Annotated in this window: 45 protein-coding genes and 2 pseudogenes (2 of these 47 only partly in view); 15 read left to right on the top strand and 32 right to left on the bottom strand. The window is 63.1% G+C overall.

From position 1 onward, the window contains the following. Positions 1–21: the beginning of an autonomous glycyl radical cofactor GrcA gene (gene grcA, locus E5E96_RS01210; RefSeq protein WP_011706929.1), read on the bottom strand. Its footprint begins 360 nt before the window's first position; the window shows 21 of its 381 coding nt (coding positions 1–21); it begins with the start codon at positions 19–21; its stop codon lies off the left edge, out of view. Positions 22–866: 845 nt separating this feature from the next. On the opposite strand from grcA, the gene ung reads away from it, so the two are divergent. Continuing rightward, complete coding sequence (gene ung / locus E5E96_RS01205; protein WP_011706928.1) at positions 867–1,535, top strand: uracil-DNA glycosylase; 669 nt, start codon at positions 867–869, stop codon at positions 1,533–1,535. 158 nt (positions 1,536–1,693) lie between these two features. Continuing rightward, a complete protein-coding gene (locus E5E96_RS01200) occupies positions 1,694–2,242 on the top strand; it encodes a hemerythrin domain-containing protein (protein ID WP_011706927.1) in 549 nt (182 codons plus the stop codon). Positions 2,243–2,293: 51 nt separating this feature from the next. Here E5E96_RS01200 and E5E96_RS01195 read toward each other — a convergent pair whose 3' ends face one another. Together E5E96_RS01195 and tal are read right to left on the bottom strand one after the other, a co-directional pair. Continuing rightward, positions 2,294–2,476 (bottom strand): DUF3545 family protein, encoded by a 183-nt coding sequence (locus E5E96_RS01195; RefSeq protein WP_016351599.1) that lies wholly within the window; start codon positions 2,474–2,476, stop codon positions 2,294–2,296. Between the two features lie 160 nt (positions 2,477–2,636). After that, the gene (tal, locus tag E5E96_RS01190) at positions 2,637–3,587 is read right to left on the bottom strand and encodes a transaldolase (RefSeq protein WP_016351598.1); all 951 of its coding nucleotides are present in this window, start codon (positions 3,585–3,587) and stop codon (positions 2,637–2,639) included. A gap of 744 nt (positions 3,588–4,331) precedes the next feature. Here tal and E5E96_RS01185 point away from each other — a divergent pair. Continuing rightward, a complete protein-coding gene (locus E5E96_RS01185; protein WP_011706925.1) occupies positions 4,332–5,774 on the top strand; it encodes a sodium:alanine symporter family protein in 1,443 nt (480 codons plus the stop codon). 159 nt (positions 5,775–5,933) lie between these two features. Here E5E96_RS01185 and E5E96_RS01180 read toward each other — a convergent pair whose 3' ends face one another. The 3 genes from E5E96_RS01180 to E5E96_RS01170 are packed head-to-tail and all read right to left on the bottom strand — an operon-like array spanning position 5,934 to position 9,800. Beyond that, the gene (locus E5E96_RS01180) at positions 5,934–7,907 is read right to left on the bottom strand and encodes a DUF3488 and transglutaminase-like domain-containing protein (protein ID WP_171281389.1); all 1,974 of its coding nucleotides are present in this window, start codon (positions 7,905–7,907) and stop codon (positions 5,934–5,936) included. Continuing rightward, a complete protein-coding gene (locus E5E96_RS01175) occupies positions 7,894–8,880 on the bottom strand; it encodes a DUF58 domain-containing protein (protein WP_171281388.1) in 987 nt (328 codons plus the stop codon). Before E5E96_RS01175 ends, E5E96_RS01180 begins: the two co-directional genes overlap by 14 nt. Next, entirely contained in the window at positions 8,880–9,800 is a 921-nt protein-coding gene (locus E5E96_RS01170; protein WP_171281387.1) for a MoxR family ATPase, read from the bottom strand. The genes E5E96_RS01175 and E5E96_RS01170 overlap by 1 nt, the downstream gene beginning before the upstream one ends. A 191-nt stretch (positions 9,801–9,991) precedes the next feature. Between E5E96_RS01170 and ampC the strand changes: the two genes are divergently transcribed. Then, positions 9,992–11,140 (top strand): FOX/MOX family class C beta-lactamase, encoded by a 1,149-nt coding sequence (gene ampC / locus E5E96_RS01165; RefSeq protein ID WP_171281386.1) that lies wholly within the window; start codon positions 9,992–9,994, stop codon positions 11,138–11,140. Positions 11,141–11,654: 514 nt separating this feature from the next. After that, a complete protein-coding gene (gene dtpB / locus E5E96_RS01160) occupies positions 11,655–13,160 on the top strand; it encodes a dipeptide/tripeptide permease DtpB (RefSeq protein WP_044800522.1) in 1,506 nt (501 codons plus the stop codon). 46 nt (positions 13,161–13,206) lie between these two features. Here dtpB and ruvX read toward each other — a convergent pair whose 3' ends face one another. Both ruvX and E5E96_RS01150 read right to left on the bottom strand, forming a co-directional pair. After that, entirely contained in the window at positions 13,207–13,629 is a 423-nt protein-coding gene (gene ruvX, locus E5E96_RS01155) for a Holliday junction resolvase RuvX (RefSeq protein ID WP_011706917.1), read from the bottom strand. A 46-nt stretch (positions 13,630–13,675) separates the two neighbouring features. Beyond that, a complete protein-coding gene (locus E5E96_RS01150) occupies positions 13,676–14,230 on the bottom strand; it encodes a YqgE/AlgH family protein (protein WP_016351591.1) in 555 nt (184 codons plus the stop codon). A 118-nt stretch (positions 14,231–14,348) separates the two neighbouring features. On the opposite strand from E5E96_RS01150, the pseudogene E5E96_RS22805 reads away from it, so the two are divergent. After that, positions 14,349–15,973: pseudogene (locus E5E96_RS22805) on the top strand (methyl-accepting chemotaxis protein). A 111-nt stretch (positions 15,974–16,084) separates the two neighbouring features. Here E5E96_RS22805 and gshB read toward each other — a convergent pair. The 5 genes from gshB to metK form a co-directional block, all read right to left on the bottom strand. Further along, positions 16,085–17,038 carry a glutathione synthase gene (gshB, locus tag E5E96_RS01140; RefSeq protein ID WP_017409164.1) on the bottom strand — a complete coding sequence of 318 codons (954 nt, stop codon included), beginning with the start codon at positions 17,036–17,038 and terminating at the stop codon, positions 16,085–16,087. Positions 17,039–17,152: 114 nt separating this feature from the next. After that, complete coding sequence (gene rsmE, locus E5E96_RS01135) at positions 17,153–17,884, bottom strand: 16S rRNA (uracil(1498)-N(3))-methyltransferase (protein ID WP_043121280.1); 732 nt, start codon at positions 17,882–17,884, stop codon at positions 17,153–17,155. Between the two features lie 63 nt (positions 17,885–17,947). Then, positions 17,948–18,631: an endonuclease gene (locus tag E5E96_RS01130; RefSeq protein WP_171281385.1), complete on the bottom strand. Its 684-nt coding sequence runs from the start codon at positions 18,629–18,631 to the stop codon at positions 17,948–17,950. 77 nt (positions 18,632–18,708) lie between these two features. Continuing rightward, entirely contained in the window at positions 18,709–19,254 is a 546-nt protein-coding gene (locus E5E96_RS01125) for a SprT family zinc-dependent metalloprotease (protein ID WP_171281384.1), read from the bottom strand. Positions 19,255–19,323: 69 nt separating this feature from the next. Next, on the bottom strand, positions 19,324–20,475 hold the full coding sequence (metK, locus tag E5E96_RS01120) for a methionine adenosyltransferase (protein WP_011706910.1): 1,152 nt from the start codon (positions 20,473–20,475) through the stop codon (positions 19,324–19,326). 342 nt (positions 20,476–20,817) lie between these two features. Between metK and tkt the strand changes: the two genes are divergently transcribed. Together tkt and E5E96_RS01110 are read left to right on the top strand one after the other, a co-directional pair. Next, positions 20,818–22,809, top strand: coding sequence for a transketolase (gene tkt, locus E5E96_RS01115; protein WP_016351585.1), 1,992 nt, complete (start codon positions 20,818–20,820; stop codon positions 22,807–22,809). Positions 22,810–23,048: 239 nt separating this feature from the next. Then, a complete protein-coding gene (locus E5E96_RS01110; protein WP_171281383.1) occupies positions 23,049–23,471 on the top strand; it encodes a hypothetical protein in 423 nt (140 codons plus the stop codon). Positions 23,472–23,613: 142 nt separating this feature from the next. Here E5E96_RS01110 and E5E96_RS01105 read toward each other — a convergent pair whose 3' ends face one another. Further along, positions 23,614–24,879 carry a RidA family protein gene (locus E5E96_RS01105; protein WP_171281382.1) on the bottom strand — a complete coding sequence of 422 codons (1,266 nt, stop codon included), beginning with the start codon at positions 24,877–24,879 and terminating at the stop codon, positions 23,614–23,616. Between the two features lie 825 nt (positions 24,880–25,704). Here E5E96_RS01105 and hchA point away from each other — a divergent pair. After that, complete coding sequence (hchA, locus tag E5E96_RS01100) at positions 25,705–26,568, top strand: glyoxalase III HchA (protein ID WP_171281381.1); 864 nt, start codon at positions 25,705–25,707, stop codon at positions 26,566–26,568. Between the two features lie 101 nt (positions 26,569–26,669). Here hchA and E5E96_RS01095 read toward each other — a convergent pair whose 3' ends face one another. Both E5E96_RS01095 and E5E96_RS01090 read right to left on the bottom strand, forming a co-directional pair. Beyond that, a complete protein-coding gene (locus tag E5E96_RS01095) occupies positions 26,670–27,779 on the bottom strand; it encodes an anhydro-N-acetylmuramic acid kinase (protein ID WP_171281380.1) in 1,110 nt (369 codons plus the stop codon). A gap of 16 nt (positions 27,780–27,795) precedes the next feature. Further along, a complete protein-coding gene (locus tag E5E96_RS01090; protein WP_065478772.1) occupies positions 27,796–29,106 on the bottom strand; it encodes a peptidoglycan DD-metalloendopeptidase family protein in 1,311 nt (436 codons plus the stop codon). Between the two features lie 114 nt (positions 29,107–29,220). On the opposite strand from E5E96_RS01090, the gene tyrS reads away from it, so the two are divergent. Continuing rightward, a complete protein-coding gene (tyrS, locus tag E5E96_RS01085; protein WP_010633247.1) occupies positions 29,221–30,420 on the top strand; it encodes a tyrosine--tRNA ligase in 1,200 nt (399 codons plus the stop codon). 78 nt (positions 30,421–30,498) lie between these two features. Here the strand turns inward: tyrS and ygjK are convergent, their stop codons facing one another. From ygjK to E5E96_RS01065, 4 genes are all read right to left on the bottom strand, one after another. Then, complete coding sequence (gene ygjK, locus E5E96_RS01080) at positions 30,499–32,979, bottom strand: alpha-glucosidase (protein WP_171281379.1); 2,481 nt, start codon at positions 32,977–32,979, stop codon at positions 30,499–30,501. A gap of 184 nt (positions 32,980–33,163) precedes the next feature. Next, the gene (locus tag E5E96_RS01075; protein ID WP_171281378.1) at positions 33,164–33,976 is read right to left on the bottom strand and encodes a helix-turn-helix transcriptional regulator; all 813 of its coding nucleotides are present in this window, start codon (positions 33,974–33,976) and stop codon (positions 33,164–33,166) included. 11 nt (positions 33,977–33,987) lie between these two features. Further along, positions 33,988–34,524 (bottom strand): YbhB/YbcL family Raf kinase inhibitor-like protein, encoded by a 537-nt coding sequence (locus E5E96_RS01070; protein WP_171281377.1) that lies wholly within the window; start codon positions 34,522–34,524, stop codon positions 33,988–33,990. 214 nt (positions 34,525–34,738) lie between these two features. Then, positions 34,739–35,995 (bottom strand): adenylosuccinate synthetase, encoded by a 1,257-nt coding sequence (locus E5E96_RS01065; protein ID WP_029304166.1) that lies wholly within the window; start codon positions 35,993–35,995, stop codon positions 34,739–34,741. A gap of 187 nt (positions 35,996–36,182) precedes the next feature. Between E5E96_RS01065 and E5E96_RS01060 the strand changes: the two genes are divergently transcribed. After that, entirely contained in the window at positions 36,183–37,091 is a 909-nt protein-coding gene (locus E5E96_RS01060; RefSeq protein ID WP_011706900.1) for a LysR family transcriptional regulator, read from the top strand. A gap of 70 nt (positions 37,092–37,161) precedes the next feature. On the opposite strand, the gene E5E96_RS01055 is transcribed toward E5E96_RS01060, so the two are convergent. Together E5E96_RS01055 and E5E96_RS01050 are read right to left on the bottom strand one after the other, a co-directional pair. Further along, a complete protein-coding gene (locus tag E5E96_RS01055) occupies positions 37,162–38,544 on the bottom strand; it encodes a TAXI family TRAP transporter solute-binding subunit (RefSeq protein ID WP_171281376.1) in 1,383 nt (460 codons plus the stop codon). Between the two features lie 262 nt (positions 38,545–38,806). Beyond that, complete coding sequence (locus tag E5E96_RS01050; RefSeq protein ID WP_039215611.1) at positions 38,807–39,943, bottom strand: MalY/PatB family protein; 1,137 nt, start codon at positions 39,941–39,943, stop codon at positions 38,807–38,809. 161 nt (positions 39,944–40,104) lie between these two features. Here E5E96_RS01050 and E5E96_RS01045 point away from each other — a divergent pair, with 161 nt between their 5' ends. Then, on the top strand, positions 40,105–41,277 hold the full coding sequence (locus tag E5E96_RS01045; RefSeq protein ID WP_171281375.1) for an MFS transporter: 1,173 nt from the start codon (positions 40,105–40,107) through the stop codon (positions 41,275–41,277). A gap of 66 nt (positions 41,278–41,343) precedes the next feature. Here the strand turns inward: E5E96_RS01045 and E5E96_RS01040 are convergent, their stop codons facing one another. Next, a complete protein-coding gene (locus E5E96_RS01040) occupies positions 41,344–42,228 on the bottom strand; it encodes a LysR family transcriptional regulator (RefSeq protein ID WP_045527769.1) in 885 nt (294 codons plus the stop codon). A gap of 99 nt (positions 42,229–42,327) precedes the next feature. Next, on the bottom strand, positions 42,328–43,083 hold the full coding sequence (locus E5E96_RS01035) for a YciK family oxidoreductase (RefSeq protein ID WP_171281374.1): 756 nt from the start codon (positions 43,081–43,083) through the stop codon (positions 42,328–42,330). 233 nt (positions 43,084–43,316) lie between these two features. On the opposite strand from E5E96_RS01035, the gene sohB reads away from it, so the two are divergent. After that, positions 43,317–44,324 carry a protease SohB gene (gene sohB / locus E5E96_RS01030; RefSeq protein ID WP_042065667.1) on the top strand — a complete coding sequence of 336 codons (1,008 nt, stop codon included), beginning with the start codon at positions 43,317–43,319 and terminating at the stop codon, positions 44,322–44,324. Positions 44,325–44,408: 84 nt separating this feature from the next. Here the strand turns inward: sohB and astB are convergent, their stop codons facing one another. Next, positions 44,409–45,746, bottom strand: a complete 1,338-nt coding sequence (gene astB, locus E5E96_RS01025) for an N-succinylarginine dihydrolase (RefSeq protein ID WP_171281373.1) — start codon at positions 45,744–45,746, stop codon at positions 44,409–44,411. Positions 45,747–46,107: 361 nt separating this feature from the next. On the opposite strand from astB, the gene topA reads away from it, so the two are divergent. Continuing rightward, complete coding sequence (gene topA, locus E5E96_RS01020) at positions 46,108–48,729, top strand: type I DNA topoisomerase (RefSeq protein WP_029304161.1); 2,622 nt, start codon at positions 46,108–46,110, stop codon at positions 48,727–48,729. 114 nt (positions 48,730–48,843) lie between these two features. Further along, positions 48,844–49,011, top strand: a complete 168-nt coding sequence (locus E5E96_RS01015) for a hypothetical protein (protein ID WP_005303277.1) — start codon at positions 48,844–48,846, stop codon at positions 49,009–49,011. Positions 49,012–49,026: 15 nt separating this feature from the next. Here E5E96_RS01015 and E5E96_RS01010 read toward each other — a convergent pair whose 3' ends face one another. The 7 genes and pseudogenes from E5E96_RS01010 to E5E96_RS00980 form a co-directional block, all read right to left on the bottom strand. Further along, the gene (locus E5E96_RS01010) at positions 49,027–49,383 is read right to left on the bottom strand and encodes an MGMT family protein (RefSeq protein ID WP_171281372.1); all 357 of its coding nucleotides are present in this window, start codon (positions 49,381–49,383) and stop codon (positions 49,027–49,029) included. A gap of 67 nt (positions 49,384–49,450) precedes the next feature. Continuing rightward, complete coding sequence (locus E5E96_RS01005; RefSeq protein WP_171281371.1) at positions 49,451–51,004, bottom strand: PAS domain-containing methyl-accepting chemotaxis protein; 1,554 nt, start codon at positions 51,002–51,004, stop codon at positions 49,451–49,453. Between the two features lie 216 nt (positions 51,005–51,220). After that, positions 51,221–53,088 (bottom strand): annotated as a pseudogene (locus E5E96_RS01000) (beta-N-acetylhexosaminidase). Between the two features lie 160 nt (positions 53,089–53,248). Continuing rightward, complete coding sequence (locus tag E5E96_RS00995; protein WP_171281370.1) at positions 53,249–54,121, bottom strand: BadF/BadG/BcrA/BcrD ATPase family protein; 873 nt, start codon at positions 54,119–54,121, stop codon at positions 53,249–53,251. Next, the gene (locus E5E96_RS00990; protein WP_171281369.1) at positions 54,114–55,847 is read right to left on the bottom strand and encodes a glycoside hydrolase family 9 protein; all 1,734 of its coding nucleotides are present in this window, start codon (positions 55,845–55,847) and stop codon (positions 54,114–54,116) included. Before E5E96_RS00990 ends, E5E96_RS00995 begins: the two co-directional genes overlap by 8 nt. A 102-nt stretch (positions 55,848–55,949) precedes the next feature. Continuing rightward, positions 55,950–56,942: an ABC transporter ATP-binding protein gene (locus E5E96_RS00985; RefSeq protein ID WP_016351558.1), complete on the bottom strand. Its 993-nt coding sequence runs from the start codon at positions 56,940–56,942 to the stop codon at positions 55,950–55,952. An 11-nt stretch (positions 56,943–56,953) separates the two neighbouring features. Beyond that, a protein-coding gene (locus tag E5E96_RS00980; protein ID WP_011706885.1) for an ABC transporter ATP-binding protein crosses the window boundary here: on the bottom strand, positions 56,954–57,337 show its 3' end. The gene runs 639 nt beyond the window's last position; 384 of the gene's 1,023 nt are visible here — the last part of the coding sequence; its start codon lies off the right edge, out of view; the stop codon is at positions 56,954–56,956.

The raw sequence follows: 57,337 nt of genomic DNA, 5'->3' as shown, positions 1-57,337 counted from the left end.
GATTTGGATGCCCTTGATCATGGTATGACTCCTCATAGGAAAGCGGATTCAACTGTAAGGAAATTACCCTGATGTATTTAAACCACCGGGATGATTTAAAGGGCCCTTGCCTTACACCTTTACTTTGTTGGGTCATATATACCACGATGGTAATATTACGAAAATTGATCCAAATCAAAAAATACGCGATTTGCGCGAGCTGGAAGGGATTAAATTATTGAGATTAATCAAAAAGAGGTCATTTTTCTGATTATGTAAGATATCCGAATTATGCATCTTCTATTAATTAAATCTAGTAATTTAACTACATGTTTTAAGGTTTGTGTCATGAATGAGGCCGACCTCATCTTCTCTGTGGGGGCATCGGGGCCAAGCCTGCGGTGAAGGTGGCGGGGCCAGGTTTGCCCTCCCTCTGCTGCTCACACATCTATATAAGGTTGCCTTGGCATAAGGCTGTCTCAGCCGAGCCGCCGATTGCCACGGTCACCATGACCCCGCTGCCCGCAGTGGCCGGGAGAGCTGGGTGCGCGGGAGGTTGTCATACCGTTGCGATGCAGTTGCCATTCGGGGCAAGGGGACTCGGAAGAGGGTGCCAAGGTTGCGTCCCGGGGGCTGGCCCCCTATCCTGAGCCCCTTGCCGCATTAATGAGGGCATGGTGATGCCAGCACTGGCCCAGCACCATGTCCTGCCGCATTCAGCGAGGATGGCGGCGTGCTTGCTCGCATGGCCCGGCATGAGCCAAGCCGCATGCCGCAAAACCCGCCGTATTCATCGAGGATGGTGGCGCGCCGACCCGCATCAGGCGGTGTGATCCTGCGCAGGGTTACAGGGCGTCCATCCGGACAGATTCAATGAGGAGATTGGGGTGCAGACCTGGACTGATGTAATTGGCTCCGAGAAGGAGCAGGACTATTTCAAGGCGACCTTGGCGACCGTCAGGAGTGAGCGGGAGGCGGGCAAGGTGATCTATCCGCCGGCGACCGACGTGTTCAATGCCTTCAAGCTGACCGAGCTGGATCAGGTCAAGGTGGTGATCCTGGGTCAGGACCCCTATCACGGCCCCAATCAGGCGCACGGTCTCTGCTTCTCGGTGTTGCCCGGGGTGCGCACGCCCCCCTCGCTGGTCAACATCTACAAGGAGATGCAGCGGGACCTGCCGGGTTTTGTCACACCCAGTCACGGCTTTCTGGAGTCCTGGGCCAAACAGGGAGTGCTGCTGCTCAATACCGTGCTGACGGTCCAGGCGGGCCAGGCCCACTCCCATGCCCATCTGGGCTGGGAGACCTTCACCGACCGGGTCATCGAGCAGATCAATGCCAGCTGTCAGGGGGTGGTCTTCCTGCTGTGGGGGGCCCATGCCCAGAAGAAGGGTCGCTTCATCGACAGGCAGCGTCATCACGTGTTGAGCGCGCCGCATCCCAGCCCGCTCTCTGCTCATCGCGGCTTCATCGGCTGCGGCCACTTCTCCGAAACCAACCGGCTGCTGAGCCAGCAGGGGATGAGTCCCATCAACTGGCACTCGGTCTGCGAGTGAGGGGCCCGACGGCTGGCGAGCGGGGGCATGAACAGGGGGGCGGCATTGTGCGTTACTCGCTGTTTTGTCTGCAGATGACTTGATTGAGTGCAAAGTTGGCGCGATAAATGACCGTATACTCGAAACAGGATCGTCTCATTTCAGCGCAAGGAGTGCCCATGCTAGCCAGTCTGCACAAGGACCATCTCAACATCGCCAGGTTGCTGGATCTGCTCAAACACAAGCTCGCCGCCATTCGCGACGAACAGCGGGTCAGCTATTTCCTGATCCGCGATGTGGTGGATTACCTGAGGGAGGTGTCGGACAAGTATCACCATCCGAAGGAAGACATCATTTATGACTACTACCTCAAGTACCGGGTAGTGGAGGGGGACGTCGCCAACCGGCTGCAGGCCGAGCATGCCAAGTTGCTGGAGGCTGGTGCCGAACTCAAGGAGATGGTGGAGATGATCCTGATGGATGCGGTGATCCCGCTCGATCAGTTTACCGCCAAGCTGGAGCAGTTCGTGGCGCTGCAGGAGGCGCACATGAACTACGAGGAGGGGGTCATCTTCCCCCATCTGCGCGATTCGCTGACCGAGGATGACTGGCGCCACCTCGAACAGATCTGGCAGAACCGCGCCATCGGGGATCCCCTGTTCGGGCCCGAGATCAGCCAGCACTTTCAGGCACTGGCCAAGCGCCTGTCGCTGCCGCTCTCTTCCTGAGGGGTGACATGCCCTTAAAAAACAAGGCCCCGGTTAACCGGGGCCTTGTTTTTACAGTTCGATCTCGTCTGAGAGACCTTCGTAGGCGATGTCGATGGATTGCAGCTCCTTCTGCAGGCGGTGCTTGTCTTTCAACGCCTCAATCTCACGCCATTTACGTTTCTTTCCCGTTGTCCCGCGGCTACGTGAACCGAGCTCAACTACATCGTCATATTCGAAGTTGAACATTTCCATGGCTCCCTCCTTGGTTATTCTCGTTTTCACCATCCGTATAACATAACGGCATTGAAAATAAAACGTTTTCGTGACGAACACATGACAAGGGTCCGGCGCCCATAAAAAAACCGGGTTCCCTTGCGGGAACCCGGTTTTCATCGGCTCATGACGGCTCTCATCAGAGGCGGCTGGCCAGCATGGTTTCCAGCTTGCCCTGGTCGATGGCAAACATGCGGATGCCTTCGCCCAGCTTCTCGTGGGCCATGGCGTCCTGGTTCAGTTCCCAGCGGAATTCGGCTTCGGTCATCGGAGCCGGTTTGGCTTTGCGCTCGCCGGTGTAGTTCAGCTTGCGTACCACGGCGCCTTCGGTCTTGCTCAGCTCTTCGAGCAGGGCCGGGCCAATGGTCAGACGGTCGCAGCCGGCCAGTTCCAGGATCTCGCCGGTGTTGCGGAAGCTGGCGCCCATGACCACGGTCGGGTAGTCGTGCTGCTTGTAGTAGTCGTAGATGGAGGTGACGGAAACCACGCCCGGATCTTCGCTGGCGGTGTAGTCACGGTTGTGCTTGGCCTTGTACCAGTCGAGGATGCGACCCACGAACGGGGAGATCAGGAAGGCGCCGGCTTCGGCACAGGCACGGGCCTGGGCGAAGGAGAACAGCAGGGTCAGGTTGCACTGGATCCCCTCTTTCTCCAGCACCTCGGCGGCACGGATGCCTTCCCAGGTGGAGGCCAGCTTGATCAGGATGCGATCGTTGCTGATACCGGCTTCGTTGTAGAGACGGATCAGTTTGCGGGCCTTGGCGATGCTGGCCTGGGTATCGAAGGAGAGACGGGCATCCACTTCGGTGGAGATGCGGCCCGGGACGATTTTCAGCACTTCCAGGCCGATGTTGACTGCCAGCTTGTCGCCCGCGTCGATGATTTGCTGTGCCTTGTCCTGGCTCTGGGCTTTGGCCCAGTTGATGGCGTCTTCGATCAGCGCCGCGTATTCGGGGATCTCGGATGCCTTCAACACCAGAGAGGGGTTGGTGGTGGCATCGATGGGCTGGTAGCGCTTGATGGCTTCGATATCACCGGTGTCGGCGACAACAGTGGTCAGGGCTTTCAGCTGGGTTAATTTATCGGCCATGGCAAATATCATCTCTTTATGAGGGCGCACTCTTCTTGCAAAGGGTGCTGGCTCGGGGGTGGCGGGCGTGAGACGACAGTTCTGAAATAAAATTACAAAACCCCGGCGACTCAGGCTCAGAAAAGCGCGATGGGTGTGTCCCATCGTCATTGCCTGCCTAATTAATACGGATGTGGCTCATCCTGCAATAGGGGGGGCTGTATGCTTATCAGCCACTCCCTGGCAGCAGTGGGAAAGAGTGGCTAAAAGTGTTTGATAAAAAACGACTTTTATCCTTTTTGCCGGAGTGAATCTAGCGGCCGCCAAAAACAACTTTTTTGGTTGATTATCGGTTTTGTGGCATCGATCACACAAATTGTCCGATCAGCCTCTTGAAATTTTATTACGTGTAAAACGTTTGGCGAAACAAAGGGGTTTTGGCTGCCCGGATGGGTAAACGCTTGCGTAATGGTTTGCCCCCTTCTCTGCTTGCTCTACCTCTATATAGATAATTGCCAAAAAGTGCTCTTTTGGGTCTAATTTGTCGGCTGATTGATTGGATTCTCAGTTTTGTTGAAATTTTGCGAGTTAAATGAAGCTTTAATGCACTGGATCGCTCGTTTTTTGTTTCCGCAGTGATCCCGATCACTATTCTGAACTCCCTCGCTATGCTAGATTCCGCCCCTTTAGTGAACCGCAAATTCAGAAACAGACAGCAAGGGGTCAGCGCAGACTGACCATGGATGTGATAACAACGAGAGAAATATGGACACCTTGATCGCAATGATTAACGACCTGATGTGGGGAGCCGTGCTCATCTACCTGCTCATCGGCGTCGGCATCTTCTTCACCTTCCGCCTGGGTTTTATCCAGATCCGCCACTTCGGCCACATGTTCTCCGTCTTGCGCAACAGCCGCAAATCAGACAACGCCGGCATCTCCTCCTTCCAGGCCCTCTGTACCAGCCTTGCCGCCCGCGTGGGTACCGGCAATCTGGCCGGGGTGGCGGTGGCCATCTATCTGGGTGGCCCGGGTGCCATCTTCTGGATGTGGCTGATCGCTTTCATCGGCATGGCGACCGCCTTTGTCGAGAGCACCCTGGCCCAGCTCTACAAGGTCAAGGATGAGGATGGCAACTACCGTGGCGGCCCCGCCTACTACATGGAGAAGGGGCTCGGCATGCGCTGGATGGGGGTATTGTTCTCGCTCTGCCTGATCCTGGCGTTCGGTCTGGTGTTCAACGCGGTACAAGCCAACTCCATCAGTCTGGCGATGAATGTGGCCTTCGGCATCCCCGACTGGGTCAGCGGTCTGGCACTGGTGGTGCTCTCCGGTCTCATCATCTTCGGCGGCATTCGCGGCATCGCCCGTTTCGCCGAGCTGGTCGTGCCCTTCATGGCGCTGGCCTACATCCTGATGGCGCTGTTCGTGGTCGCCATGAACATCAGCGAGTTGCCGGGGGTATTCAGCCTCATCATCAAGTCCGCCTTCGGTCTTGAGCAGGCCGGCTCCGGTGCACTGGGCTACGCCATCTCCCAGGCGATGATCAACGGCATCAAGCGCGGTCTCTTCTCCAACGAAGCCGGTATGGGCTCCGCTCCCAACGCCGCCGCGACCGCGACGCCCTATCCGCCGCACCCGGCCTCCCAGGGTTACGTGCAGATGCTGGGGGTGTTCCTCGATACCATCGTCATCTGTACCTGTACTGCCGCCATCATCCTGATGTCCGGCCAGTTTGAACCGGGCTCCGGCATCACCGGGGTGGAGCTGACCCAGCGGGCGCTCTCCTCCCAGATCGGTGGCGGTGGCAACATCTTCATCGCGGCGGCCATCTTCTTCTTCGCCTTCACCTCCATCGTGGCGAACTACTCCTACGCCGAGACCAACCTGGTGTTCCTCGAGCACAACCACAAGGGCGGCCTGATGCTGTTCCGGATGTTCGTGCTGGGCATGGTGATGTTCGGCTCGGTGGGCGAGCTGCCGACCGTGTGGGCCATGGCGGATGTCTCCATGGGACTGATGGCCATCGTCAACCTGGTGGCGATTCTGCTGCTCTCCGGGGTGGCCATCAAGCTGGCGCGGGACTACAACGACCAGCTCAAGCTGGGCAAGGTGCCCACCTTCGACGCCAACAAGTACCCCGAGATCCGCAGCCAGCTGGAAGAGGGGATCTGGGACAATCCGGCGCAAAACAGCAAGCAGGCATAAGCCTCGCAGTCGCCGTTATCTGACAACAAGGGGAGCCACTGGCTCCCCTTTCGTTTGGGCGTTGTTTTCACCGCCGTCAGCTGTGGGCATCCCAGTGCCGACAGATTTGACGCAGCGGTCGCCGCATCTTGTGCAAGGTATGTTGACGCTGCACCGCCGTCAGTACCGGGCATCCCAGCGCTGGCAGATCTGGCGCAGTCGTCGTTGCAGCTGGCGCAAGGTACGGTGACGCTGCGCCGCCGACAAGGGGGCATAACGCCAGCGCCGGTAGAGCCAGGCGCCCTGTTGCAGCGGCCGCGCGAGAGAGGGGCTGAGGTCGGCGAGGCGCTCGCACCAGCTGGCCAGGCTCTCTCCCGCCAAGGGCTGCCAGCCATGGCGGGCGGCGCGCCGGCGCAGGGGCTGCCATAGCCGCAGGGGCAGGGGTGCTGGGCCGCGCCAGATCAGCAGGCCACCCACCAGGCTGGCCACCCCCAGCAGGGTGGCCAGGATCAGCCAGTGGGTATGGCCGGCCAACACGGGCCAGCGTTGTCCCAGCTGCTGCCACAGGCTGGCGGCATCATAGTTGAGCACCCAGCGGGTCCATTGATAATCGAGATTGGCCCCCCACCAGCGCAACTGGTTGAGCAGGGCCCAGTTGCGATAGCGCTGCAAAGAGAGCGGGTCGGCAGCGGCGAACTCGCCACCAAGGGCTGCCGGCATGCCCCCCTCGATGCGCTGGGGGGCCACTGCGGCGGTGGGATCGAGCCGCTGCCAGCGGTTCTGCTCATCCAGATACTCCACCCAGGCGTGGGCATCGAACTGATGCACCTCCAGGTAGTTGCCCCTCGGATTCCACTCGCCGCCGAGGTAGCCGGTTACCAGCCGGGCCGGGATGCCGGCCGCCCGCAGCACGAAGGCAGTGGCCGTGGCGTAGTGACCGCAAAAGCCGCGCCGGCTCTCGAACAGAAAGTCATCCACCCCGTCTTGTCCCAGCCGCGGCGGCTGCAGGGTGTAGTAGAAGTCGCCCTGGCGAAATTCGCCCAGCAGGGCGGCGGCCAGCGCCTCTGGCGCCGGGTGACGGGCCTTGAGGGCCAGGGCGTGGGCCCGGGCCTTGGGGTTGCCACCGGCGGGCAACTGCAGGTTGAGGTGACGGGCAGCGTCATCGGCAGGTGGCGCCATGGCGGCCGTGCTGACCCGGTAGCTGACGCGGCCATCCCCCCGATCCTGGCGATAGAGGGTGGCGAGGGGGCTCAAGGTGACCGGGCCGCTCAACACCTCGGGGTTGGCCTGGGCCAGGGTCCAACGCAGGCGCTGGGGCTCGGCAATCACCTGATAGCTGCCGGCCGGCAGCGGCGTCGCCGGGTTGGCCGCCGGCAGCATCTGCACGGATTGGGATTGTTGCCAGCGGCGCACCTGCTCGCTGAGCAACCAGCGCCGGCCATCGAACAGCTCCTGGCGCATCAGCGGGAAGTAGCGCTCATTGGCGGGGGGCGGGCCATCGGCGAAGGTGATGCGAAAGGCCAGCTCGGAGGAGTTGACCAGCTCGCTGATGTCGCCGGGGGCCACCTCCTCCGAGAGACCGGAGAGAGCGCGGCTGCTGCTCGGCATCTGCCAGAGAGGCGCGAGCCTTGGCAGCAGCAGAAACAGGGTGAGCAGCAGGGGGATGGCCAGCAGCAGGATGAGCCCGGCCCGGCGCCACAGGTGCTGGCCGAGGGGCTGCACCGCCGCCAGCAAGGTGGTGACCGCCAGCCAGAGCGCCCCCGTCATCGCCAGGGCCCACCCCATGCTTTGCCGTTGCACCAGCGCCAGCGCGACGAGAAAGAAGGCGAGCAGCAGCACCTGCTCCACATCCCGCTCTCGCCGGACCTCGATGAGCTTGAGGCCGTAGCCGAGCCAGAGCAGGTTGATGAGGGCCGGCAGGGTGCCGAGCTGGCGCCACTGCCAGCCAAGCAGCACCACGCCCAGCATGGCCAGCAGTGCCAGCGCGGCGGCGGGCGGTGGACGCCAGCCCCGCCACAGCATCATGGCCCGCACGCCCAGGGTGAGCAGTGAAACGGCCACCACCCAGAGTTGCAACTGGGGCCAGAGTGCCGGGATCAGCAGCAGTTGCAGCAGGGCGAGCAGCGGCAGCAGGCGCCGGTTATCGAGCAGCATCGAGGTCGACCTCCTGCGGCGACGCCACGGCATCGACGCGGGCCAGCGCCAGCCGGCAGTGCTGCAAAAAGGCGGCGCCGCTGTCCGGCCCGAGCGTCCGGCCCGCCAGCGTCAGGCTGAAGGGTATGCCCCGCTTGGCGTAGTCATCACACCACCAGGCGAGCACCGCCAGCCGCTGCTCCAGATCCCGGCCGCCGACCCGCTGTGGGCTGAGGTGGGTATCATCCTGCCCCGGCTCGCAGAACTGCTTTACCAGCAGGCCGCGTCCCTGGGCGAGCTGCTTCCAGGCGACCCGACTCAGCGGCTCCCCGCTCTGGTGGGCCCGCAGCATGTCGAAGTCCCCCATCGAAGCTGGGGTAGGCTGCCCTCGGTTGCCCACCGCATCGGTCGCGGCCTCCCCGCGCAGGGGACCGTACTCGGGGGCCGGGGCGAGCCAGCCCTCCAGCTGCAGGTCCAGCAGCGTCCAGCAGCGAAACAGGCCGAGGGGGTAGCGGCTCTCCACCCGCAGTCTCTCCAGCGGCAGGCGTCCGCGCCGGGGGCCCAGCACTGGTAGGAGCAGGGGTTGCGGCACTGCATCCACCTGCGCCAGCCAGAGCCGCCCTTCATTGAGGGAAAATTGCAGTGCCTGCAGCGGCCGTTCGCTGCGCACCGTGATGGGGATGGGCAGGGGGCTGCCCGCCTCTCCCAGCACGGCGGGCCCCCCCAGTAGAGACAGCCCCAGCAGGTTGCGGTGGGTGAGCCACATGGTGACCATGAACAGGCTGCCGAGGCCGTAGGCCACCAGCAACACCAGGTTGTTCTGGTAGTTGGTGCCGAGCAGATAGATGGCCAGCATCACCAGCAGATACCAGAGGCCGAGCCGGGTGGGCAGGATGAACAGGTAGCGCCCCTGCAGGGTGATCTGGCGGGCCGGCGGGATGCGCCGGGCCAGCCAGCCTTGCCGCCACCTGGCCCTGCGCTGGCGCCAGTTCATCAGGGGCGATCCGGATCGACCCGGGCCAGCAGGCGCTGGCTCAGCGGGCAGGCTTCACCGCGCTGCACTCCGAAGCTGCCCCTGAGCCTGTGTTCGGCCACGTAGGGGAAAACCGCCTGCACATCCTCCACGCTGACGAAGCGGCGGCCCGCCACCAGCGCCCAGGCCCGGCTCACCGCCAGCAGGGTCTGGGCGGCGCGGGGCGAGAGCGGTTGCGGCAGGTCGGCGTCGAAGCGGCTCTGCTGCACCAGCGCCAGCAGGTAGTCGAGGCTGGCATCGGAGAGGTGGATCTGCGCCGCCTCGGCCTGCAGAGCGGCCAGCTCGGCGGCGCTCATCTGCCGCTCGAGGGGCGCGCTCTGGCTGGCCCCGCGCAGCAGTCGACGCTCCGCTTCCGGGGTGGGAAAACCGAGGGAGAGGCGTACCGCGAAGCGATCGAGCTGGGATTCCGGCAGGGGGTAGGTGCCCGCCTGATCCGCCGGGTTCTGGGTGGCGATGACGAAGAAGGGGGAGGGCAGCGGGTGGCTCTCTCCCTCTATGCTCACCTTGCCTTCGGCCATGGCCTCCAGCAGGGCGCTCTGCACCTTGGGGCTGGCGCGGTTGATCTCGTCCGCCAACAGTACCTGGGTGAAGACGGGGCCCGGGTGAAAGCGAAACTGCTGCTGGTGGGGATCAAAAATCTGCAGCCCCAGCAGGTCGGCCGGCAGCAGATCGGCGGTGAACTGCACCCGCCGGCAGTCGAGCCCCAGCACCTGCGCCAGGGCATGGGCCAGGGTGGTCTTGCCCATGCCGGGCAGATCCTCGATCAGCAGGTGGCCGCGGGCCAGCAGGGTCACCAGCGCTATCTTGAGCTGCAACGGCTTGCCGAGGATCACCTGCTCCAGTGCCGTCAGCAGCCGGGTTATCTGTGGTTGTGTCTGCACGTGCGCCTCCCTGTGTGATGCCGCCCCTACAGCTTATACGCCCGTTGTCGGGCAGGGGAGGACAAGTCATGGATAACCCATTGAATCTGGATGATTTGGTGGGCGACTTCACACAGACTTCACCCCGGTTCATGCTTGGCACACGTTGGCCGGTTAGGCTGGCAGCTCCTGAACATACTGAGATTTTTGCCATGAAACAGACCAGAGCCCTGCCACTGCTGGCCCTCGGCACCCTGCTGCTTGCCCCGCTCTCCCTGGCGGCCCCCGTCGATCCGCTGAAGGCTGTGGTGGATGACGCCATCCGTCCCGTGCTCAAGCAGCACAGGATCCCTGGCATGGCGGTCGCCGTGCTGAAAGGGGGGCAGGCCCACTACTTCAACTACGGGCTGGCCGATGTGGCGACCGGGACCAAGGTCAATGAGCAGACCCTGTTCGAGATTGGCTCGGTCAGCAAGACCTATACCGCCACTCTTGGCGCCTACGCCGTGGTCAAGGGGGGCTTCAAGCTCGATGACCAGGTGAGCGGGCACGCGCCCTGGCTCAAGGGCTCCGCCTTCGATGGCATCACCATGGCGGAACTTGCCACCTACAGCGGCGGGGGGTTGCCGCTGCAATTCCCCGACGAGGTTGATTCGAGCGATACCATGCGGGCCTATTACCGGCACTGGACCCCGGCCTATCAGCCGGGCAGCCATCGTCAGTACTCCAATCCCAGCATCGGCCTGTTCGGCCATCTGGCGGCGAGCAGCCTGCAGCAGCCGTTTGCCAAGTTGATGGAGCAGACCCTGCTGCCCGGACTGGGTATGCACCACACCTATCTCGATGTGCCGAAGCAGGCCATGGGGGACTACGCCTATGGCTATTCGAAAGAGGACAAGCCCATCAGGGTCAACCCTGGCATGCTGGCGGACGAGGCCTACGGCATCAAGACCGGCTCGGCGGATCTGCTCGCCTTCGTGAAGGCCAACATCAGCGGGGTGGATGACAAGGCGTTGCAACAGGCGATCGCCCTGACCCACACCGGTCTTTACCGGGTAGGGGAGATGACCCAGGGGCTGGGCTGGGAGAGCTACGCCTACCCGGTCAGCGAGCAGACGCTGCTGGCGGGCAACTCCCCGGCGGTGAGCCTCAAGGCCAATCCGATCGCGCAGTTCGATGCGCCAGTAGCGCCCGGGGCGATGCGCCTCTACAACAAGACCGGTTCGACCGGTGGCTTTGGTGCCTACGTGGCCTTCGTGCCCGCCAAAGGGATTGGCATCGTCATGCTGGCCAATCGCAACTACCCCATCGAGGCCAGAGTCAGCGCGGCCCATGCCATTTTGAGCCAGCTGGCACCCTGATCCGCCACATCCGGCGGACGGCCTGTGGGTCGCCAGCACCATATTGAAAAACGCCGGCCAGTCCGGCGTTTTTTTATGCATAGGGGGTTGGCTGCGGGAAAAACAGATCCGTTTGCACCAACAAAACTAATGTGGTTTCATTAGAAAACTTCACCTATTGCAACGAGTGAAGTGTGATCGGCTATTGGTTTGCGTTAATGGCAGTGTCTTATCATGCCATCTGTCTATTTTTCGGCTTTTACGATTGTTGCGAGAATGTCGGGTGTGCGATGACGGCTACAAGCGGCTGCCAGCCCGTTGCCAAACGCCTGCTGAATGTCGTGCCGAACATGAAGCCGCCCGATCCCCACCTTATCGTGTCAGGAGCCATCCGGCTTATTCCCAGCCCTGCCAGCTGACCATCCGCCGCTGCGAGCACAGTGGTGATCACCACAGACAGAGGTACTTGCGCACATTTATCCGTGCGGCGTCCCCATATCACACCAATAAAAAACACCAAGACAGGTAGGTTAGCATGCGTCCATCGGCCCCGACCGGGTTGTTGCAACAGCCCAAACCCTTTTTCATGATCTTCTTCGTCGAACTCTGGGAGCGCTTCGGTTATTACGGCGTCCAGGGGATCCTGGCGGTGTTCTTCGTCCAGCAACTGGGATTTTCACAGGAGCAGTCGTTCATCACCTTCGGTGCCTTCTCGGCACTGGTATATGGCCTCATCTCGGTGGGCGGCTATGTGGGCGACCATGTGCTGGGCACCAAGCGCACCATGGTGCTGGGGGCCATCGTGCTGGTCATCGGTTATTTCATGACCGGCATGTCCATCTACAATCCCGACCTCATCTTCTATGCACTGGGCACCATCGCCGTCGGCAACTGCCTGTTCAAGGCCAACCCCGCCAGCCTGCTCGCCAAGTGCTATGAGCGTGGTGATCCCCGGCTGGATGGGGCCTTCACCCTGTTCTACATGTCGATCAACATCGGCTCGCTCATCTCGCTGTCGCTGGCGCCGGTCATCGCCGATCACTACGGCTATACGGTGACCTACAACCTGTGCGGGGTGGGCCTGGTCATCGCGCTGCTGACCTTCTTCGCCTGTCGTCATATGGTCAAGGACATCGGCTCCGAGCCCGACCATCTGCCGCTCGATTACGGCAAGCTGCTGCTGGTCTTGCTGGGGTCGGTGGCGCTGGTCTTCTTTTGCGCCTGGCTGATGCACCACGTGGTGATCGCCAACATGGTGCTGATGACGGTGACCCTGGCCGTGGTGATCTTCTTCTTTCGCGAGGCCTTCAAGCTCGATGCGGTGGCCCGCAACAAGATGTACGTGGCCTTCGTGCTGATGCTGGAAGCCGTGGTGTTCTACGTGCTCTACGCCCAGATGCCGACCTCGCTCAACTTCTTTGCCATCAACAACATGCATCACGAAATGCTGGGGATGAGCGTCAACCCCATCAGCTTCCAGGCGCTCAACCCCTTCTGGGTGGTGGTGGGCAGCCCGGTGCTGGCAATGATCTATACCCGGCTGGGCAGCAAGGGGCGCGATCTCACCATGCCCCTCAAGTTCACTCTGGGCATGCTGTTCTGCTCCCTCGGCTTTCTCACCGCGGCGGCGTCCGGCATCTGGTTTGCCGATGCACAGGGGCTTACCTCGCCCTGGTTCATGGTGCTCATTTATCTGTTCCAGAGTCTGGGAGAGCTGATGATCAGCGCCCTGGGGCTGGCCATGGTGGCGGCATTGGTGCCGCAGCGGCTGATGGGCTTCATCCTCGGGATGTGGTTCCTGACCCAGGCGATGGCCTCTTTGCTGGGGGGCTATGTGGCGACCTTTACCGCCGTGCCGCAAGGGGTGACCGATCCGCTGCAGACCCTGCCCATCTACACGGACGTGTTTGGCAAGATTGGGCTGGTGACCCTGCTGGTGGCGGTGGTGATGGCGCTGATGGTGCCCTGGCTCAACCGTATGATGCATGCCGGTCAGGGTGAAGAAGGGGAGGATCTGCTCTCGCAACAGGCCAAGGCCTGATGCAGGCATGGGGAGGGGCAGGATTGACCAGCCTCTCCCCCGTCTGTCAACCGTACTGTTCTTCCATCCAGGCTTCCAGAATCAGCTGGGCGGAGACCCCGTCCACGCTGCCTTTCTCCAGCGCCCGATAACCTCCCCGCTCGAACAGACGCGCCCGCGCATCCGTGGTGGTGAGTCGCTCGTCCTTGAACTCCACCTGCTTGCCGAAGCGGCCGTGCAGCCGGTTGCCGAATTTGCGGGCCCGCACCGTGATCTCCTGCTCGGTGCCGTCCATGTTGAGCGGCAGGCCGACAACCAGCAGATCCGGTTGCCACTCCTTGAGCAGCTTGTCGATGTCGTCCCAGTTGGGGATGCCGTCGTTGGCCTTGATGGCGCGCAGGGGCTGGGCCGTGCCGGTAAGCTCCTGACCGATGGCCACTCCTATGCTTTTGGTGCCGTAGTCAAAGCCCATGATACTGCGTGATGACATTGCATTGATTCCTCAAAATGCCTCGCGAAATGCGTGGCAAACGGCATCAGCTGTGGCCGATGTCGCTGGATAGATGGATGGGGTTGACCCCTATGCTGGCGGCGGCCTGCTGCCAGCGCTGATGGATCGGGGTCTTGAACACCAGATCCGGATTGGGCGGTATCACCAGCCAGGCTCCGTCGACCAGCTCCTGCTCCAGCTGGCCGGCGCTCCAGCCGGCATACCCGAGCGCCACCAGCCAGTGGGCGGGGGCCTCCTCGGTGCCCAGAGTTTCCAATATATCCTTGGAAGTGGTGACCATAAGCTCATCCCCCACCTGCAGGGTGGAGTTGAAGCCGGGTCGGAAGCTGTGCAGTACGAAGCCGCGGTCGGCGTGCACCGGCCCTCCCTGCAGCACTGGCTGCTTGAGCTCGGGGCTGGGGGGCGGCGCCAGTTTGAGCTGGGTCAGCATGGCATCCAGCGACATGTCCACCGGGATGTTGACCACCAGCCCCATGGCACCCTCTTCGCTGTGTTCGCACAGGTAGACCAGCGAACGCTCGAAATAGGGATCGGAGAGGCTCGGCATGGCGAGCAGGAAGTGATTTTGCAGTGTTTGCATATGGGCCAAATATTGCAAAGGTATTTGGGTCAATTATGGCAGTTCGCCGAGGCGGGCAAAACCGCTTTTTACCGCTTGCGGGCCTGTTCCCCGCCAGAGTCAGGATGGAGATAACACCATGGAAGGTATTTCGATCAGACAGAAGTTGATCCTGGGCTGTGTGGTACCCCTGCTGGCACTGGTGCTGCTGGTGATCGGGGCTATCCAGGCGATGTCCCAGCTGATGGCTGGCATGAACAGCATGTATCAGGGAGAGGTGGTGCAGCTCAAGGAGCTCAAGCAGATCGCCGATCTCTACGCGGTCAAGGTGATCGATGCGGCCAACAAGGCCAATGTGGGGGGCTTTGACCCCGCCAGATCGCGCGCTGACATGAGCGCCGCCCAGCAGGAGATCAAGCGCATCTGGCAGGGCTACCGCAGTCAGCCGATGAGCCAGGCGGAGCAGCGGGAAGCCGACCAGATGCAGGGGCTGTTTGCGGCGGCAGACCGGGAGATTGAGACGGTGATGCAGATCCTGGCGGACATGCAGGGGAGCAATCAGGGTCAGCTGGCCGCCCATATCATGCCGCTCTATCGAGTGATCGACCCGGTCAGCGACGGGATCAGCGCCCTGGTGGAGTATCAGCTGAAGGAGGCCGAAAAGAACATGACCGAGCTCAACGGGCTCAGGGTGCAGCTCAACCGGCTGTTTATCTTGCTGCTGGTGGTCGGCGGCGCCTGCATCCTGTTCTTCGGGGTGTGGGCCGGGCGCAGCGTCAGCCAGCCCCTGGCTGCCATGGGGGGATCTTGCGCGGCATGCAGCGGGAGCTCGATCTGAGCAAGCTGGCGCCGGTGCTGCGCAAGGACGAGATGGGCGGGCTGGCCCACTCCCTCAACGATGTGATCTGCCATTTTCGCGAGCTCATCACCCAGATCAACGGCATGGCGGAGCAGCTCGCCAGGGAGTCGGCCCAGCTGGCCCATATCGGCGTCGAGAGCCGCCAGCGCTTCGCCCAGCAGCAGGCCGAGACCGATCAGACCGCGACGGCCATGAACCAGATGAGCGCGACCGTGGCGGAGGTGGCCAACAGCTCGAACCATGCTGCCGATGCGGCGCGCCATGCCGACGGGAGTGCCCGGCACGGTCACCAGATAGTGGCGGACGCCATCCAGTGCATGTCCGGGTTGTCGTCCCAGATCCAGAACACCGCCGCCATGATCACCCAGCTGGCCGATGACAGCCGCAATATCAGCAGCGTGATGGATGCCATTCGCGGCATCGCCGAGCAGACCAACCTGCTGGCGCTCAACGCCGCCATCGAGGCGGCGCGGGCCGGTGATCAGGGGCGGGGATTTGCGGTGGTGGCCGACGAGGTGCGCACCCTGGCCCAGCGTACCCAGCGCTCCACCGAAGAGATCGGCAAGACCATCGTCAAGTTGCAGCAGGGGGCCACTCAGGCGGCGTCCAGCATGGAGCTGGGACTGGATCAGGTGGAGCAGTCCAACCGCACCGTGCTGGCCTGCGGTCAGGCACTCGGCGAGATTGTCAGCTCGGTCAACGTGATCAACGAGATGAATACCCACATCGCCACGGCGGCGGAGGAGCAGAGCAAGGTGGCCGAGGACATCAGCCGCAACGTGGTCAATATCGCCCACATCGCCAGCGAGTCGACACAGGCCGCCTCCCAGTTGAACCAGAGTTGCCACGAGCTGGAACAGCTATCCTGCGAACTCAAGGTGAAGGTGGGGCAGTTCCGCTGCTGACGGGAAGAGGCAGGAAAGAGCAAAGGCAGGATGGAAAAGAGGCGGCCCGGGGCCGCCTCTTTTTATTACCGTTCGCTCACTAGAGCGGGCAGCAATTTAACTGTGGCTGGCTCAGGCCTTGGCCAGCCGACGCTCGATGGCATCCATCAACATGCCGGTGATGTGCACGTCGAAGGCCGCTTCAATCTCGCGGATGCAGGTCGGGCTGGTGACGTTAATCTCGGTCAGCCGATCGCCGATGATGTCGAGGCCGACGAAGATGAGCCCCTTCTCTTTCAGGGTGGGGCCCACCGCGCGGGCGATGGCCCAGTCGGCCTCGCTCAAGGGGCGGGCTTCGCCACGGCCGCCGGCCGCCAGGTTGCCACGGGTCTCCCCCTGGGCCGGGATCCGGGCCAGACAGTAGGGCACCGGCTCACCGTCCACCACCAGCACCCGCTTGTCGCCATCCTTGATGGCGGGCAGATAGGTCTGCGCCATGCAGTACTGGCTGCCGTGCTCGGTGAGGGTCTCGATGATGACGCCGACGTTGGCGTCATCCTCCTTCATGCGGAAGATGGAGGCGCCGCCCATGCCGTCCAGCGGCTTGAGGATGACGTCCTTGTGCTTGGCGTGGAAGGCGCGCAGCTTGTCGGCACGGCGGGTCACCAGCGTGGTCGGGGTGTGCTCGGCAAACCAGGCGGTGTAGAGCTTCTCGTTGGCGTCGCGCAGGCTCTGCGGCTTGTTGACGATGAGGCAGCCTTCATCCTCGGCCCGCTCCAGCATGTAGGTGGCGTAGATGAACTCAGTGTCGAAGGGGGGATCCTTGCGCATCAGGATCACGTCCAGGCTGGAGAGCGGTTGATCCACCACCTCGCCCAGCGTGTACCAGTCGGCATAGTCATATTTGACGGTGAGCGGACGCATGGTACCGAAGGCGCGACCGGCCTCCATGTAGAGGTCTTTCATCTCCAGATAGAACAGCTCGTAGCCGCGCTTTTGCGCCTCTTCGAGCATGGCGAAGCTGGAGTCCTTCTTGATGTTGATGGCCGAGATGGGGTCCATCACGATGCCGAGTTTAATGGTCATCCGCTGTTCCTTCTTAATGGCTCGAGGGGGTTGTAGGGTCGATTAGCGCAGCGTAATCGGCCGCTTGCGGCTGCATCGATGTTGCCATGGGGCTGCTCGATGCGGCCCATGGTATCAAGCGAGATCGCCGAAGCGGCACTGCAGCGCAGTAATCGCCGTCAGGGCGGCGGTTTCGGTGCGCAGCACCCGCGGCCCCAGCAGCATCTCTTTGAAATCTTCCTGCACGGTACGGGCGATCTCGTCGCTCGACAAGCCCCCTTCCGGGCCGATCAGCAGGCGCACGCCGTGCTCAGGGATGGGCAGGGTGTTGATGCTGTAAGGGGCGCGCGGGTGCAGGTTGAGCTTGAGCTCCTGGGTCTCTTCCGCCAGCCAGGCGTCGAGCTCCATCGGCATGCGCACTTCGGGCACGGTATTGCGGCCGCACTGCTCGCAGGCGCTGATCACCACCTTCTGCCACTGCTCGCGTTTTTTTTCCAGCCGATCGGCCGGCAGCTTGACGCCGCAGCGCTCGGAGAAGAGCGGGGTGATGCAGGTGACGCCCAGCTCCACCGATTTCTGGATGGTGAAGTCCATCTTGTCGCCGCGGCTGATCACCTGACCGAGGTGGATGGCCAGCGGGGATTCCACCGAGCGGGTGTCGCAGCTGTCGATGGTCACTTCCACCGACTTCTTGCCGACGCTGGCGATGGTGGCGGGGTACTGGTTGCCGTCGCCGTTGAACAGCTCGAGCTGCTGGCCAGGCTGCATGCGCAGCACCCGGCCGATGTGGTTGGCGCCGTCTTCCGACAGGGCGAGGGTCTGGCCCACCTGCAGGGCGGCCGGTTCATAGATACGTGGAATGCGCATGGCTCAGTGTCAGTCTCTGGTTCAAGAAGAGGGATTTTAAATCCCTTGTGTCCATAGATGGGGTTATCGGCACTGCTTTTCAATAAAGGGGTTGGTATTGCCCTGCAGCTTGCCGATGCGGCGGTTGCGCTCGCACTCCCAGCCGTCGGCCGGGTACTGCCTGTCCCAGGCTTCGAACAGTTTACGCTGTTGCGCCGCCAGACGCAGCCCATACTGCTGGCTCATGTAGAGGTAGGCGCGGGCGATCTGGCCGCGTACCGGCCCCTTGGGCGGCTGCACCTGACGATTTTTGAAGTCCACCAGCATCTGGCACTGGCCGTACTGATCCGGGGTGCCGTTCCAGTCGGAGAAGCGGAAGTTGGCCCGATCGCCGTTCACCTCACCGATGGCGGGGAAGAGGTTGTGCATGTCCCCCTCCATCTGGTTGAACTCGTCGCTCTTGCCGCAATTCTTGCGGCCGCCCTGTTGCCAGCACTGCAGCTGGTGGCCGAACTCCCAGGCCGGTACCACGTGCTCCCACTCGATGCGGGCGGCGCGCTTGGGCTGCTTGCGCGGCTCATAGCCGCAGCTGGCCAGATCCGGGCTCATTTTCTTGCCCTGATAGTCAATCTTGCAGCCGCAATAGAAGGTGACCGGGTGATCCTGATAGAGGCGGTTCAGATCCTGTTTGGCGGCGCGAAAAGTCTGGGCATGCAGGGGCAGGCTGACCAGCAGGGTCAGGACGAGAGAGAGCAGGGGACGAAACATGGTGATCCTTGGCAAATGAGATGGTTGGCGGAAAAAGCAGAGAGGCACCCTAGCACAGGGACGCGACACCGGCTGGCTTACTGCGACGAGCCAACCCGTTCCAGCGGCTGCTTGCAGCGGCGGCAGTGGTAGCGGGCCTCGCCGCGCACCACCTTGTTGTGGCGGCGCACCGACAGCTGATGCTGCTGGCAGAGGCAGCGATAGGGGATGGTCGGCTGCGCCAGTACCGCCAGATCGAAGCTGTGGGTGGTTCTGGGCTCAAGGCCGAACACCTCCCGCATCACCGATTGCCACTGGCGGCCGTGAGGCAGCACCCGCGATCTGCCACGCCCTTCGCCGCTATGTTCACCCCAAAGGGCATAAACCAGCAGGTGGGCCACCTCGTGGGGCACCACCTCGGCCAGAAACGCCTGCTGGTTGGCCTGATAGAGGGCCGGGTTGAAGCGCAGCTCCCAGGTCTGCAGCCGCGCCGATCCCGCCGCCCGACCGCGCATGTTGCAATGGACTTGCGGGCGGGGAAAGGGGCGGCCAAGGCGCGCTTCGGCCTGCACAAAACAGGCGTCGACACGGGCGAGCAACCGATCGTGCAGGGCGAGATCGAGGCGGGTAGCGGTGGCGGACATCGGGTTCTCGGCAAATGGCGGACAAGCAAAAGGGGAGCCAGGCTCCCCTTTATACCACAAGCGTGACGCTTACAGACCGGCGGCGGAACGCAGCAGCTCGGCCTTGTCGGTCTGCTCCCACGGGAACTCGTTGCGACCGAAGTGACCGTAGGCGGCAGTGGCCTGGTAGATCGGACGCTTCAGATCCAGCATCTGGATCAGGCCATACGGGCGCAGTTCGAAGTGCTCGCGTACCAGCTTGACCAGCAGATCCTCGGCGACCTTGGCAGTGCCGAAGGTTTCGACGCTGATGGAGGTCGGCTCGGCCACGCCGATGGCGTAGGAGATCTGGATCTCGCAGCGATCGGCCAGACCGGCGGCGACGATGTTCTTGGCCACGTAGCGGGCGGCGTAGGCAGCAGAGCGGTCAACCTTGGACGGATCCTTGCCGGAGAAGGCGCCACCACCGTGACGGGCCATGCCGCCGTAGGTGTCGACGATGATCTTGCGACCGGTCAGACCGCAGTCACCCATCGGGCCGCCGATGACGAAACGGCCGGTCGGGTTGATGAAGTATTTGGTGTCCTTGTTGACCCACTCGGCCGGCAGTACCGGCTTGATGATCTCTTCGCGCACCGCTTCCACCAGATCCTTGTGGCTGATGGATTCGGCGTGCTGGGTAGACAGCACCACGGCATCCACACCGATGATCTTGCCGGCGTCGTCGTAGGCGAAGGTCAGCTGGCTCTTGGCATCCGGACGCAGCCACGGCAGGGTGCCGTTCTTGCGCACTTCAGCCTGACGTTTCACCAGCAGGTGAGAGTAGGTGATGGGGGCCGGCATCAGCACGTCGGTTTCGTTGGTGGCGTAGCCGAACATCAGGCCCTGGTCGCCCGCGCCCTGTTCCAGCGGATCGCTGCGGTCAACACCCTGGTTGATGTCCGGGGACTGCTTGCCGATGGCGTTCAGCACGGCGCAGGAGTCGGCATCGAAGCCCATGTCGGAGTGGGTGTAGCCGATGTCGCGCACGGTGTCGCGCACGATCTGCTCGATGTCTACCCAGGCGGTGGTGGTTACTTCACCGGCCACCATGACCATGCCGGTCTTGACCAGGGTCTCGCAGGCGACACGGGCCTTGGTGTCTTGCTTGAGGATGGCGTCCAGGACCGCATCGGAGATCTGGTCCGCAATCTTGTCGGGATGGCCTTCGGAGACCGACTCGGAAGTAAACAGCTTTGCCATGATGGGATTCTCAGCTTGTCTGGGGTTATCGCCGCAGCAATAACCGGGTGATGATAGGATGATTGTAGAGGTATCTACATCTGGACGTCCATTTTAGTTAGCGCCCCCCTCGATTGCCAGCACTATTTTGGTTTTGCCGCCCCCTGGCCGAACAAGATCCGCGCTTTACCCCATTTGGGGTGTAAAGCGGTTACGGCTCAATCGTTTGCCCTGTCAAGAAAAGCGATTGAGCTCCCAAAGCCACTTTATTCGCCCAGATAATATTTGCACGCCGCGCCCCCTGCTGGGACAATAACGCGCCTTAATCTTGGCCATCAAATGAAGCAATCGCAGGAGATACAGATGCCTTCTCGTAAAGAGCTTGCCAATGCCATTCGCGCATTGAGTATGGATGCCGTTCAAAAAGCCAACTCCGGTCACCCGGGCGCCCCCATGGGAATGGCGGATATCGCCGAAGTGTTGTGGCGCAGCCACCTCAAACATAACCCGAACAACCCCAAGTGGGCCGACCGCGACCGTTTCATTCTCTCCAACGGCCACGGCTCCATGCTGCTGTACTCCCTGCTGCACCTCTCCGGTTATGACCTCTCCATCGACGATCTGAAAAACTTCCGCCAGCTGCACTCTCGCACCCCGGGTCACCCGGAGTACGGTTACGCGCCGGGCGTTGAAACCACTACCGGTCCGCTGGGTCAGGGCATCACCAATGCCGTCGGCATGGCGATCGCCGAGAAGGCCATGGCCGAGCAGTTCAACCAGCCGGGTCACGACATCGTCGACCACTACACCTACGCCTTCATGGGCGACGGCTGCCTGATGGAAGGTATCTCCCACGAAGCCTGCTCCCTGGCCGGTACCCTGCAACTGGGCAAACTGATTGCATTCTGGGATGACAACGGCATCTCCATCGACGGTCACGTGGAAGGCTGGTTCACCGACGACACCGTCAAGCGCTTCGAAGCTTACGGCTGGCACGTGATTGCCGCCGTTGACGGCCACAGCCCGGAAGCGATCAACGCTGCCATCGAAGCCGCCAAGGCCGAGACCGGCAAGCCGACCCTGATCTGCTGCCGCACCATCATCGGTTACGGTTCCCCGAACAAGTCCGGTTCCCACGACTGCCACGGCTCACCGCTGGGCAACGACGAGATCGCCGCCGCCCGTGCCTTCCTGAAGTGGGACCACGCGCCGTTCGTTATCCCGTCCGACATCGCTGCCGAGTGGAACGGTCAGGAGAAGGGCGCCAAACTGGAAGCCGACTGGGCTGCCAAGTTCGCCGCCTATGAAGCCGCTCACCCGACCCTGGCTGCCGAATTCAAGCGCCGTACCGCTGGCGAACTGCCGGCCAACTGGGCCGCTGAGTCCGCCAAGATCATCGAAACCCTGCAAGCCAACCCGGCCAAGATCGCGACCCGTAAAGCCTCCCAGAACTCGCTGGAAGCCTTCGGCAAGCTGCTGCCGGAGTTCATGGGCGGTTCTGCCGACTTGGCGCCGTCCAACCTGACCATGTGGTCCGGTTCCAAGTCCCTGACCAACGACGATGCTTCCGGCAACTACATCCACTACGGTGTACGCGAGTTCGGCATGTCCGCCATCATGAACGGTATCGCCCTGCACGGTGGTTTCATCCCCTACGGCGCCACCTTCCTGATGTTCATGGAATACGCCCGCAACGCCCTGCGCATGGCCGCCCTGATGAAGCAGCGCGCCATCTTCGTTTACACCCACGACTCCATCGGTCTGGGTGAAGATGGCCCGACTCACCAGCCGGTCGAGCAGATCGCTTCCCTGCGTCTGACCCCGAACATGAGCACCTGGCGTCCCTGTGACCAGGTTGAATCCGCCATCGCCTGGAAGCACGCCATCGAGCGTACCGACGGCCCGACTGCGCTGATTTTCTCTCGTCAGAACCTGGCCCAGATGGACCGCAGCGCCCAGCAACTGGCCGATACCGCCAAGGGGGGCTATGTGCTGAAGGATTGCGCTGGCAAGCCTGAGCTGATCCTGATCGCCACCGGTTCCGAAGTGGAACTGGCCGTTGCCGCCTATGAGCAGCTGACTGCCAAGGGCCGTGCCGTGCGCGTGGTCTCCATGCCGGCCACCGACGTGTTCGACGCTCAATCTGCCGAGTACAAAGAGTCCGTCCTGCCGGCCTCCGTCACCAAGCGTGTGGCCATCGAAGCCGGCATCGCCGACTACTGGTACAAGTACGTGGGCTTTGGCGGCAAGATCATCGGTATGACCACCTTCGGTGAGTCCGCACCGGCCGAGCTGCTGTTCAAGGAATTCGGCTTTACCGTGGAAAACGTGGTTGCGACCGCAGAGTCCCTGTAATTCCTGATCGTTGGGCCACTCTGGCCCAATAGCCGGAACGATAAAACGCCCTCCATCGCAAGATGGGGGGCGTTTTTATTGGATCAAGCACAGTATAAATAACCACTATAAAATCACTTCTTCATTTACCTGAACAATAAATGTCGATTTTTATATATTATTTGAACTATATTGGAGCTGATTACCCTGGATTTAAATTATTAATTTTCTGTAAGTGAAACTATCACTGAGGAGAGCCTTTGGATACAAGTTTAATAGTCGCATTTGTTGGATTGATTGGTGTATTAGCGAGTGCGCTTGTGCAATATAAACTAGGTCGTTTGAATGAAAAGTCAAAAAAAGAGGAAGAGGTCAAAACTCAAGCATACTTGGATTTTGTGAATGTAGTCTCTGAAATTGCTAGCTCATCCAAGAGTGGTAATAGAACTGTTGAGAGTGAGCTACATAGAAAACTAGTAAGCTCTAAAGCTAGAGTCGTACTGTTAGGCAGTGATAAAGTTGTAAGAAGTGTTAGTGCTTTTTTCTGTAAGCATCAGCAACTTAACACTGCAGAGGCTTATAATGACTTTACATTGGTTTTGTTGGAGATGAGAAGAGATGTATCGGTAAAAAACAAAATAAATAATGATGAGTTATATATGGCTCTTTTTGGAAAAACGTAGATTAAAATTCATGTTGAGCTCCATGGATGTGGATGTTCATCACTACATAAAAGATGTAATTCTATTTTTTGTTTGATAATTTTCTTGCCTTGTAAAAGAGACCGGCATATAGCCGGTCTCTTTTTATTATTCAGGGCATGTCTTATGCCTGCGGCGGGGTGCTTTCCGCGTTGGACATCACCGCATCAATCTGCACCAGGGCGCCGGCGGGCAGCTCGCTCACGCCAATCACGGTGCGGGCGGGCAGATAGGCCGGGAAGTATTTGGTGTAGATGGCATCCACGTCTGCCAGATCCGCGATGTTCTTCACCTGGATATTGACCTTGACGATATCGTCCATCACGTGGCCGATGCTCTCGACGATGGTCTTGATATGGCCGAGGCACTGGACGGTCTGCTCCTTGACACAACCGGTCAGGATCTTGCCGGTGGCCAGGTCAACCGGCAGCTGGCCGGCGATGTGGTTGTAGTGGGAGAAGGCGACGGTCTGGGTGTGCAGCGGGCTTCTCGGCGCCTTGTCGGTATTGCGGGCGCTGATCACCAGATTGTGTCTGTCTTCCACCAGCTGCGGCGGGGTGCCGTCACCGTGGGAGATGACCGCATCCATCTGCACCCGGGCGCCCTGCGGCAGGGCGGAGGCCACGATCACGCTGCGCGCCGGCAGGTAGGCGACGGCACGGGCAATGGCGGAGTCCGGGAAGAAGGTGGTGTAGACCTCGTTGACGGCGTCCAGATCGGCCAGGCTGGTCAGATAGACGGTGACCTTGACGATATCGTCAAACGGCACATCGATGCTCTCCAGCACGTGCTTGATGTTGCGCAGGCACTGGCCAGCCTGTTGCTGGATGCCACCGGCGACCAGCTGGCCTGAGGCCGCATCGACCGGTAGTTGCGCGCCTATGTTGTTGTAGTGGGAGAAGGCGACGGTATGGGTCGAGAGCGGATCCTGCGGCGCCTTGTCGCTGTTGCGGGAGAGCTTCAGCAGGGGGCAGGGGGCCTGCGGGAAGGTGCCTTCACCGTTGGAGATGAGCGCGTCCATCTGCACGGCGGCGCCGAGCGGCAGACCAGCCACCGCCAGCACGGTGCGGGTCGGCAGCAGGTGGGGGAAGAACTCGCCATAGACGGCGTTGACCGCGTCGAGATCGGCAATCTCTTTGAGAAACACCGTGATTTTGACCACGTCATCCATCACATGATCGATGCTCTCGACGATGGCCTTGATATTGGTGAGGCATTGCCTGGCCTGCGCCTTGATATCCCCTGCGACCAGCGCGCCTGTTTTCGGGTCGACCGGCAGCTGGGCGGAGATATTGTTGTAGTGGGAGAACGCCACGCTCTGGGTGCTGGGGCTCAGATCCTGCGGTGCATTGGCGGTATTTCTGGCTGACTTGATGATGGTACCACTCATGGCGATACTCCTTTTTCGTTTTTGATGTAGGGTCAGGCCGCGTTGCTCTTCCCTGGCCGAATGCGTCACGCAGGGCGATACCCATGATGGCGGCAACAGTTGCCCGTTCCCGCCGCAGGGCGACGGGGCAAGGGACCATGGTCATCACTGTGTAAAGCCTTGTGCCGGTGCCGCCGGCGCGTGCAAACGGATAAGGGAGAAATAAATCGGCTTGATGATTCAGACGGGAGGATTCTAGGGGGCGTTCGCCAGCGGATGCAAACCGGGATCCGGTTTCTATGAGGTGGCTCAACAGAGTGAAATATATTCACTTTGCTATTCAATGCATGACCAGAATGGCCAATAAAGGTGATGGCGCTCCCACTTTTTGCCATGCAGGCGGCTGATGGTGCCTTTATTTTCGTCAATTCAGGTTACCAGCTGTAAATCCCAGGTTAATAAATCTGACCAACTTGCAGGATATTATCCCGGTTTTGCATAGCTATTTATTTTTCGGCCTGGTGAAGGGCTTTTCATAAGGCCAAAAATATGCCTGAAGTGAGCCGAAAGAGAGCCATTGAAATAACATTCAGCCCATCTGCATGGCAATAAGCTGGAGTGGCAAGAGCGGATGGAAATGAGGGGCACCGTTCACGGCCGGATACGGCAACCAGGCGGGAAGGATGCAACCCTGCATATGCCATATATTTTCAGCGCTGCGAACAGGGCCTGGCTGCGCTGGCGCGATGCGTCAGCTGCCTGTCTGAGGGAAGGGCACGGCGCATTTACCCGGCCTCTGGCAGCCAATACTGTGAGAGCGAGTCAACCCATGATGGAGAGAGTCCCATGACCGAGAAGCTGATTGACGACAAGCAACCGACCCCGGATCCGGCGGAGCAGAATGCCTTTTTCCCTTCCCCCTATTCATTGAGCCAGTTCACTTCGCGCAAGTCGGATCTGGCGGGGGCCGACTATCCCGCCCCCTATCGCGGCGGTCGCTGGAAGATCCTGTTGATCGGGGCCGATGAGCGCTATCTGCCCACCGACAACGGCACCCTGTTCTCTACCGGCAACCACCCGGTGGAAACCCTGCTGCCCATGTATCACCTCGACAAGGCAGGCTTTGCCTTTGAGGTGGCCACCCTGTCGGGCAATCCGGTCAAGTTCGAGTGGTGGGCCATGCCGACGGAGGATGAGGCGGTGGTGGGGCTCTATGGCAAATACCAGGGGCAGTTCCGCCAGCCCGCCAAACTGGCGGATCTGCTGGCGCGGGTGCAGGCCCCCGACTCGGACTGCCTCGGCGTGTTCATTCCCGGCGGGCACGGCGCCCTGCTGGGGCTGCCCGAGAGCGCCGAGGTCAAGGCACTGCTGGAGTGGGCGATGGCCCACGAGCGTTTCATCATCACCCTCTGCCACGGGCCGGCGGCCTTGCTGGCGGTGGCCAATCCGCACACCTTCGCCGGCTACCGGATCTGCGCCTTCCCGGATACGCTGGATGAGCAGACGCCGGCGATCGGCTACATGCCGGGCCGGCTCACCTGGAAGTTTGGCGAACGGCTCAAGGGGATGGGGTTTGAGATCGTCAACAGCGGCATCTCGGGGGAGGTGTGTCGGGATCGCAATCTGCTGACCGGTGACAGCCCGCTGGCCGGCAATCCGCTCGGCAAGCTGGCCGCCACTACCCTGCTGGAGGCAGTGAGCCGCCGATAGCGTCACGCCCTTGCAAGAGGGGCTGGTAGAACAGGCAGGAAATGAAACCGCAGGGCCGTCGAGTGACGGCCCTGCTCTATTGGGTCTGGACCAGGTCTGGCTCAGGCGGGATAGAGGGCACCCAGCACGGCGGGGCGGCTGGCACCAGTGACGGCCGGCAGGTTGCCGGGTTGGAGGTGGATAAAGCGCTGCGCCAGCCAGGCAAACGCCGCGCCTTCCATCCAGTCGGGGGCGATCCCCAGCTCGGCCGTGTTGGCGATGCGCCAGCCGGGCAGCAGGCTGGTCAGCTCCGCCAGCAGCGGGGCGTTATGGGCGCCGCCGCCGCAGACATACAGCTCGGGCCGGCTCTGCGCATCAGCCAGTTTGGGCAGTTGGCGGACGATGCTGTGGCAGGTGAGCGCCTGCAGGGTGCGCTGCACATCCGCCGGGGCATGGGCGCGGCCGGCCAGCTCGCCATCGAGCCAATCGAGGGTAAACATCTCCCGCCCGGTGCTCTTGGGGTGGGGGGCGGCAAAGTAGGGGTGAGCCAGCAGTTGCTCCAGCAGTGCAGGGATAAGCCTGCCGCTGGCCGCCCACTGGCCGCCGGCATCGTAACCGGCACCCTGGGGGTGATGGCGGCGATACCAGCCGTCGAGCAGGGTGTTGGCCGGGCCGGTATCAAAGCCATAGACGCCGTCTGCCTGGCCCGGCAGCACCGAGATATTGGCGATGCCGCCTAGGTTGAGCACCACCCGCAGGGCGCCGGGGCGGGCAAAGAAGGCTTGATGGAAGGCGGGCACCAGTGGCGCCCCCTGACCGCCGAGGGCCATGTCCATGGTGCGAAAGTCGGCCACCACATCGATGCCGGTCAGCGCCGCCAGCAGGGCCGCGTTGCCGATCTGCAGGGTAAAGCCGAGCTGGGGGCGGTGGCGGATGGTCTGGCCGTGGCTGCCGAGGGCACGAATATCTTTTGGAGTCAGCCCCGCCTTGGCCAGCAGGGCATGGGTGGCGGCGGCAAACTCGCGGGCGACCAGGTTGTCGGCCACCCCCATGCGGTCGATCTCGTTGTCGCCCGGGGTGCAGAGGGCGTGCAGCTCGTGGGCGGTCTCCGCTGGCCAGGGGTGGCACAGCGCCGCCTCTACTCGAAGCGCGTCCCTACCCATCGTCACCAGCACGGCGTCGATACCGTCCAGGCTGGTACCGGACATCAAGCCGATATAACGCTCGCTCATGACTGCTCCTTGTGGGTCAATTGCCGCCGTTGGCCCGCTTGTTCTGGGCCAGCTGCAGCTCCGGGCTGTCCAGCTTGGCCAGCTGGGGCATGGCCTGCGCCTTGAAGTTGGCCAGCGCCCGTCCGCTCAGCGTCTCCGCCTGTGGCAGATTGAGGGTGCGCGGGTTCTTGTGTACACCGCCCACCACGAATTCATAGTGCAGGTGCGGCCCGGTGACCCGTCCGGTCCCCCCCAGATTGCCGATGGTCTGGCCCTGCTTCACCCGCTGCCCCTTGTTGACGGTGCGCTTGGAGAGGTGCAGGTACTTGGTCACGTAGTTGCCGGCGTGCTTGATGAAGACGTAGTTGCCGTTGAACTGGTTGTAGCCGGCAGCCACCACGCTGCCTGAGCCCGCCGCCATGATGGGGGTCCCCACCGGCGCCACGTAGTCGATGCCGTTGTGGGGACGCACCTTGCCGGTGACCGGGTGCAGCCGGCGCGGATTGAAGTTGGAGCTGATGTACTTGAAGTTGACCGGCGCGCGCAGGAAGCTCTTGCGCATCGCCTTGCCATCCGGGGTGTAGTAGTTGCCATCCTCGTTCAGCACGGCGCGGTAGGTGGCACCCTGGTTGACGAACTCGGCGGCCAGGATGTCGCCGGAGGCAACCCGCTCGTCATCCTGATACTTCTCTTCGTAGACCACCCGGAAGCTGTCGCCCGGCTGCAGGTCCTGGGCGAAGTCGATGTCCCAGCCGAAGATGGCGGCGAGATCCATGATCTGATCTTCGGTCATGCCGGCGTCGACGGCGGCGCCCCAGAAGCTGGAGCGGATCTCGCCCTTGGCCACCTGTTCGCGGGTGTCGAGTTCGAGCTTGACCGGTCTGGCCACGAAGCTGTCGGCTTTGCGGCTCACCTTGAGCGCCTGCTCCAGGCTGTGGGGGTAGTAGAGGCTGTGCAGCTCGCCGCCTTTGGTGAGCTTGAAGGTGAGCTCCTGGCCCGGCTTGAGCAGGCGCAGGGTATCCGTGCCCTCGAGCTGATCGATCAGGTGCAGATCCGTGGTGCTGAGGCCGAGGCGCTGGAAGATGACTCCCATGTTGTCGCCGCTGCGTACCTTCACCTGCTTGGTGATGTAGCTCGGCTTGGGCGGGGCGACGGGCTTGGCTTCGGCCAGCAGCGCCTCCTCGTCGACCTGCTGCTCCATGGCCAGCTCGTTGCCGTTGTCATCGACCCGGGTGGCGACCGCCTGTTCGCTGGGCCAGGCCGCCAGCATCATCACCATGATGCTCAGGATCAGCACCATCTTGCGGTGCCAGTGAGGGAGAGAGTTGAAGGCGTGCCAAATGACCATGAGAAGCAGACGAAGTTGAGCCGGGAAGAATGTCGGAGTTTACCGCCTTTCCAATTGGCCCGCCATTCCAGTAATATGTCTGGCCCTGTGGAATCGTGATTGGAGAGTCAAAAAATGTCCCAGCTCGAGGTGGCGCTAGCCGAGATCAAGCGCGGAGCGGAAGAAATTCTGGTGGAAGAAGAACTGGTCGCCAAGTTGAAGGAAGGGCGCCCGCTGCGCATCAAGTTGGGGATGGACCCGACGGCTCCCGACATTCATCTGGGTCATACCGTGATCCTCAACAAGCTGAAGACCTTCCAGGATCTGGGCCATGAAGTGATCCTGCTGATCGGTGACTTCACCGCCATGGTGGGTGATCCCTCCGGCAAGAACGCCACCCGTCCGCCGCTCTCCGAAGAGGCCATCAAGCACAACGCCCTCACCTATGCCGAGCAGGCGTTCAAGATCCTCGATCCCGCCAAGACCCGCATCGAGTACAACTCGACCTGGCTGAGCGAGCTGGGCGCGACCGGCATGATCAAGCTGGCGGCCAAGCAGACCGTGGCCCGCATGATGGAGCGCGATGACTTCAAGAAGCGCTACAGCAACGGCCAGTCCATCGCCATTCACGAATTCCTCTATCCGCTGCTGCAAGGCTATGACTCGGTCGCGCTGAAGGCGGACGTCGAGCTGGGCGGTACCGACCAGAAGTTCAACCTGCTGATGGGCCGCGAGCTGCAAAAAGATGCCGGCATGGCGACCCAGTGCGTGCTGATGATGCCGCTCTTGGTGGGCCTGGACGGCGTCAAGAAGATGTCCAAGTCCGCTGCCAACTACATCGGCGTGCACGACGCCCCGGGCGAGATGTTCGGCAAGATCATGTCCATCACCGACGATCTGATGTGGAACTACTACGAGCTGCTCTCCTTCCGTCCGCTGGCTGAAATTGAAGAGTTCAAGGCGGGCATTGCCGCCGGCACCCTCAACCCGCGTGACGTGAAGATCTGGCTGGCCAAGGAGATCATCGCCCGTTATCACGACGAGGCGGCGGCCGAAGCGGCCCACGAAGACTTCACCCAGCGCTTCTCCAAGAACGCCATTCCGGACGAAATGCCGGAAGTCGAGCTGGCTTTGGAAGGCGAAGGTCTGGCCATTGCCAACCTGCTGAAAGATGCCGATCTGGTGGCCACCACCTCCGAAGCGCTGCGCATGATCAAGCAGGGCGCGGTCAAGGTTGATGGCGAGAAGCTGGAAGATGGCAAGGCACTCATCGGTGCCGGTACCGCCGTCTACCAGGTCGGCAAGCGCAAGTTTGCCCGGGTGACCGTCAAGTAAGTCACCACCACCGGCGCCGCCATAAGAAAGGCCTCCCTTGCGGAGGCCTTTTTGTTGGCTCATGCCTGCTCAGAGGGATCAGCCCTCTGTTTTCAGGAAGTTGCGATAGAGCATGTAGAGATGGGCTGAGCTCCAGCTGAAGTTGCTGGCCCCCTGCATGGCGCCGGTCTCCGGGTTGTAGTTCTCGCGGATGGGGCCGCTGCCCGCCAGCCCCTCGGCGTTGGCAAACAGCTTGTTGACCAGCGTCTGGGCATCGCTGCGATAGCCGTAGTTCTCCAGCCCCTTCACCCCGAAGTAGAACTGATCCAGCCAGACCCGGCCGCGCCAGTAGATGTCGGGGTCATAGGCCGGGTTGGTCAGCGCCGCCGTGCCGAGCGGCACCTTGGTGTTGAACTCCTGGGCATTGAGCATCACCTCGCGTACCCGCGCCGCCTTCTCCTTGTCCGCCACCTCGGCCCAGAGCGGGCTCCACCCTTCCGGGCCACGGCCGCGGGCGGTCAACAGCTTGCCGACGCAGCCGTTGGCGTCGGGCAGATCCCCCTGGGCTATCTGGCGGTCGTAATAGAAGCCGGAGGCCTCATCGAACAGGCAGCTGTTGATGTAACCAGCCAGCTGTGTCGCCCCTTCGCGATAGCGGATCGCCTCGTCCGGCTTGCCGAGCAGCTCGGCCATGTCGGCCAGGATACGCTTCTCCTTGGCGAGGAAGGCGTTGAGCTCCACCGACTCCTGATCGATGGAGAAGCCGATGAGGCTGCCGTCGTCCTGATGGTTTTCGAAGAAGAAGACGTTCCAGTCCTGGCGCGCCCTGGCCATGTCGCCGCCATAGGTCTTGTCGGCATAGCGCTTGAGCTGATCCGGCTCGATAAAGCCGAAGCGGGCGGCGTTGTCCATGCCGGACTCCCAGCCGGCGCCGTGCTGGGCGCCGATATCCATGTCGGCGTAGCCGCCAACGCTCAATACCTGCTGATAGAGCGCCATGCCGGCGCAGCCATACCAGCCATCTCCCTCATCGGTACAGCTCGACAGATCCAGCCCGACCGGTGCCCCCGTCGGGTACTGCACCTTGAAGGTGATGTTGCCGAACTCGTCGTTGTGCTCGACGTGGCGGGTGGCGCCATATTCGATGATGCCGTTGCGGTTGTTGTCCCGCGCCCGGTACCACCAGTCGTGATAGGCCTGGATCTTCGGGTACATCTCGGCGATGAAGGCCTTGTCCTTGGTGGCGCTGTAGATCTCCCAGATGGCCCAGGCGGAGAGGGGCGGCTTGGTGTCGCGCTCGTTCCAGTTGCCGCCGTCGCCACCGCGATCGGCGAGCTTGTTGTAGAAGACGGCGTCGATCACCATGCCGGCATCCTGCGGCCGAACCGGGTCATCGGCCTGGATCTGGTAGTCATACATGGCGCGCACGTTGTTCTTGGCTACCTCGGGGTTGAAGTGGGCCATGGCGTAGGCGTGCTTCCAGCTGTCCCAGGCCCAGACCCCGTCGAACCAGCGGGCGGTGTTGGAGGGGGTCACCCCGTCGTGCAGGATGGCGCCGGCCGGCGAGCGCCAGTTGCCGTTGAGGGTCTCCATCGCCTTGACCGCGATGCGTCGCTCCGATTCCGGGATCCCCTGATTGGAGAGGCCGCGCGCCAGGTAATCCTCCCAGCGGCGGATGGAGTCATCGAAATGGCTGGCGGGGTCGGCCAGCAGCGCCTGGCGGCTCTGCTCGAAGCGGTCGGCGTCAGCACGGCTGTGGACATAGCTCTGCAGGGTGTAGATATCCTGCTGGCCCTTGGCGGCCAGGGTGAGGCTGGCCTCGCTCACGTAGCCGAGCCCCTGCTCGTCGAGAGTGGTACGACTGGGCAGGGTGCGATCGATGCGGTAGCTGGCGCTGCCGCTTTGCATGATGTTCCAGGTGCTGCGCAGTTTGCCGAACTGGAATGCCACGCCGCGCTCGGTCTGGCTGATGGTGCGGGTCCAGGCGGGGTACTGCTCGGCGACCGTCTTGTTGGCATCCCACTGGTTGAGCAGCTCCCCCTGCCAGTTGAGCTTGAGGGTGAGGGGGGCGTCAGAGTGGTTGATGAGGCGGGTGCGAACCAGCGCAGTGCGGGCATCGCCGTAGCGCAGCTCCAGCTCCAGGGTGAAGGGGTCGAATTCGAAGCGTTGCACCAGCGCCCCTGGGATGGCGTACAGCACCTGCTTGCTGGCGCTGGTGAGCGGGAAGGCGCGGCCGCTCTCGTCACTCAGGGTCAGCTTGTCCAATTCGCTTGCGAAGAACAAGCTGTACTCCTCGGCGATGACCATGGGACCGGTAAAGCCACCCCATTCGCTGTCGCTGGCGGGCAGCAGGAAGCCGTGCCAGGCGCCGAGATCGAGCAGCGGGTTGTATTTGAGGTTGGAGTAGCTGTCAAAGTCACGGAACTGGAGCGGGGTGCCGCTGCGGTCGATTACGTTCTGATACTGGTTCGCCAGGGTGGCGCTGGGGGCGGCCGGGCTGCTGGAGTCATTGCCGTTGCAGGCTGTGAGGCCGAACAGGGCGACGCTCAGGGTGACGGAAAGTAAACTTTTACGAAACATCTCTCGCTCCAATGACAGTTTTTGTAGGTTAAGGAAGGTGTTTTTTAGTGCTTTTTTTAGTGAAATCGTTTGCGACAGCCATTATAGGGCGATTTTGACGGGATTATTGGCGCTGCGTCACAGTGCAGGAGGGGCTGGTGTGAGCCGGATCACCCGGTTACACGAGGTTACATAGTTTGATGTTTTAGTAACTATTTACTTGTCTGGCGGCAGTCAGCGAGAGGGAGGAGGGACAGGTGCGCAGGTATTGATAGGGGGTCAGGCCGAACTCCTGCTTGAAGCGGGCGGCAAAGCGGCTGGGGGCGTCGTAGCCACAGGCGAGGGCCGTCTCCAGCGGCGCCAGACCCTGCTGCAGCAAGGTGAGGGCGTGGCTCATGCGCACCTGAGTCAGCAGCTGGCGAAAGCTGCGTCCCTCGGCGGCCAGCTTGCGCGCCATGGAGGCGCGGCTCATGGCGAAGTGCGGTGCGACCCCCTCCAGGGTGTGATCGGCGCCCGGCTCCACCCCGAGGTAGCGGGCCAGCCGCTCGCCGAGGGTCATGGTATGGGCGGGAAACAGCAGGTCGAGCCCGCCGGCGGCCTGCAGCTCGGCATAGAAGCCCTGCAGCAGCTGGGCCTGGGTGGCCTCATGGAGTCGCCGATCCGCCATGGAGCAGACCAGCTCGAAACAGAAAGCCAGCGCCGGACTGACCGTCAGGCGCGGCTCCCTGAGCGGGCCGGCCTGGGCGGCGCCGAGCCATTCGACGGGGGGCGGGGTCAGCAGGGTCAGCGCGCGGGAGCGAAACTTGCCCTGCTCCGGCTGGTTGACGAAGGTGAGCTGGTGACCGGCCGGGATCAGCAGCCAGCTCGCCTGATCGAATGCTAGGCGCTTCTCCTGCCACCACAACTGCTTGTGACCCTGCTCCACCCAGATGATGGTGGGGGCGTAGATGAGCACCCGGTGCAGCGGCTGCTGGCGGATCCCGAGATAGTGGTGCAGTTGCAGCAGCGGCGTGCTCATCCGGCTGGCTCCTAGGGGGTGACGAAGGTGGCGGTCAGGGTGGCCTTGCCAAGGGCCATGCTGTTGAGCATGTAGCCTACCATGGCGGGCGGGGTGTCTGTCTTCACCTCCAGGGGCTGGGGCAGGGCCCAGGCGGTGAACTGGTAGCGGTGCATGCCGTGGCCGGCGGGCGGGCAGGGGCCGCCGTAACCCTGACTGCCGAAGTCGGTCTTAAGCTCCAGCCCCTGCTTGAGCTTGCCGGAGGCGTTGCTCGGCAGCTCGCTCTGACTGGCCGGCAGGTTCACCACCAGCCAGTGCCACCAGCCGCTGCCGGTGGGGGCGTCGGGGTCATAGGCGGTGATGGCGACGCTCTTGGTGCCGGCGGGCAGGTCCTGCCAGCTCAGCTGGGGCGAGCGGTTGTCACCGCTGCAGCCAAAGCCGTTGAAGCTGAAGGCCTTGTCCATCAGCTGGCCTTCGTGGATGTCGCTGCTCTTTAGGGTCATGGCACTGGCGGGCAGGGCCGCCACGCACAGCAGGGAGAGCAGGGTGGTACGCTTGGCAATCTTCATGGTGAGGCTCCTCGGTGGATGATGGGATCAGTCTAGCGAAGAGGGGGAGGCGGCGAGTGACCCAACCGCTCAATATGGCCTGCTTGCTGCCATGATATGAGTCGTTGTGTTGATTTATGGTGAGCGCTGCGAAAGAGTGGTGGCACGTCCGGGCATAAAAAAACCGGCATCCTGGATGCCGGTTTTTTACTGTGCTGACAGCTGATCGCGCGACTTAGCGCAGGATCATCTCGTCACGGCCCGGGCCGACGGAGACCATCGGCACCGGTACGCCCAGCAGCTCTTCGATGCGCAGTACGTACTGCTGAGCCGCTTTGGGCAGCTCGGCGAAGGTGCGGCAGCCGGTGATGTCTTCGCTCCAGCTTTCCATCACTTCGTAAACCGGCTTCAGACCGGCAGTTTGCGGCCAGATCGGGTTCTCGGTGTGGGCACCTTCGTAGGCGACGCAGATCTTCAGATCCGGCAGACCGGTCAGGCAGTCCAGCTTGGTCAGCGCCACTTCGTTGGCAGCCTGCAGCTCGACACCGTTCTTGGTGGCGACGGCATCGAAGTAGCCGACGTCACGGGGACGACCGGTGGTGGCGCCGAACTCGTTGGCGATCTTGCGGAACTCGTCCTGATTCTCCATGGCGGTCAGCAGGGTGCCGGTACCGACGGAGGTGCTAAACGCCTTGGCGACGGCGATGATGCGCTCGGGACGCAGACCCGGCAGGCCGCCACCGATGCCAGCATAGGCGCCGGACACGTGGGAGGAGGTCACCCAGGGGTATTCGCCGTAGATCAGATCACGGCCGGCGCCCAGCTGGGCTTCGAACAGCAGGGTCTTGCCTTCGGCTTGCAGCGCTTTGAGCGGCATGCTGACGTTGCAGACGGAGTCGATCCAGGGGGCGGACACTTCCAGCAGCCAGTCGGCCATCTCCTGGGCGGTCTGGTTGAATTCGAAGGTCGGGTAGAGTGCCTTGAGCTGCGGCAGTTTCCAGTCGAGGAAGAATTGAATGCGCTCGACCAGTACTTCCGGCTGCTTCAGCCAGCCCACCAGGATCGCTTTCTTCATGACGCGATCGCCATAGGCGGGAGCGATGCCCTGACGGGTGGAACCGTAGGCGCCGTCGCCCAGGCGCTGCTCTTCCAAGGTATCTTCCATGGCATGCAGCGGCAGGCAGAGGGTAGCGCGATCAGAGATGGCCAGCTTGGGAGTGACGCCGGAGGCTTTCACTTCATCCAGCTCGACGGTCAGTTTCTCGGGGCTGATCACCATGCCAGGGCCGAGCACGACCAGGCAATCCGGGTTGAACACACCACTCGGAACCTGGTGCAGCTTGAAGGTGCCAAGGTCGTTGACGACGGTATGGCCGGCGTTGTTGCCGCCCTGGAAGCGAATGCTGGCGCCTGCTTGGCCTGCCAGATAATCCACGATGCGGCCTTTGCCTTCATCACCCCAGTTGGCACCTACGACTACGATAGACGACATGACTCTTTCTCCTAAGACGTTAGGCGATCATCCTAGGAGGCTCAGGAGGATTAGAAAAATTAATTATCTTTATAATTCCAATAAGAGAGTCATATAATTGCGGTGAATTTATCGGCAAACCGCCCCGCTGCCGTGCCGGCATCCCCCTCAGGAGCCCGTTCGGCCGTGGCGGCACAAGAGGATCCCCATGCTGGATATTCACTGGTTGCACACCTTCGTCACTTTGGCCCGGCTGCAGCACTTCGGCCAGACTGCCACCGAACTGCACATGACCCAGCCCAATGTGAGCCTGCACCTCAAGAATCTGGAGCAGGCCACCCGGGTCAAACTCATCGAGCGCAGCCCGTTTCGGCTGACCCAGGCGGGCGAGCGGCTGCTGCAAAGCGCCGAGCGCGCCATCGCCGAGCTGCAGCTCTGCCAGTCCGATCTCAACGCCCTCAACCAGCTGAGTCAGGGGACGCTGGCCATCGCCGCCAGCGACATCATCTCGCGCCTGCTGCTCATTCAGCCCTTTCAGCGCTTCAAGCAGGAGTTCCCCGGCATCGACCTCACCCTGTTCAACACCACTTCGGATCAGGCGGCGGAGCTGGTCAAGGCGGGCAAGGCGGATCTGGGCTTCGTGATGGCGCAAAAGCGCAGCGAGCCGCTGTTCTACACCGAGTTGCAGCAGGTGACCTGGTGCGCGCTGGGCCACGGTCTCGCCCGCTGGCAGGCACGGGCGAAGGCGGGGGAGAGCGATCCCCTCGACGAGCCGACCCTGATCCTGCTGGGCCACGACACCCGCACCCGGGCGCTCATCGACCCCTCTTTGCCGCTGCTCGGTCTGCCCAGCTGCCGCATCATGGAAGTGGGCAGCGTGGACGCCCAGCTCGATTGGGCCGAGGCGGGTTTCGGGGTGGCCATAGTGCCGGACTTTTCCATTCACCCGCGGCTCAAGCTGACCGCCCCGGTGACCCGACTCACCGATTTCCCCGGCACCAGCCTTGGCTATGTGGTGCGCCAGAACCAGGTGCTGTCACGGGCCATCAAGCAACTGCTGCACTGGGTGGAGCAGGAGATCCAGCGCCCGCAGCCGTTGCCGGACGCCAGGGCGTGAGCCCACCCAATATCGAAATAAAAAGAGGCCACCCTTGGGTGGCCTCTTTTGTTGTGGCTGTTTGGCGGTCTTACTGGGCAGGCGCGCTGTTCTGAATCGGTGAGGCGGCGCTCGGTGCGGCCGGTGCTGTCGATGCTGGTTCGGCGGGGGCCGGCGAGGCGGGTTGTTCCCCGCTCATCACGGCAGAGGGGCTTGGCGCGGCCGTGCCCGTCAGCTTGCCGCCCTGCTCCACGGCGGCCCCTTCGAGCACGCTACTCGCCCCCGGCTCGGTAGTTGTGGCTGCCGAGGGGGGCGGCAGCAGGGCGCCAGGGGTCTGCCCGGACGAGGTGGCGGGCGCGCCTTCTGGGGAGGGGGCGCCCGTTTCACCGGCAGGTTGTGCCGTGTTTTCACCAGCGGCGCGCTCCACTTCGGTGGGCTGCGCCGCTGAAGTTGCCAAAGCCTCCGAGGTGGCCGGAGCCGGGCTCAGGGTCTCGGGCAGCAGGGCGGGCGGGGCATCCGCCATACCGGCGTGGCGCGGTACTTCCGCCTCCGCCTGCATTCCCTCCAGGGTGAGGGCGGTGAGGGCCGGATGGAGGCGGGTGAACTGCTTGAGTCGCCCGCTTAGCACGTCGCGCACGGTGCGCACTTCGCCCTCTGGCAGGCTGGCCAGCGCCACCAGCTCGGCGGTGACGGCGAAGGTGTTGACGCCGCTGGGCTGGCCCGGGTAGAGGTTGGCGCCGATGCGGCTGCGCTGATAGTAGGGATGCTGTTTGAGCAGCGCGTCGACCTGCTCCCCTTCGATGGGGATGAGGCGCGCCTTGCAGCGGCCGGTGAGATCGCCGATGGCCTGGTTGGGGTGGCCCGCTACCACGAAGGCGGCGTCCAGGGTGCCGTCACAGAGCCCCTCCAGCCGGTTGTTGGCCGCGGCGGGGATGACGGGGGCAAAGCTCTTGGCCTGCCAGCCCATGGCATCGAGCAGGGCCTGGCTGGTGATGTGCTCGCCGGAGCCCGGGTTGCCCAGATCGACCCGCTTGCCCTCGATGTCGGCCAGGGTGTTGATGCTGCTGTTGGCGCTGGCGAGCAGGGTCAGCGACTCCTGATGAAGCCGATAAAGGCTGCGCAGCTGGTCGTCGGGTGCCTGACCCATGAAGGGGCCGCTACTGTGGGCGGCATGGTGCACCACATCGGACTGCACCAGCGCCAGCTGAACTTTCCCTTGATGCAGGGCCTTCAGGTTGGCAAGGGAGCCGGAGGTGCTCTGCACCGAGCAGTGCAGGCCATGGCTGGCCGTCTCTTCATTGAGCAGCCGGCAAATGGCGCCACCGGTCGGGTAGTAGACGCCGTTGAGCGGCCCAGTACCGATGGTGAGATAGGCAGGCGTGGCTGCCTGCAGGGGCAGCGCCAGGGCGGCTGCCAGCCAGGGCAGGGTGCGGCGAAGCAGAGTCGGCAGAGGGTGCAAGGCTGGTTGGGGCATAGTGAACCGGATCAATGGCTGATAAAAGGGATGGGGCTGGCCCATCCCGGTTGGCATTCGGCCGCGCCAGCTGCTGGCGGCGGCACTGTACCGTACTTGGCGCCATCGACATCCCGGGTTGCGGGGACGTGGCGGCATGTTGCGAAAATATACCCTATTGCGATCGGATACGGATCTGGCTGACTTCAATATATTGCGGGGCCGGCTGCTGCCGGCCCCGCCACTGCCCATATGGTGAGGCCATGGGGGAGAACGCGCGTGATCAGCGCGCCAGAATGGCCTTTTCCATGCGGGCCAGCGCCTCGACGAGGCGAGCCCGGGTGCAGCCGAAGTTGAGCCGCACGAACTGGCCGTCACCAAACTGGGCACCGGGGGAGAGCCCCACCCCGGCCTGCTCGAAGAAGGCGATGGGGTCGTCCAGCCCGAGTGCGCTCATGTCGATCCAGGCGAGGTAGGTGGCCTGGTGGCGCGCCAGCTTGATGCCGGGCCAGCGGGCGACCGCCTGCTCGATCAGGGCCAGGTTGGCGGCCAGGTAGTCGAGCTGTTCGCTGAGCCACTGTTCACCGCCTTCGTAGGCCGCCTCTGCCGCCACGAAGCCCAGCAGGTTGACGTCGGCACTGATGCCGCGCATCGCCTGCTGCAGCTTGAGGCGCAGACGGGCATTGGGCACCACCGCGAAGGAGCAGCAGAGCCCGGCGATGTTGAAGGTCTTGCTCGGGGCCATCATCACCGCCGAGCGCTCGGCCGCCGCCGGGCTGATGGCACCGTAGGGGATGTGGCGGGCATCCTTGTCCAGCAGCAGGTCGCAGTGAATTTCATCGGAGCAGATCACCAGGTTGTGGCGCTCGGCGATGGCGTCGATGGCCAGCAGCTCCTCGCGGGTGAACACGGTGCCGCCCGGGTTGTGCGGGTTGCACAGCAGCAGCAGATCCGCCGCCGGCGCCTGGCGCTCCAGCTCCTCGATATCCAGCACCCAGCGACCGGCCTCTTCCACCATGGGCACGGTGAGCAGCGGCCGGTCGTTGAAGCCCGGCGCCTGCAGGAAGGGGTAGTAGACCGGCTTGGGGGTGATGATGCCACGGCCGTGCTGGCTCCAGGCCTTGCAGGCGAGGTTGAGACCCGGCACCACGCCGGGCAGGAAGACGATCCACTCGGGCTGGATGGTCCAGCCATAGCGGCTGGCCAGCCGCGCGATGATGAGTTCGATCAGCCGGGGAGAGGGGCGCGAGTAGCCGAAGATGCCGTGGGCGACCCGTTGGGTGAGGGCCTCGATGACGGCAGGGGGGGAGACGAAGTCGGTGTCGGCAACCCACATGGGCAGCACGTCCTGTCCCTTGTACTTGTCCCATTTCAGGCTCATGGTGCCGCTGCGATCTATTTCCCGGTCAAAATCAAACATGTGAAATCCTTATGCTGGCCAGTGGGCTTTCACTGTACGGGGTCGGGGACGGGGTCGCAAGCCTTGAGGTGGCTCTTGATAATGACATAAAATAAGCGACGCCATTTCATGCACTTGCCGAATTTTGGCCAGTTTTCCTCCCTCCAATCAGTGGTAATGCTATGCGTTTGCTGACCGCCGCTCGCAACAGGACGGATCCCGTCTCTCTCTCTTTTCTGGCCGTGACCTTTATGACCGGGGTGGCGGTGGCACTGCAGGTGCCCACCTTGAGCCTGTTCCTGGCCGAGGAGGTGCAGGTGCGCCCCTTCCTGGTGGGGCTCTTCTATACCGTCAACGCGGTGATCGGCATCCTTATCAGCCAGTGGCTGGGCCATCGCTCCGACAACAAGGGGGATCGCAAGCGGCTGATCCTGCGCTGCTGCTTCGCCGGCGTGGTGCTCTCCCTGCTGTTCGCCTGGAACCGGCAGTACTGGTTGCTGGTGAGCCTGGGGGTGTTGCTGGCGAGCCTGGCCGCCACCGCCAGCCCCCAGCTGTTCGCGCTGGCGCGGGAATACGCCGACAGCCGCAACAAGCGGGCCGACATGTTCAGCTCGGTGCTGCGAGCCCAGTTCTCGCTGGCCTGGGTGATAGGGCCCCCCATCGCCTTCGCGCTGGCCATCGGCTACGGCTTCGAGGTGATGTACCTCGCCTCCGCAGTGGCCTATCTGCTCTGCGCCTTCGTGGTGTGGCGCTGGTTGCCCTCGCTGCCGCTGCCGGTGATGGACAGCGAGGTGGAGCGGGTCAGCAGCTGGCGGGATCCGTCGGTGCGGGCGCTCTTCATCGCCTCCACCCTGATGTGGACCTGTAACAGCATGTACCTCATCAACATGCCGCTCTACATCACCCGCGAGCTGGGGCTGGAGGAGAAGCTGGCCGGGGTGCTGATGGGCACGGCAGCGGCCCTCGAAATCCCCTTCATGCTGCTGGCGGGCCACTACACCCAGCGCTTTGGCAAGCGCCCCATGATGCTGCTGGCGGTGCTGGCCGGGGTCGGCTTCTACGTGGGGCTGGTGACCCTGTCGAGCCAGCATGCCCTGATTGCATTGCAACTGCTCAACGCCATCTTCATCGGCATCGTCGCCGGCATCGGCATGTCCTACTTCCAGGATATGATGCCGGGTCGCGCCGGGGTGGCGACCACCCTGTTCGCCAACAGCATCCGCACCGGCTCCATCATGGCGGGGGCTATCGCCGGGACTGTGGCGGAGATCTGGAGTTTCCACGGGGTCTTCATGGTGGCCATGGGCCTGGCGCTGCTGGCGCTGGCCGCCTGCTGGCGGGTGCCGAACGTCTGAAGCTGAAAAGGTGAGGGGGCGAGCGGGTCGGCCCGCCTCAAGGTCTGATGGCGGCGGGGAGGCGCTCTAGCGGTCGTTGTCGTTCTGGTATTCGTTGCGCAGGCAGCGCAGCAGCAGCTCGGTGGCCGGGCCCAGCGCATCGGCCGACGGGGTCAGCAGATAGGTATAGAGGTGGCGCTCGTTGCCGCTCGCTAGAACCAGCGGCACCAGGGCGCCGCTTGTCAGCTCCTCCTGCACCAGGTGGCGCGGCAGCCAGGCGTAGCCGAGGCCGAGCTTGAGCATGGCGATCACCTCGTGATAGTGGGTCGCCTTCCAGCCAGTGTCGTCCGCGTCGTTCCAGTCCACCGAGCGGTGAATGGGGGGATGCAGGCTGATCTGGTTGTGGCTGGCCAGCTCCTCGGCGGCGATGGCGCCGCCCTGGGTGGCGAGCGGGTGCTCGGCCGAGCAGAGCGGCAGCAGGCACACCTCGTCCAGCGGCAGGCCGGTGCGATCGTGGGGCAGGTGTTCGGAGAGCATCAGATCCCCCACCTGCAGGGCGTTGAAGTGGCAGTGGATGCGCTCGTGCAGATTGACCCGGCAACCCCGGCTGCGTGGATAGAAGTTGGCCAGCGCCCGATAGAGCCGCTCGCGCGGCTGCAACACCGACACATAGAGGTTGATCTGCGGCTCCCACTGCCGCTCCAGGTTGTTGGCCAGGTTCTCCAGCTCTTCCACCTGCTGGCTGAGCTGACGGGCCCGCTTGAGGAAGATCTCCCCCGCCGGCGTCAATACCGCCTTGCGCCCTCTCACCTCCAGCAGAGCCACACCCAGACTCTGCTGCAGCTTGGCTACCGCATGATTGAGAGAGGATTGGCTCTTGTTCAGTGCCTCGGCGGCCTGGGCGTAGCCGCCACAGTCCACCACGGCCTGAAAGATCCGCCATTGCTCAAACGTGCTCTTGGGACGAAACATATCTCAACCTGATAAGGGAGCGGATGTTGCAACAGGGTGCCGACGGCACCCTATTGAATGTAACCCCATGCGGCGCAGGGTTGCGGTTATTTTGTTGATTTATTTGGGCTGGGCCACAAAGGTCTGGCCGGTTTTGCCCCGGCTGTCCGCGCCCATCAGATAGAGATAGAGCGGCATCAGGTCGGCCGGGGTCTTGAGGTTCATCGGATCTTCGGCCGGGAAGGCGCTGGCCCGCATCTTGGTGCGGGTGCCGCCCGGGTTGAGGGTGTTGACCCGCACACCGGTATTTTCCAGCTCGTCCGCCAGCACTTCCATCATCCCTTCGATGGCGAACTTGGAGATGGCATAGGTGCCCCAGTAGGCGCGGCCCTTGCGGCCCACGCTGGAGGAGGTGTAGACGATGGAGGCATCGCCCTGCTCCTTGGCGGTCTGGCGGATGAGCGGCAGCAGCGCCTGGGTCAGCAGGAATTCGGATTTGACGTTGACCTGCATCACCTCGTCCCACTCCTGCTCCGGGATGTGTTCGAACGGTGACAGGGTGCCGAGCAGGCCGGCGTTGAACAGCACGCCGTCGAGGCGGCCGAACTGCTGGGCGAAGGTCTCGGCCATGCCAAGGTAGTGGCTTTTGGTGGCGCCTTTGAGATCCACCGGCACGATGGCGGGCAGCGGGTGGCCGGCGGCCTCGATCTGGTCGTAGACCGCCTCCAGCTTGGCGCTGGTGCGGCCGAGCAGGATCACGGTGGCGCCGTGGGCCGCATAGGTGAGCGCCGCTTCGCGGCCGATGCCGTCACCGGCACCCGTGACCAGAATGACCTTGTCCTTGAGCAGATCCCGGGGGGCCTGATAGTTGAACATGACAACTCCTGTTAACAATTCGTGGCAGATGCGCGCGGCAAATAGAGGGGCAAGTGTACTGATCCCGCACGGCGTTTGACCAGTATGAGATGGCAAAAATGTGAATAAATCAGAGGGGTTGTGATTGTCGATTGGCATTTTTGACGGGTTGACGCAGAGTTTTTGCGCACACCGGGCAAACTCCCTAGAATGTGAAAAAATCGTCCCCCCGGGGCACACCAGTGGAGCATCAAGTGGCATTTTTGACCGAATACGGCCTGTTCCTGGCCAAGACCCTCACCCTACTGCTCGCCATCGGCGCCGTCATCCTGATGGTGGTGAGCAGCCGTCAGCCCAAATCCCGCAAGGGGGAGCTGGTGGTGACCGATCTCTCCAGCGAGCTGGAGCAGGGACGTCACCAGTTGCAGGCCGCGCTGGCCGGCAAGGCGGAGCGCAAGCAGCTGGAGAAGGCGCGCAAGGCTGAGCACAAGGCCCGGGCCAAGAGCGAAGATGCGCGCAGCCGGCTGTTCGTCATCGATTTTCATGGCAGCATGGATGCCAAGGAAGTGGCCTCCCTGCGCGAAGAGGTGAGCGCCGTGATAGGGGTGGCCCAGCCGGGCGACGAGGTGTTGCTGCGGCTCGAATCCGGCGGTGGTGTGGTGCACGGCTACGGCCTGGCTGCCTCCCAGCTGCAGCGGCTGCGGGATCGTGACATCAAGCTGACCGTGGCCATCGACAAGGTGGCGGCGAGCGGTGGCTACATGATGGCGTGCGTGGCGGATCAGATCCTGGCGGCGCCGTTCGCCATCGTCGGCTCCATCGGGGTGATCGCCCAGCTGCCGAACTTCAACAAGCTGCTCAAGAAGCACGACATCGAGTTCGAGATGCACACCGCCGGCCAGTACAAGCGCACCATCACCATGTTTGGCGAGAACGACGATCAGGGGCGCGAGAAGTTTCGCGAGGAGCTGGGCGCCATTCACGAGCGCTTCAAGGCATTCGTGGCCGAGCACAGACCCAACCTCGACATCGACAGCGTCACCACCGGCGAGCACTGGCTGGCGAGCCAGGCCAAGCAGCTCGGGCTGGTGGACAGCCTCTGCACCAGCGATGACTATCTGCTGGCCCAGGCCAGCCAGCACAAGGTGGTCGGCATTCGCTACAGCAAGCCAAAGAGTCTGACCCAGAAGCTCGGTCAGCAGGCCGCCGTGGCGCTGGAGTCCGGTCTTGGCCGGCTGTGGCAGCAGGGCCCCTGGCGCTGAGTCAGGGCAACGTAAAACCAAATGAAAAAGCCGGGCACTTGCCCGGCTTTTTCATGGGTCGGCGCTGCAGGCCGATGGAGCGTCTCAGCGCTGGAACGGGTAGACGGAGCCGAGTTTGAGGATCTGGGTCAGCTCGTCCAGCGCGGTGCGGGACTCCAGGACCAGCGCCGGATCCCGCAGGTCGTCCAGCGCCAGACTGTCGCGGTAGTGGCGATCGACCCAGCCATCGAGGCGGGCAAACTGGCTGTCGGTGATGAGGCAGGCCGGGTTGACGGCGGCGAGCTCGGTGTCGTTCATGGCCACCCGCAGCCGCAGGCAGGCGGGGCCGCCGCCGTTGCGCATGCTCTGCTTCACGTCCATGTAGTGCACCCCCTTGATCGGGGTCCCCAGGGTCACCAGCTTGGCCAGATAGGCCGACACCGCCGGGTTGTCGCGACATTCGGTGGGGGCGATGATCGCCATCTCGCCGGAAGGCAGGGTGAGGATCTGGGTGTTGAACAGATAGGACTTCACCGCATCCTGTACCGACACCTCGGCAGTCGGTACCTCGATAAAGTGCAGCTCGCCGTCGCCGAACTTGGTGCGCACCTCGGCCAGCGCCGAGGCGGTGTTGAGGAACGCCTGCTGGTGGAAGAACAGCACGTTCTGGTTGCCCACCGCGATCACGTCGTTGTGGAACACCCCCTGATCGATGACGTCCGGGTTCTGCTGGATGAAGACCGCACTCTCGTCCCCCAGGCCGTGCAGGCGGGCGATGGCCTGGCTCGCTTCCAGGGTCTGGCGGGCCGGGTAGCGTTTGGGGGCCGGCTGGGAGACATCGAAGGCGCTGCGGCCATAGACGAACAGCTCGACCCCGGACTCGCCATAGGCGCGGCACAGCCGGGTGTGGTTGGCGGCCCCCTCGTCACCGAAGTGGTCGTTCTCCGGCAGGTGCTGATGGTGATAGAAGTGGCGGTCGTTGTTGAACACGGCGCGCAGGATGCGACCGGTCACCTCGGGCTCGAGGGAGCGGTGAAACTTGTTGGTCAGGTTGGCGGGGGTGAAGTGGATGCGGCCATCCTGGGTATCGGCACTCGGGGAGACGGTGGCGGCGTTGGCGGTCCACATGCTGGAAGCTGAATAGCAGGCGGCCAGCACGGCGGGGGCCTGCTTGGCGGCCTGGGCCAGCACGCTGGCATCGTTGCCGGTGAAGCCCAGGCGGCGCAGGGTGGCGAGATCCGGTCGCTCCTGCGGGGCCAGCACTCCCTGGGTCATGCCGAGCTCGGTCAGTGCCTTCATCTTGCGCAGACCCTGCTTGGCCGCCTCCTTCGGATTGGACGCCTCCTTGGCATTGTTCTGGGAGGCGACGTTGCCATAGGACAAGCCGGCATAGTTGTGAGTCGGGCCGACCAGGCCGTCGAAGTTGACCTCGAAGTGCTTCATTGAGTACATCCTTTCGATTTTTATATGGGTAGCGGTTCCTTCCGCGCACAATGCTGCGGGATGCAGCCATTATAAGGAGATTTTGTCTTTTGTAACAAGCCGATAACGAAACTGGTTTGTTATGTTACAAGAGCGGTTGGTTATGTCGTTTCAAATATAAAAAGAGGGTGGATATAGCATAAAAATAAAAAAGCGGTTGCTTCCCGCGGCTCGGCTTCGCATTAATAAATAAAGAAACAAAGTGGTTCGGGCTGCCGGGCAAATTTGCTCACAAGATTGCTTTTTCCCGTCAAATCTCTTATACAGCCCCACAAAACCGCACACCAACCCCGTCGGGTGCAATGAGGATAATAGTTACAGCATGGGCAAATCACTGGTCATAGTGGAGTCTCCGGCCAAGGCCAAGACCATCAACAAATATTTGGGCAAGGACTACGTGGTGAAATCCAGCGTCGGTCATGTGCGCGATCTGCCCACCAGCGGCAGCGCCAGCAACGAGCCCAAAAAACCTGTCATTCGCGGTATCAAGTTGAGCGAAGCAGAGAAGGCTGCCAAGGATCGCAATGCCCTGTTCTCACGGATGGGGATCAATCCGACCGCAGGCTGGCAGGCCAACTACCAGATTTTGCCCGGCAAGGAAAAAGTGGTCAGCGAGTTGCAGAGTCTGGCCGAGAAGGCCGACACCATCTATCTCGCAACCGACTTGGATAGAGAGGGAGAAGCGATCGCCTGGCACCTGCGCGAGATCATCGGCGGCGACGACAGCCGCTACAAGCGCGTGGTGTTCAACGAGATCACCAAGACCGCCATCCAGGAGGCGTTTGCCCAGCCATCCGAGCTGAACATTCACCGCGTCAACGCCCAGCAGGCCCGTCGTTTCCTCGACCGGGTGGTGGGCTACATGGTCTCTCCGCTGCTCTGGAAGAAGCTGGCACGCGGCCTCTCCGCCGGTCGGGTACAGTCTGTCGCGGTGCGCCTCATCGTCGATAAAGAGCGCGAAATCAAGGCGTTCGTGCCGGTCGAGTTCTGGGATCTCAACGCCGATCTGCTGACCGCCGACAAGAGCGATCTGCGGATGGAAGTGGTCAGCCGCAATGGCGCCGACTTCAAGCCGGTGACCCAGGCCGAGACCTTCGCCGCCGTGGCCGCCCTGGAAGGGGTCGACTACAAGGTGGTGAACCGGGAAGACAAGCCGACCGGCTCCAAGCCGTCCGCCCCCTTCATCACCTCCACCCTGCAGCAGGCGGCCTCTACCCGGCTGAGCTTCGGGGTCAAGAAGACCATGATGATGGCCCAGCGTCTCTATGAAGCGGGTTACATCACCTACATGCGTACCGACTCCACCAACCTCAGCAAAGAGGCGGTCGAGGCGGTGCGGGAATACATCGGCGAGCAGTATGGCGCCGCCTACCTGCCGAGCGATCCGAACCTGTACGGCGCCAAGGCCAATGCCCAGGAGGCCCACGAGGCGATCCGCCCCTCCAGCGTGCTGGTGACCGCCGAGATGCTGGAAGGGATGGAGCCCGACGCCATGCGGCTCTATGACCTCATCTGGCGTCAGTTTGTCGCCTGTCAGATGACGCCGGCCCAGTACGACTCCTCCACCCTGACCGTCAAGGCGGGCGAGTTCGAGCTCAAGGCGCGCGGTCGCACCCTGCGTTTCGCCGGTTGGACCAAGGCACTGCCGCCCATGGGCCGCAAGGGTGAAGACAGCCAGTTGCCGGCAGTGACCGTCGGCGAGATCCTCAAACTCGTCAAACTGGATCCGCGCCAGCACTTCACCAAGCCGCCTGCACGTTTTACCGAAGCGGCGCTGGTACGGGAGCTGGAGAAGCGCGGCATCGGCCGTCCGTCTACCTACGCCTCCATCATCTCCACCATCGTCGATCGTGGCTATGTGCGGGTCGAGAGCCGCCGTTTCTTCGCCGAGAAGATGGGTGAGATCGTCACCGACCGGCTGGTGGAAAACTTCGTCGAGCTGATGAACTACGAGTTCACCGCCAAGATGGAAGACAAGCTCGATGGCATCGCCGAAGGGAGCCTGGAGTGGAAGAAGGTGCTGGACGCCTTCTACGCCGAGTTCACCCAGGAGCTGGAAAAAGCGGACAAGGCGCCGGAAGAGGGAGGCATGCGTGCCAACCAGATGGTGCTGACTGACATCGACTGCCCGGATTGCGGCCGCAAGATGGGCATCCGTACCGCCACCACCGGGGTGTTCCTCGGTTGTTCCGGCTACGCACTGCCGCCCAAAGAGCGCTGCAAGAAGACCATCAACCTGGTCTCCGCCGACGAGTTCGTCTCCGCCACCGACGGTGAAGAGGCCGAGACCGAGGCGCTGCGTGCCAAGCATCGCTGTGGCGTGTGTGGCACCGCCATGGATGCCTACATCATCGACGACAGCCGCAAGCTGCATGTCTGTGGTCGCAACCCGGATTGCGATGGCTACGAAATCGAAAAAGGCCAGTTCAAGCTCAAGGGCTACGAAGGGCCGAGCATCGAGTGCGACCGCTGCGGATCCGAGATGCAGCTCAAGAACGGCCGCTTCGGCAAGTACATGGGGTGCACCAACGACACCTGCAAGAACACCCGCAAGATCCTGAAAAACGGTGATATCGCGCCGCCGAAGGAAGACCCGGTCCCGCTGCCGGAGCTCAAGTGCACCCAGTCCGACGCCCACTTCGTGCTGCGTGACGGGGCGGCCGGCCTGTTCCTGGCCGCCAGCAACTTCCCGAAATCCCGCGAGACCCGTGCGCCGCTGGTGGAAGAGCTCAAGCGCTTCAAGGAGCGTCTGTCGCCCAAGCACCAGTATCTGGCCGATGCCCCGGCGTCAGATCCTGACGGAAACCCCGCCATCGTGCGCTTCAGTCGCAAGACCAAGGAGCAGTACGTGATGACCGAGGTCAACGGCAAGGCGACCGGCTGGACGGCGCACTACGACAACGGCAAGTGGCAGGAGAGCCTGGCCAAGTCGAAGAAGGCGTGATTGCGCGCAGTTCACACTCTGATGAAAGAGGCCCCTTGCAGGGGCCTTTTTGTTTTCGGATGGCGGTATACTGAAACCGCTGCAAGGATGACAGCGCTGGACACGGAGGTTGTGATGGAGATTAACGAGATCCGGCCGGGAATGACCTGTCTGACCCGGGAAGGAACCGCCTATGTGCTGGAAGTAGACAAGCAGAGTCTGCTGGTGCTGCTGCAGCGGGAGTACGAAACCATCCCGGTGCAGGTGCGCAGCGACGAGATCCTGGCCCCCATCACCCGGTGAGGCGGGCCGCCATCGTCAAAAGGGCAGGATAAACAGCAGCTCGGCGAGGTCGGGCTGCCACTGCCACTCCCGCATCCTGACCCGCCCGCCAATCACGGGTACCCCCTCTTCCTGCAGCAATCCCGCCTGTCTGTCGAAGCCTGCCGACCCCTTGGGCAGTGAAATGGTGCCCGCCGCGCCCAGCACCCGGTGCCAGGGCAGCACCTTGTCGGTCTCCCGCAGCACCTTGCCCACCAGCCTGGCCCGACCGGGCAGCCCCGCCAGATCCGCCACCTGGCCGTAACTCACCACGCGACCGGCCGGGATCAGGGCGAGGATTGCCTCGATGCGGGCAACCTTGTTCAGCGGGGCAGGGGTCGATTCCATTCTCATCCGGATCACTCGTCAATAACGACAGAAGCGCCATTGTGGCGCTTCTGTCGGGTGGCTGGCAAATGGGTCAGCCGAAGGTCTGGCTGAGCCCCTTGAGCTGCTTGGCCCGCTCCAGCAGCTCCTGACTGGAGTCGTCGACCTCCTGCATCTTCTGGCTGTTGGCGTGGGAGTACTCGGAGATCTGGTTGATGCTGCGGCTGATGTCCTCCACCACCGTCTGCTGCTGCTCGGCGGCGGCGGCGATCTGGGTGGAGAACTCGGTGACCAGCTCGATCTCCTGCAGCACGGTATGCAGGCTGCTGGAGCCCTGGCGGGTCATCTCGGCGCATTCTCGGGTCTGCTGCAGGTTCTCCTGCATCATCCCCTTCCAGCGGCCCAGAGTGTGCTGGATCTGCTGGATGCTGCCCTGGATCTGCTCGGTCGCCTTGTGGGTGCGGGTCGACAGGGTACGCACCTCGTCGGCCACCACCGCAAAGCCGCGCCCCTGTTCGCCGGCCCGGGCCGCCTCGATGGCGGCGTTCAGCGCCAGCAGGTTGGTCTGGTCGGCGATGCCCTGGATCTCCCCCATCACGCTGCCGATCCGCTCCGACTCGCTGGCCAGCTCCACCGCCGAGTTGAAGGCGAGCTCCGCCTGTCTGGCGAGCTGCTCGATGCGCTGCTCGGTCTGGGCCAGTTGCTTGTCCGTGTGCTGGCAGCGGCTGCGCGCCTCGCTGACCTGGCCGTTGGAGTCCTGGATGTTGCGGGCAATCTCGTGGGCCGTGCTGGCCATCTGGGTCATGGCGGCGGCCATCTGCTGGGTCTGGGCATCCTGCTCGTTGATGTCGAGGCAGGCCTGATGGGAGGCCTGTTTCAGGTTGGTGGCCAGGGTCTGCAGCGGATTGGTCGCATCGTTGACCCGGCCCAGCACGGTGCGGATGCGGGCCTGCAGCATCTTGATATGAAAGTCGGCGATGGCGCCGGGGCCGTCCCCGGAGTAGACCAGCCGGGTCAGGCTGTCGTATTCGCGACCCAGCTGCTGCAGATAGAGCGGCAGGGCGAAGAGCTCGCGCCAGTAGGCGCCGCCGATGAGCAGCAGGGGCAGCAGCATCAGCAGGGCTGTCATCGGGCCCTGACTGCTGGCGGCCCAGCCCAGCAGGCCGAGCAGCAACAGCGCGAGCAGCGGCAGGCGGGCACGGGCGAGGGAGGGGAGGCGGCTGCTGGTGCCGCGCTCCGCCTTGAGCAGGGCCTGGTAGGTCTGGCTGGCGATGCGCTTGAGCTGGGGATCCGGCTTGCAGCGCACCGACTGGTAACCGCTGATCCGGTTGCCCTCGTAGATGGGGGTCACATAGGCATCGACCCAGTAGTAGCGGCCATCCTTGCAGCGGTTCTTCACCATGCCGCGCCAGGGTTTGCCCTCCTTGAGGCGGGCCCAGAGATCGGCGAAGGCGGCCTTGGGCATGTCGGGGTGGCGTACCAGGTTGTGATTGTGGCCGACCAGCTCCTCGACGGGGTAGCCGGCGATGCGGCAGAAGGCTGGGTTGGCGTAGGTGATCACCCCGCGCAGATCCGTGGTGGAAACCAGTTGTTCGTCGGCAGGAAACTCCACTTCGCTGTCCAGGGTATGGACGTCTCTGCGGGCCATAGGAATACGCTCCGATGTTCTTGTTGATAACTTTGTCGTTGTTATTGTGGCAGATCTGGAGGTGGCTGCAGGCTCGTGCCAGCAGGCGGCAGACCGGCTTCATAGGGGGCTGAATTTTGCCAACAATGACGGATGAATGGTAGGGGCAAGTTGATGTTTTGTTGGCGAATCGTAAAAAAAAGGCGGCCATCGGGCCGCCAAGGAAAAAAGATAACACTACCTCTGTGGTACCCGGTAACGCACCTGAAGCTGGTCGAGGATCTGCAGCTGGCCCGGCAGACGGGCGGCGAAGTGCTCCCACGCCTTGCGGGCGGGGTCGCTCCAGGCCACCTCGGCGGTCGCCAGCATGCGCGGGAACAACATATAGTCGAGGCGATCGCGAGAGGTGATCAGCTCCGACCATAAGGGGCTCAGCACCCCCAGGATGTTATCGTTGGCATGGAAATCGGCTGGGGCCGGGTCACATGCGTAGACCTGCGCCAGATTGAGGGTGCCCGCCCAGTAGAGGCCGGGTTCATGGATGTCCTGGCTCCAGGCCAGATCCAGATAGAGGTGCTGGGCCGGTGCCATCACCACCGGATAACCCGCCGTCGCGGCGTCGAGCCCGGCCTGGAAGCTGGTCCAGGCGAAGATGGTGGCGTCCCGGCTCACCTTGTCACCGAGCAAAATCTCCTCCCAGCCCAGCATCCGCTTGCCCTTGCCGGCCAGGTACTGCTGACAGTGGCGCAGCAGGTGGCCCTGCAGCTCGCGGCAATCCTGATACCCCTGCTGCTTCATCAGCTGCTGGCAGGCGGGGCTGTCGGTCCAGACCCCGGCGGGCACCTCGTCCCCCCCATGTGCACCAGCGGCCCCGGGAACAGTTCGCACACCTCGTCCATCACGGCTTCCAGGAAGCGGTAGGTGCCGGGCAGCGCCGGGTTGAGCACGTTGTCGTCAAAATATTGCACCGACAGGTAGCGGGAGCGGTCGGCCTCCTCCACCAGCAGTTCGGGCAGCGCCTTGATGGCGGCGTGGCAGTGACCCGGGATGTCAATTTCCGGAATGATGGTGATGCCGAGCCCGGCGCCGTAGGCCACCAGCTCGCGCACCTCGCTCTGGGTGTAGTAACCGCCGTAGGGCTCGGGGCCGCCGCTCAGCTGGGGCCCCACCGGCAGGGCGTGGCCGCGCCAGGCAGCCAGCTCGGTCAGCTGGGGGAAGGCCTTGATCTCGAGTCGCCACCCCTCGTCATCGGTGAGGTGCCAGTGGAAGCGGTTGAACTTGTAGAGACTCATCAGCCTGAGCAGGCGCTTGAGGGTGGCGAGGGAGTGAAAGTGGCGGGCACAGTCGAGAAAGATGCCGCGAAAACCGAAGCGCGGTGCATCGCTGAGCTCGATGCAGGGCAGGCTCTCTCCGTGCTGCAGATACCACTGGGCCAGGCTGACGAGGCCGTGGCGCCAGCCCGCCTCGCCGCTGGCGGCAATCACTATCTCCTCCGGGGTGATGGTCAGCCGGTAGGCCTCCGGGCCCAGACCGCTTTCAACCAGCCGGATCTCGGCGTCGTGATCCTGCGCCAGCGCGAGCCCGGTCAGCTCGTTGAAGTGGGCCAGCAGCGGGCCGAGCAGGGGGCTCGGGCCGCTGACGTGGGCGCGCTCCGCCAGCCGGAAGTTGCCCTCCAGCAGCAACAGCCGATCCGGCTGGGGCACGATGCCGGCGAGGGGCTCCACCTCGGGCAGATCCGGCGTCGCAGTGGCGGATTGCGGCAGGCCCAGCTCCTCGCCGGTCAGCGCCACCGGCATCAGCTGGGGGCCGCCGCTGGCCTGGGGCAGGCTCAAGAAGAAGCCGCGCGGCATGTCGGAGAGGCGCTTGATGGGGGTGTTGCGACAGCAGAAGCACAGCTCGCTGGCCCCCGTTTGCGGGATCAAGACCTTGTAGCTGCCGCTCTGGCGCTCCAGCTCCCCCCCCTCTACCGAGCCGGGGTCGATGTGGCGGGCCAGGCAGAAGTGGAGTTTCCAGGGGGCATCCGGTAGCTGGCTCAGGCTGAAACGAAACCAGACGTCATCGCCGTCGCGTCGGTCGACCTGGGTGTGGATCAGGGGTGCAGACATGAAAATTCCTCTGATGGAGTGAAGGGGACGAACAGCCAGACAGCGTCCTTGTGGTATTGGTCAACCCCGGCCGGGAGCCGAAGGGCTGACATGGGCTCCCCCCGCAGCGGGCAGACCGGGGTCAGGCCCGCACTTTGGGGTGGGGTGGATGGGGACAGGTTCAGGGATGCAGACATGGGTAGGCCTCCGAGCGGGCAAACAGGATGGCCCCCTCCAGCGCATCGGCGCCGGGGCTGACCAGCGGCAGGTGCGCCAGGCGGGGGGCGAGGCGCATGCCGATGCCGCCGAGCAGGGCTATCCGGTCGGCGCCCAGCTGGCGCATCCCCTCCAGCAGGGTGGCCAGCTGCTGGCAGGTCTCATCCAGCAGCTGGCAGGCAAGCTCGTCACCGTCGCTGGCGGCATCGAACACCCAGGGGGCGAAGCGGCCGTAGTCGGCGGGAATGGCGCGGGCGGCCCAGCGCACCACCTCGGCCTGATCCCGCTTGAAGTGATCGAGCAAGCGGATGGCCAGCGTGCTGGGGGGCAGGATGCCGTCGTGGCAGAGCAGGGATTGCTGGATGGCGCGCAGCCCCAGCCAGGCGCCGCTGCCCAGATCCGAGATGGGAAAACCGCGACCGGAGCAGGTGTGCAGCTGGCCGTGGCGATAGATGAGCCCGGCCGAGCCGGTGCCGGCGATGAGGATGGCACCCTCTTCGCCGCCAAAGGCACCCAGGCAGGCACCGAAGGCGTCGGAGGTGAGCCGCACGCTCGCAAAGGGGAAGGGCATGGTCAGCATGGCGTGATAGCAGTCGGCCAGCTCGGCGGAGGCAAGCGCCAGCCCGACCCCCATCCGTTGCTGGGCATTCTCAGCCAGGCCGGCCTCGATACGGGCCTGCTCGATGGCGGCCAGCACGTTGCCGTGGGCGAGCGCGATGCCGAGCTCCAGATTGGAGCCAGCGGCGCGCCCCTCGCCGAGCAGCTTGCCGGCCCGATCCCGAATGCGGGCACGGGTGTGGGTGCCGCCGCCATCGACCCCGACCCAGTACTCAATCATGTCGACCTCCATTTCCCTGCGCATTCTGCCAAGTGATGGCCAGAGCAAACCAGGCGGCGTGGGGTATCCACTGCTCGCCCCAGCGCCAGTTCTGATCCAGCCGATCCTTGTACGCCTCTGGAATGAATGCGATCTCCGCCTCGTCATCGAAGCCGGCGGTGATGCCGTTGCAGATCCCCCCCAGCGCATTGGGATAACCGGCGGTGTAGGTGGGGTTGTTGCTGCCATGACCCGCCAGCATGCAGGCGTTGAAGGGATTCCGCCCCAGGATCCAGTCGAGCTGGTGCTGACCGAAGGTGAGAAGCGGCTTGCGCTGGCGCGGCAGCTGGGCAGCGGCGGCAAACGCCATGGCGGCCAGCGATGCCAGCCGGGCGTTCTCCCCCTGCCACCAGTAGCCCGACTCGTTGTGATGGGGCATGAAAAAGCTCACCCGGGGCGCCTCATCGACCCCCTTCACATACTGGCGGGCGAGGGCGAACGGGTTGCCAGGGTGGGCGCAAAGCGCCAGCTCGGCGGCCAGCGCCTGTTCGATGACGCGCTGGGCCGTCCCCTGGCGCGCCGGATCCGGCTCGATGGCGAGATACTCCAGCAGCGCCAGCACCGGCAGGCCCGCCTCGGCGGCGTGGTAGTAGGGGCGCGAGCCATCCTCGTTGGCCGACCAGTAGTGGCCGAGCTCAGGGTGAGGGCGCTGGCGGGCGCACAGCTTGTCGGCCCGCACTCTGGCCTCTGTCAGCCACTCGGAGCCCAGGGTGCGAGTCAGTTCGATGGCGGCCAGCAGGGCGCAGTAGTCGTCGATGATGTTCTCGACCCCGTCGTCCAGATAGGCCAGGTTGTGCTCACGCAGGTGCAGGTAGCCGCGGCGGGCCGCCTCGGCGTAACGGCTGGCATCAAAGTCGCCGCTGACGCTCTCGCGGGCGGCGCGGGCCAGCGCCGCGATGGCCATGCCGCCCCCTTGTCGAAAACCCGCCTGCCAACTGGTGGACTTGAGCCCCTGCTGGGTGGCGTAGGCGCACAGCTCGCGCTGGGCGGGATCCTTGCTCCATTTGTCGAACAGGGTCATGTAGAAGAAGCCCGACTCATCCTGCATCCGGCAGAGGAAATCCGCGCCGTGCAGTGCCTCGTCGTTGAGCCGCTTGCAGAGGTTCACCCCGTCGATGTCCTGGCGCGGGGCCAAGAGCTCGCGACACTTGAGCAGGGACCAGACCACCATGGGGGTCTGCTGGGGGTTGAGGTAGTTGGCGTAGGAGAGGTGGCTAAGGTACTTGCTCACATCCCCGCTGGCGTCATACCAGCCGCCGTGCACGTCTTTGCGCTGATCGCTGCCAAACAGGCGGGCGCTGCGGTCGGCCCGATCGAAGGCGCCGCTGGCGCGCTGCCCCTTGAAGTAGTGAATGACGTCGGAGAGGCAGCGGCTGGCCAGCAGATCCTGGCCGATGGCAAAGGGGGCGGTGTGCACGATGCGCTCCTTGGTGCCCGTCTGGATGAGGGCCTCCAGCCGGTAGTGGCCGGGCTCTTTGCAGGGGGAGAAGTCGGCGCGCCAGTAGTGGCGCCCCTGCCAGCCCTCGACCTGGCCGGCCGGCTGCAGCGGGATTTCCAGCAGGATGCGCTCGTCATCCTGGCGCAGCAGCCTGAGGTGGCCGCGGATATCGAGGTCGGTGTCGCTCTGCAACAGGGCGATCTTCTCCCCGTCGCACTGGTAACCCACCTGATTGATCAAGAGTTCCATCAACGTCTTACTCCTGTGGCTCGCCTGGCGTGGCGAGGCACATTGCGGGGCCCTGACGGCCCCGTGGCGAGGCGTGGCCGGACGCCGTGTCCGGCCGGTCTGTCATTGGTAGAGGTAGCAGCGCACGAAGTGGTTGTCGGCGAGCTTGCTGACGGGGGGCAGGGTCTCCTTGCAGCGGGGCATCGCCTGATTGCAGCGCCCGGCAAACGGGCAGCCGCAGGACTCCGGCGTCCAGAGCGGGATCTCCCCCTTGCGGCCCCCCTCCAGCTCGGCGTGGATGCTCTTCTCGGGGTCCGGCACCGCCGAGATGAGCAGCTGGGTGTAGGGGTGCTGGGGGTGGTGCAGGATCTCGTCCACCTCGCCCCACTCCACCATGTGGCCCACGTACATCACCGCCAGATCTTCGGCCACGTAGCGGGCGGTGGCGATGTCGTGGGTGATGTAGAGCATGGAGACCCCGAGCTCATCCTTCATCTGCTCCATCAGGTTGAGGATGCCGATGCGAATGGAGACGTCGAGCATGGAGGTGGGCTCGTCCGCCAGCACCACTTCGGCCTCCACCGCCAGGTTGCGGGCGATGTTGACCCGCTGGCGCTGGCCGCCGGAGAGCTGGTGCGGGTACTTGGCTGCGGTGGCCTTGGCGGGGGTGAGCCCCACCTTCTCCAGCAGGCCGTAGACCATGTCGGGCAGATCTTTCTTGTCGATCACCTTGCTGTGCAGCAGCAGGGGGCGGGCGATGTGGTGGTAGATGGTGTGGGTCGGGTTCAGCGAACCGAACGGATCTTGCCACACCATCTGCACGCTCTGGCGGTAGTCGAGCAGGGCGGTGCCCTTGTTGAACTCCTCGAGGTCGCGGCCACGATAGAGGATGCGGCCGCCAGAGAGCTTGTACATCTTGGCGATGATCTTGGCGATGGTGCTCTTGCCGGAGCCGGACTCCCCCACCACCGCCAGGGCGCGGCCCCGGTGCAGGTTGAAGGTGATGTCCGAGAGGGCCCGCATCTTGCCGCTCTTGATGGCGTTGGAGTTGACGGGGAAGTCCTTGTAGAGGTGCTGGACTTCGATGATGGGGGCGTCGGTTTGGGCGATTTGCATGACAGACATCCTTAACAGCCAGCGGCCTTGTCCAGATAGATCAGGGGATCTTGTTGCTCATCCTGCGCCTCATAGAGGTGGCAGGCGGTTTGTTGGCCGGGGCGGATCTCGGCCAGTTTGGTGTACTGCTGGCGGCAGCGCTCGTGCACCCTGGCGCAGCGGGCCTGAAAGCGGCAGCCCACCGGCACCTCCAGCAGGTTGAGCGGGGTGCCCGGGATCCCTTCCAGCACCGTCTTGGGCCCGTGCAGGGGCGGGAAAGAGTTGCCGAGCCCCTTGGTATAGGGGTGCAGCGGCGCGGTCAGGATCGCCTTGGCCGGCGCCACCTCCACCAGTTCACCGGCGTACATGATGCCGATGCGATCGCAGAACTCGACCATCAAGGAGAGGTCGTGGGT

The organism is Aeromonas sp. 1805 (genome assembly GCF_013085525.1).
Taxonomy (GTDB): Bacteria; Pseudomonadota; Gammaproteobacteria; order Enterobacterales; family Aeromonadaceae; genus Aeromonas; species Aeromonas hydrophila.
Note: the sequence above shows the minus strand (reverse complement) of the source record. Positions and strands in the feature narration are given on the sequence as shown.

What these genes read in the sequence shown, in the direction of transcription:
- E5E96_RS00985 (WP_016351558.1), bottom strand. Translation starts at nt 56,942, where the DNA reads ATGCAAATCGCCCAAACCGACGCCCCCATCATCGAAGTCCAGCACCTC.
- E5E96_RS01045 (WP_171281375.1), top strand. Translation starts at nt 40,105, where the DNA reads ATGCGTTTGCTGACCGCCGCTCGCAACAGGACGGATCCCGTCTCTCTC.
- E5E96_RS01010 (WP_171281372.1), bottom strand. Translation starts at nt 49,383, where the DNA reads ATGAGAATGGAATCGACCCCTGCCCCGCTGAACAAGGTTGCCCGCATC.
- E5E96_RS01195 (WP_016351599.1), bottom strand. Translation starts at nt 2,476, where the DNA reads ATGGAAATGTTCAACTTCGAATATGACGATGTAGTTGAGCTCGGTTCA.
- E5E96_RS01130 (WP_171281385.1), bottom strand. Translation starts at nt 18,631, where the DNA reads ATGTTTCGTCCCCTGCTCTCTCTCGTCCTGACCCTGCTGGTCAGCCTG.
- tkt (WP_016351585.1), top strand. Translation starts at nt 20,818, where the DNA reads ATGCCTTCTCGTAAAGAGCTTGCCAATGCCATTCGCGCATTGAGTATG.
- E5E96_RS01075 (WP_171281378.1), bottom strand. Translation starts at nt 33,976, where the DNA reads ATGAGCACGCCGCTGCTGCAACTGCACCACTATCTCGGGATCCGCCAG.
- E5E96_RS01060 (WP_011706900.1), top strand. Translation starts at nt 36,183, where the DNA reads ATGCTGGATATTCACTGGTTGCACACCTTCGTCACTTTGGCCCGGCTG.
- metK (WP_011706910.1), bottom strand. Translation starts at nt 20,475, where the DNA reads ATGGCAAAGCTGTTTACTTCCGAGTCGGTCTCCGAAGGCCATCCCGAC.
- E5E96_RS01175 (WP_171281388.1), bottom strand. Translation starts at nt 8,880, where the DNA reads ATGAACTGGCGCCAGCGCAGGGCCAGGTGGCGGCAAGGCTGGCTGGCC.
- E5E96_RS01015 (WP_005303277.1), top strand. Translation starts at nt 48,844, where the DNA reads ATGGAGATTAACGAGATCCGGCCGGGAATGACCTGTCTGACCCGGGAA.
- tyrS (WP_010633247.1), top strand. Translation starts at nt 29,221, where the DNA reads ATGTCCCAGCTCGAGGTGGCGCTAGCCGAGATCAAGCGCGGAGCGGAA.
- E5E96_RS01200 (WP_011706927.1), top strand. Translation starts at nt 1,694, where the DNA reads ATGCTAGCCAGTCTGCACAAGGACCATCTCAACATCGCCAGGTTGCTG.
- E5E96_RS01050 (WP_039215611.1), bottom strand. Translation starts at nt 39,943, where the DNA reads ATGTTTGATTTTGACCGGGAAATAGATCGCAGCGGCACCATGAGCCTG.
- E5E96_RS00995 (WP_171281370.1), bottom strand. Translation starts at nt 54,121, where the DNA reads ATGATTGAGTACTGGGTCGGGGTCGATGGCGGCGGCACCCACACCCGT.
- E5E96_RS01070 (WP_171281377.1), bottom strand. Translation starts at nt 34,524, where the DNA reads ATGAAGATTGCCAAGCGTACCACCCTGCTCTCCCTGCTGTGCGTGGCG.
- tal (WP_016351598.1), bottom strand. Translation starts at nt 3,587, where the DNA reads ATGGCCGATAAATTAACCCAGCTGAAAGCCCTGACCACTGTTGTCGCC.
- E5E96_RS00990 (WP_171281369.1), bottom strand. Translation starts at nt 55,847, where the DNA reads ATGGAACTCTTGATCAATCAGGTGGGTTACCAGTGCGACGGGGAGAAG.
- rsmE (WP_043121280.1), bottom strand. Translation starts at nt 17,884, where the DNA reads ATGCGCATTCCACGTATCTATGAACCGGCCGCCCTGCAGGTGGGCCAG.
- topA (WP_029304161.1), top strand. Translation starts at nt 46,108, where the DNA reads ATGGGCAAATCACTGGTCATAGTGGAGTCTCCGGCCAAGGCCAAGACC.
- E5E96_RS01090 (WP_065478772.1), bottom strand. Translation starts at nt 29,106, where the DNA reads ATGGTCATTTGGCACGCCTTCAACTCTCTCCCTCACTGGCACCGCAAG.
- E5E96_RS01180 (WP_171281389.1), bottom strand. Translation starts at nt 7,907, where the DNA reads ATGCTGCTCGATAACCGGCGCCTGCTGCCGCTGCTCGCCCTGCTGCAA.
- E5E96_RS01065 (WP_029304166.1), bottom strand. Translation starts at nt 35,995, where the DNA reads ATGTCGTCTATCGTAGTCGTAGGTGCCAACTGGGGTGATGAAGGCAAA.
- ampC (WP_171281386.1), top strand. Translation starts at nt 9,992, where the DNA reads ATGAAACAGACCAGAGCCCTGCCACTGCTGGCCCTCGGCACCCTGCTG.
- E5E96_RS01035 (WP_171281374.1), bottom strand. Translation starts at nt 43,083, where the DNA reads ATGTTCAACTATCAGGCCCCCCGGGATCTGCTCAAGGACAAGGTCATT.
- E5E96_RS01055 (WP_171281376.1), bottom strand. Translation starts at nt 38,544, where the DNA reads ATGCCCCAACCAGCCTTGCACCCTCTGCCGACTCTGCTTCGCCGCACC.
- dtpB (WP_044800522.1), top strand. Translation starts at nt 11,655, where the DNA reads ATGCGTCCATCGGCCCCGACCGGGTTGTTGCAACAGCCCAAACCCTTT.
- E5E96_RS01105 (WP_171281382.1), bottom strand. Translation starts at nt 24,879, where the DNA reads ATGAGTGGTACCATCATCAAGTCAGCCAGAAATACCGCCAATGCACCG.
- E5E96_RS01185 (WP_011706925.1), top strand. Translation starts at nt 4,332, where the DNA reads ATGGACACCTTGATCGCAATGATTAACGACCTGATGTGGGGAGCCGTG.
- E5E96_RS01125 (WP_171281384.1), bottom strand. Translation starts at nt 19,254, where the DNA reads ATGTCCGCCACCGCTACCCGCCTCGATCTCGCCCTGCACGATCGGTTG.
- astB (WP_171281373.1), bottom strand. Translation starts at nt 45,746, where the DNA reads ATGAAGCACTTCGAGGTCAACTTCGACGGCCTGGTCGGCCCGACTCAC.
- E5E96_RS01095 (WP_171281380.1), bottom strand. Translation starts at nt 27,779, where the DNA reads ATGAGCGAGCGTTATATCGGCTTGATGTCCGGTACCAGCCTGGACGGT.
- gshB (WP_017409164.1), bottom strand. Translation starts at nt 17,038, where the DNA reads ATGACCATTAAACTCGGCATCGTGATGGACCCCATCTCGGCCATCAAC.
- E5E96_RS01150 (WP_016351591.1), bottom strand. Translation starts at nt 14,230, where the DNA reads ATGCAAACACTGCAAAATCACTTCCTGCTCGCCATGCCGAGCCTCTCC.
- hchA (WP_171281381.1), top strand. Translation starts at nt 25,705, where the DNA reads ATGACCGAGAAGCTGATTGACGACAAGCAACCGACCCCGGATCCGGCG.
- E5E96_RS01005 (WP_171281371.1), bottom strand. Translation starts at nt 51,004, where the DNA reads ATGGCCCGCAGAGACGTCCATACCCTGGACAGCGAAGTGGAGTTTCCT.
- E5E96_RS01040 (WP_045527769.1), bottom strand. Translation starts at nt 42,228, where the DNA reads ATGTTTCGTCCCAAGAGCACGTTTGAGCAATGGCGGATCTTTCAGGCC.
- ygjK (WP_171281379.1), bottom strand. Translation starts at nt 32,979, where the DNA reads ATGTTTCGTAAAAGTTTACTTTCCGTCACCCTGAGCGTCGCCCTGTTC.
- ruvX (WP_011706917.1), bottom strand. Translation starts at nt 13,629, where the DNA reads ATGTCATCACGCAGTATCATGGGCTTTGACTACGGCACCAAAAGCATA.